Below are 45264 nucleotides of genomic sequence, written 5' to 3'. Positions count from 1 at the left end.
CACCACCCCACGCCTGGAATCCGGAGACCCCAAATACAGCTGGGTCAACCAAACCATCTTCGTCGGACAAGGCCGCATCCAACCCGGACCCACCGTCGAATTCCAAGTCTTCCGAGTCGCCGCATGAGTGTGGTGCATCCGCAGGTGCAGGAGCTGTTGCACGCCCTGTCAGAACGTCCGGCTGCACCGCCGTGGGACATGTCGATCGCCGCTTACAGGGCGGCGGGCGAGAAATTGATCTCGTTGGCGGGCGACGTTGATACGCGTTGCACAGTAGGTGATTTCACGATCCCAATCCGTCAGGGTTCGATTGAGGCACGCAGCTACCACCCACCAGTTGCCGCTCCGGCGCTACCGGGCGTCGTCTATCTACATGGCGGCGCATTCGTACGCGGAAGCCTGGACACCCACGATCGGCTCTGCCGAAAGCTCTGTGTGCGGGGCGAACTCATCGTGATTTCTGTCGCCTACCGCCTGGCGCCAGAAGACAGGTTTCCCCGCGCTCACCATGACGCCGCCGATGCATTCGCTTGGGTGAGTCGGCATGCCGATCAGCTGGGCATCGATGTCGAGGCTCTGGCAGTCGCCGGCGACTCTTCCGGGGGCGCGCTGGCGGCGAGCGTCGCGCTTGCCTCGCGAGAACAAGGTCCTCCGGTCAAGGCACAAGGCCTGTTGTGTCCCGCACTCGATGCCACCATGAGCAGCGACTCCGTCCAGCGGTACAAGGACGGGCCATTCCTCACCCGGGCTGCGCTTGAGTGGGCGTACGACATGTACGTACCCCAGATCGACGACCGTCGTTCGAGCCTCGCCTCACCGTTGCTGGCGCAGGATCTCGTGGGCGCCCCGTCTGCCGTGATCCTCAGCGCTCAGATGGATCCCGTTGCCGACGACGCGGACCGCTACGGTGAAAAGCTCGCCGCGGCAGGCGTAAAGGTTCGAGCCCACGAGTACGAGGGCATGCCACATGGTTTCCCGTTGTTGGCCGGGGTGCTCGAAGCCGGCGATCACGCCATCACGATATTCGCCAGGGAACTCGCCGCGCTACTCCGATAGTTCCGGCACGCCGTGCTGCAGGCAGACACCTGATCGAACACCCACCAGCACAACATATTACCGGCGTAGAGCACTAGTCCAATCAGTCCAACCAGAGGAAACCAACGATGATTCCCTTTCCGGGTGACGAGTCTGCGCGCCTGCCGAAACGCCGACGGCCCGGCCGATCGACCGGAGTCTGGGTCAGGGCTGTGATCGTCGCCCTGTGTATCGTTGCGCCAGCGCTCATTTCGGTGAATGCTCCGCTGGCTCGCGCTGACGAATCACGGTACCTGACGTTCTACACTCCACCGAATCCCCTGCCGCCGGGCGCGCCAGGTGACCTGATCCGAACTGAGCCGTCCAGACTGGTCCTGGAGCCTTCCGGACAACTCGGCTCATTCGTCGGTACCGGAACGCGAATCATGTATCGCAGCACCGATGCTCAAGGCCACCCCGTTGCCGTCACGGGTACCTATATCGAGCCTCACGTGCGCTGGCCCGGCAGTGGACCCCGTCCGTTGCTCGCCTACGCCACCGCGCCGTACGGGATGGGAGAGCAGTGCGCTCCCTCTCGCCTGTTCAACCAAGGCATCCATGCCTCTTTGGATACGGGCTTCGACCTGATGTTCAATCTCGAGGAAGGCTTCATCGCGACTCTGCTGGCGCGCGGCTACGCCACAGTCGTCACCGACGGTGTCGGGTTGGGAGTGCACGGTCAGATGGCGCCTCAGTTCCTGAACCGAGTGGCAGGCGGGACGGCACTGAACGACGCCGCGCGAGCAGCGATGAAACTGCCTGACACCACGTTGGATCCGCACGGTCCCGTCGCGTTCTGGGGCTGGCTGGCCGGCGGCGGACATTCCGCGTTGGCAGCTGCCGAGTTGGCCGGCCCGTATGCACCCGAGCTCAACGTGGTCGGTACCTATGCCAACGGCGCGACCACTGATCTGCCCAGCATGCTGCCACCCCTTGACGGAAACCAGCTCGCCGGATCCATCGGGTGGGTGCTACGAGGGATTCAAGAAGCGTATCCCGATATGACACAGCCGATTGCGGATTCGCTTACCCCGCGCGGACTGGAGATGTTGGCCAACACCAGCCGGCAGTGCATGATCCAAACCGGCATCAACTACGCGTTCCGGCATCTGCAGCCATGGTTCAAGAAGGACCTCTACCAATCGGTTCGGGAGGAGCCGCTCAACTCCATCCTGGCGATGCAGCGAATCGGGAATGTGAAACCCACTGGACCGGTATACCTTTCACACAATCGGTGGGACTCCTTCGCGCCGTACGAGTCGGTTGTGGCCACCGCGAGAGATTGGTGCGCGCTCGGAGCCGACGTCACGTTGTGGACCAACGAACAACCACCGTTTCTCAACAAGACGGATACGAATGCACTACTGACAGCCTTCGTCGACGGCGAGCGGAGCATGGCCTGGATAGCCGACCGCTTCAACGGGTTGCCCACCACGCCCACCTGCAGCTGACCCATCCCAGAGACACCACAAATCGGAATACCCTTGAGCGCAAAGCAGGTTGATTGAACAATGACCAACCCGACTCTGGGCACCTTCGGCGTTTTCGGCCTGTTCGAGCAGTGGAAGCAACTGACCGCCGCGCAACTGCGGGACATCGAAGCGCTCGGCTACGGCGCCATCTGGGGAGGCGGCTCGCCGTCGGCCGAACTCGACTGGGTTGACTCAGTCTTGGAGACAACCGAGAAACTGCAAGTGGCTACGGGCATCGTCAACATCTGGGCGTCCGCCGCCGGTCCGATTGCCGAGTCGTTCCACCGCATCGAGGCCGCCCATCCCGGTCGGTTTCTGCTCGGAATCGGAGCCGGTCACCCCGAGCTGGTTGCCGAGTACAAGAAGCCCTACCACGCGCTCACCGAGTACCTGGACAAGCTCGACGGGTACGGCGTGCCCAAGGAGCGGCGCATTGTCGCCGCACTCGGCCCACAGGTGCTCAAACTGTCCGCCCGCCGGAGTGCTGGAGCCCATCCCTATCTGACCACCCCGGAGCACACTGCCCAGGCGCGTGGTCTGGTCGGACCGGATGCGTTCATCGCCCCGGCGCACAAGGTGGTGCTGACCACCGACGCCGAGCAGGCAAGGACCGTCGCGCGCGAGGCCCTCGGCATTTACCTCAAAGGGACCAACTACGTGAACAACTGGAAACGGTTGGGGTTCACCGACACCGATGTCACCACGCCCGGTAGCGACGCTCTGATCGACGCCCTCGTCGCGCATGGCAGCACCGACGCCGTCGCGGCCAGACTCAACGAGCATCTGACCGCCGGCGCGAACCACGTGGCCGTGCAGGTCCTGACCGGACCAGACCAGCTGGTTCCTACGCTTACCGAGCTGGCTGGACCGCTCGGCCTCAGCTGATCCCGAGCCACCTATGCCCCGCGGTACGCCGCCTGCAGCTCGGCGATGTCGAACTTGCCGACGGTCTTCAGCACCGCGGACATCAAGCGGGCGTCGCCCTCGGAGTCGCCCTTGGCCAGCAGGTCGTAGTACTCGGTCGGCGTGATCTGCCAGGCCAGCCCGTACTTGTCCTTGAGCCAGCCACATGGCAGTTCTTCGCCGCCGTCGACCAGTGCGGCCCAGAGCCGGTCGAGCTGCTCCTGGCCGGTGACACGCACTTCCAGGGAGACGGCCTCGTTGAAAGTGAACTGCGGGCCGCCGTTGATGCCGACGAAGCGCTGGCCGGCCAGCTCGAACTCGACCACAACCGGGACATCCTGCGGGGAGGGCGAGTCGGGGTGCGAGGCGATGGTGTTGACGACGCGGCCGTTGCCGCCGAACGCGGCGATGTAGTGCTGTGCGGCCTGCTCGGCCTCACGGTCGAACCAGAGATTCGGGACGATGCTTGCGGTGATGTGGGTCATGTGGGGTTAGACCACCCGCGGGCGGATTTTTCATCGCCGACTCTCCGAGTGGCCACTCGAAGCACACAGATCCACTCGACGCGTGTCACAACTGGCCACTCGACAACGAAATCAAGCCACAATATTCGCAGGTCAGAGGCCAGTTACCCGACGGTACTGCAACCTGTTCTATTATCGCCTTCCATGAAGACCAAAGGCGCCCTGCTGTGGGAACTCAACTCGCCATTCCAGGTCGACGAGATCGACCTCGGCGATCCTGTCGCCGACGAAGTACAGATCCAGATGCATGCCGCGGGCATGTGCCACTCGGACTACCACCTGACCACCGGAGCCACCCCGATGGCGCTGCCCGCGCTCGGCGGCCACGAGGGCGCTGGTGTGGTCACCAAGGTCGGCAAGAACGTCACCGGCATCGAAGAGGGCGACCACGTCATCCTCGCGTTCATCCCGGCCTGTGGTGAATGTCCGCCGTGTCTGAAGGGCTTCCGCTCGCTGTGTGACCGTGGCGCGGTCCTGCTCGGCGGCAAGGCCATCGCCGACGGCACCAGCCGGATCCACGCCGGCGGCCGAGAGGTGTCGCCGATGAACCTGCTCGGTACCTTCGCGCCGTACATGACCGTGCACAAGGATTCGGTCGTCAAGATCGACAAGGACATCCCGTTCGAGTCCGCGGCCATCATGGGTTGTGCGGTGCCGACGGGCTTCGGTTCGGCCACCAACGTCGCCGACGTCAAGCCCGGCGAGACCGTCGTCATCGTCGGCGTGGGCGGTATCGGCATGAGCGCGCTGCAGGGTGCGGTGATCTCGGGCGCCAAGCACGTGATCGCGATCGACCCGAACGAGTGGAAGCGTGAGCAGGCCATCAAGTTCGGTGCCACGCACGTGTACCCGTCGATGGCCGAGGCCATCGCACCCGTCATCGACGTCACCCACGGACTGATGGGCGACAAGGTCATCATCGCGGTCGGCGAGATGAAGGGCGAGTACATCGAAGAGGCGATGATCCTCACCGCCAAGACCGGCACCTGCGTGGTTACGGGTATGGGCTCGATGATGGACGCCGACGTCAAGCTCAACCTGTTCCTGTTCACCATGTTGCAGAAGACGTTGAAGGGCAACATCTTCGGTGGCGGTAGCTCGCATGTGGAGACGCCGCGGCTCACCGCGCTGTACAAGTCCGGTCTGCTGAACATCGACGACATGATCACGCGGACCTACAAGCTCGAAGACATCAACCAGGGATACCAGGACATGTTGGATGGCAACAACATTCGTGGCGTCATCAAGTTCACGGAGGCTGATTGGTAGCTCCGCTACCGTGTCGGACTGGTAACTCGCTTTGCCGATAAGCCTCAAGATCCCCCTTTTCAGCGTCGAAAAGGGGGATCTTGTTTTCCCGAGAGTTACTTGAGACCGGCCAGCCGCACCAGGGCATCGAACCCGTCGTCGCTGCCCGGCCAGTGCGCCCGGACGGCGTCCAGCCCTGCGCGGTGCACGACGCTGCGGAGCACCAGGGTGACGATGATGGCGTCGTCGGCGTAGCCGAGCACAGGGATGAAATCGGGGATCAGGTCGATGGGCAGCGCCAGATAGACGACCAACAGCGCCAACCGGACGCGTACGGCGCGCGGCAACGACCGGTCCTTGGCCAGCCGCGGGATCAGACGCAACAGATCCGGGAGTATGCGTAGCGCCTCACTGAGCAGGTTCCCGCGCGGCCGCACGAGAAGCAGTGCTACGACCAGAACGAGCCAGCTCAGCAGCAGGGCCGCTGCGAGGCCGAGCAGCGCGTCGCCCCACCAGGTGTCGGTCATCCGACGATTCTGCCCACCAGACACAAAACTGCCCCTTTCACTGGGGAAAGAGGCAGCTTTGTGTCTGTTCGCGGGGGGTTACTTGGGTGGCATCCGGATGCCGCCGTCGACGCGGACCACCTCGGCGTTCATGTACGAGTTGGTCAACAGCTCGACGACCATCGAGGCGAGCTCGTCCGGCTTGCCGAGGCGGTGCGGGAACAGCACCGACTCACCCAACTTGGCCTTGAACGCCTCCGACGCCTCGCCCTCGCCGTAGATCGGGGTGTCGATCAGACCGGGGGCCACGGTGTTGACGCGGATGCCCACAGCGGACAGATCGCGGGCCACCGGCAGGGTCAGGCCGACCACGCCGCCCTTGGACGACGAGTAGGCCGCCTGGCCGATCTGGCCGTCGAAGGCCGCGACGCTGGTCATGTTGACGATCGCACCGCGCTCGCCGGTGTCGGTGAGCTCATTGCGGCTCATCGCGGTGGCGGCCAGCCGGATGCAGTCGAAGGTGCCGACCAGGTTGATCGCCAGCACCTTCTTGTAGGCATCCAGATTGTGCGCCGAGGCGAATTCGCCGTCCTTGCCGATGGTGCGCTGGGCCCAGCCGATGCCGGCCGAGTTCACCAGGGCGCGCAGCGGGCCGAGTTCGCCGGCCTTGTTGACCGCGGCCTCGATCTGTTCGGTATTGGTGACGTCGACGCTGACGAAGGCACCGCCGATCTCCTCGGCGAGGGCCTCGCCCTTATCCGCCTGCAGGTCAGCCACGACGACGCGGGCTCCCTTGGCAGCCAACTGGCGGGCAGTCGCCGCGCCGATACCTGATGCGCCACCGGTGACGATGGCGCTTGCTCCATTGAGTTCCACGCCCCACACACTAAGCCCCGCCCCTCGCCGATCCACCGGTTGGTCAGGTAGAGCCGTCGGTAGGCTGGCGCCATGGCTTCGGGGACGTCCAAGGTCGATATCCGGCGCGCGGCCGACCGCGGCGCCAGCACGACCGACTGGCTGCAGTCGCGGCACTCGTTCTCCTTCGCCGACTATTACGACCCGGCCAACACCCACCACGGCCTGTTGCTGGTGAACAACGACGACATCGTCGCGCCGGGCGCCGGCTTTGACACCCACCCGCACCGCGACATGGAGATCGTCACGTGGGTGCTGTCGGGTCAGTTGGCGCACGAGGATTCGATGGGCAATTCCGGCGTGATCTACCCGGGCCTGGCTCAGCGGATGTCCGCGGGCACCGGTGTGCGGCATTCTGAGAAGAACGGATCTGGCACTGAGCCCGTGCATTTCGTGCAGATGTGGGTGCTGCCCGATACCGCCGGGGTGACGCCGAGCTATCAGCAGCAGGAGATCGAGTTGGCCGACACGCTGACCCCCATCGCGTCCGGCGCCCTCGACGCGGCCGTGAGCCTGCACAACCGCAACGCCACGCTGTACGGCGCGCGCCTGCAACCGGGCGACTCGGTCGAACTGCCACCCGCCCGCTATGTCCACCTGTTCGTCGCTCGCGGCTCGGTCACGCTGCAGGGGTCCGGGCCTCTCGCGGAGGGTGACGCCGCGCGGCTCACCGATTCCGGCGGACGGGTCAGCGCTGACACCGCAGCCGAGATCCTGGTCTGGGAGATGAATGCGGGTCTGGGCGGCGCGTAGCGCAACGGCCGTAATCGTCGCGGCCGCTGTGGCCGCGTGCGGGACGCAGCCCGAGACCGGACCTCCCCCGTCACCGTCGGCATCGGCCATCCAGCGACCACCCGCAGGCCTGGCGTCAGTGCTCCTTCAGGTGCCCGAGCAATTCGCCCAGGCCCCGCTCGACGAACCCCGTCACGCCCTGATCCCCGCCGGCTGGACCATCGAAGTGATCGCCCGGGTTCCCAAGGCCAGGATGGCCGCCTTCGCCCCGGACGGGGCGTTGCTGGTGTCGGTGCCTGCCACCGGTCAGGTGCTGACGGTGCGTCCCGGTCGGCAAACACTGCTCGACGGTCTGGAACAACCACATGGCCTGTTCTTCGCCGGGTCGACGCTGTACGTGGCCGAGAGCAATCGCATCGACGCCTACGACTATGTCGACGGCCGGGCAGTCAACCGCCGTACCGTCGCCGGTGATCTGCCCGACGCCAAGAGTCCCGATCTGCACGGTGCCTATGCCCACGCACTCAAGAGCGTGGTCGTGGGATCCGATGGCGCGGTGTACTTTTCGATCGGCTCGACGGGCAACATCTCGGCCGAGGACCGCACGGCCACGCCTCCGCGAGCCACCATCATGCGGGTGCCGCCCGGTGGTGGCCCGGCGGCACCGTTCGCCACGGGGGTGCGCAACGGCACCGGCCTGGCCTTCGCGCCGGACGGGGCCCTGTGGACTGCGGTGAACAACCGCGACGATGTGGCCGATCCCCAGGGCCGGGTGCGGCAGGACTATGTGGACGACCATCCTCCCGAGACGGTGGCCAAGTTGACGCCGGGCCGCGAATTGGGTTGGCCGTACTGCAATCCCGACGGAGCACCGCCGGCCGGGTTCATCCGGGACATGCAGACCAACGCCGACGGGTCCAAGATGGACTGCGCGGCGCTGACGCCGGCCGAGCAGACCGTGGGCGCACATTCGGCGCCGCTGGGCATGAGCTTCGCAGAGCTGCCCGAGCCCTACGGCGCGGGAGCGCTCGTCGGAGTGCACGGCTCATGGAACCGCCGGTCGCCGCAGGCCCCCGAGGTCTCCTTCTTCGGTTGGCGCGCTGGCACATTGGGACCACAGCAGACCCTGGTAGGCGGTTTCCAGTCCGCCGACGGCGCCCGCTGGGGCCGACCGGTGGCCGCGGTCGCCGGACCGGACGGCGCGGTGTACGTCACCGACGACTATGCCGGCGCGGTGTATCGGCTGGCCCCTTGAACTTGACCGGGCCGTACCATCGCCGATGTGGGCGACCAACAGCTGAACGATCTCAAGCTGCTGCGCCGGGTCCGCGATCGGATCGACCGTGAGTACGCGCAGCCGCTGAACGTCGAGGCGCTTGCCCGCGGAGTGAACATGTCGGCCGGACATCTGTCACGTCAGTTCAAGATCGCGTACGGCGAGTCACCGTATTCGTATCTGATGACACGCCGCATCGAGCGTGCGATGGCGCTGCTTCGCCGCGGCGACGTGTCGGTTACCGACGCCTGCTTCGCCGTCGGCTGTTCCTCGCTCGGCACATTCAGCACTCGATTCACCGAACTCGTCGGCATGCCACCCAGCCGCTACCGCGAGCAGACCGCGGCGGTGACCGACGGTATGCCGTCGTGCGTGGAGAAGCAGATCACCAAACCGATCAGGAATCGAGAAGCACCCGCCGTCGGCCTGCACATAACGTGACCGTCATGGAAAACGCAGACATCACCATCCACTCCAGCATGCTGCCGCTCGATGACCCCGAAGAAGCCCTCGCGTTCTACCGCGACGTCCTCGGCTTCGAGGTCCGCCTCGACGTCGGCAAGGACAAGATGCGCTGGATCACGGTCGGTCCACCGAACCAGCCCGACACCGCGGTGGTGCTGTACCCGCCGACCGCCACTCCCGGTCTCACCGACGACGAGCGCCGGGTGATCGCCGAGATGATGGCCAAGGGCACCTTCGGCACACTCCTGCTCGCCACCAAAGATCTCGACAGTACCTTCGAAAAGGTGCAGGCCGGAGATGTCGAAGTGGTCCAGGAACCGACCGAGCAGCCGTACGGGGTGCGCGATTGCGCACTTCGTGATCCCGCAGGCAACATGGTCCGAATCCAGGAATCGCGTTGACCCCACCATCTCACCCCGCCGACCGTCACGACCTGATCCGGGTCACCGGCGCCCGGGAGAACAACCTCAAAGACGTCGACCTCGAACTGCCCAAGCGCCGGTTGACGGTATTCACCGGTGTTTCGGGCTCGGGCAAGAGCTCACTGGTGTTCGACACGATCGCCGCAGAATCCCAGCGGTTGATCAACGAGACCTACAGCGCCTTCGTGCAGGGTTTCATGCCGAACCTGGCGCGGCCTGAGGTCGACGTCCTCGAGGGGCTGACCACGGCGATCATCGTCGACCAGCAGCGGATGGGTGCGGATCCGCGCTCCACCGTCGGCACCGCCACCGACACGGGGGCGATGCTTCGCATCCTGTTCAGCCGGATCGGCAAACCGCATATCGGTTCCCCGCAAGCCTTTTCATTCAACGTGGCATCGATCAGCGGGGCCGGGGCGGTGACGCTCGAGAAGGGCGGGCGCACGGTCAAGGAACGTCGCGACTTCAACATCGTGGGCGGAATGTGCCCGCGGTGCGAGGGTCGCGGGGCGGTCAACGACATCGATCTGACCGCGCTCTACGACGACACCAAGTCGCTCAACGAGGGTGCGCTGACGATTCCCGGCTTCAGCATGGACGGTTGGTACGGCCGGATCTTCCGGGGCTGCGGATTCTTCGATCCGGACAAGCCGATCAACAAGTACACCAAGAAGGAACTCGACGCGCTGCTGCACAAGGAGGCGACCAAGCTCAAGATCGACGGGGTCAACCTGACCTACCTGGGGCTGATCCCGCAGATCCAGAAGTCGTTCCTGTCCAAGGACGTCGAGGCCATGCAGCCGCACATCCGGACATTCGTCGAGCGCGCGGTCACGTTCACCACCTGCCCGGAGTGCGACGGCACGCGGTTGTCGGAGACCGCACGCTCGGTGAAGGTCGACGGCCTCAACATCGCCGAGGCCTGCGCGATGCAGATCACCGACCTGGCCACCTGGCTGGGCGGCCTGGCGAAGAAGTCTGAGGCCAAGTCCGTGACGCCGCTGTTGGCCGCCTTGCAGCACACACTCGACTCGTTCGTCGAGATCGGACTGGGTTACCTGTCACTGGACCGCCCCGCCGGCACGCTGTCCGGTGGAGAAGCCCAGCGCGTCAAGATGATCCGCCATCTCGGTTCTTCGCTCACCGATGTCACGTACGTTTTCGACGAGCCGACCATCGGCCTGCATCCGCACGACATCGCCCGGATGAACAATCTGCTCCTGGCCCTGCGGGACAAGGGCAACACCGTGCTGGTCGTCGAGCACAAGCCGGAGACGATCTCGATCGCCGATCATGTCGTGGATCTGGGCCCGGGCGCCGGGTCGGCCGGCGGCGAGGTGGTGTTCGAAGGCAGCGTGGCCGACCTGCGCGCCGGCGACACCGTCACCGGCCGGCACCTGGGCTACCGCGCGGCATTGAAGGATTCGGTGCGGAAACCCGGGGGCGCCATCGAGATTCGCGGGGCGGATACCCACAACCTGCAGGCTGTCGATGTCGACATCCCGCTGGGCGCATTGGTGGTCATCACCGGTGTCGCGGGCTCGGGCAAGAGTTCATTGATCGACGGCTCGGTGGCCGGTCGTGACGGCGTGGTGGTGGTGGACCAGACCCCGATCCGCGGGTCACGGCGCAGCAACCCGGCGACCTACACGGGGTTGCTCGATCCGATCCGTAAAGCGTTCGCGAAGGCCAACGGCGTCAAACCCGCACTGTTCAGCTCGAACTCGGAGGGCGCCTGTCCGGCGTGCAACGGTGCCGGGGTGATCTACACCGATCTCGGGGTGATGGCCACCGTCGAGACCACGTGCGAAGAGTGTGAGGGCAAGCGGTTCGGCGCCTCGGTGCTGCAGTACACCCTCGGCGGACGCGATATCGCCGAGGTGTTGGCGATGCCGGTCAGTGAGGCCGAGCGGTTCTTCACCGAGGGCGAAGCGAAACTTCCTGCCGCACAGAAGATCCTGTCTCGGATGGCCGATGTGGGCCTGGGATACCTGACGCTCGGACAGCCGCTGACCACGCTGTCCGGCGGGGAGCGGCAGCGGTTGAAGCTCGCCGCCCGACTCGGCGACACCGGCGCCGAGAAGGCCGACGCGTTCGTCCTCGACGAGCCGACCACGGGCCTGCATCTGGCCGACGTCGAGCAGTTGCTCGGCCTGCTGGACCGGCTGGTGGATTCGGGTAAGTCGGTGATCGTGATCGAGCATCATCAGGCGGTCATGGCGCATGCCGACTGGATCATCGACCTGGGCCCAGGCGCGGGACACGACGGCGGCCGCGTCGTCTTCGAGGGCACGCCGGCAGATCTGGTCGCCGAGCGTGCCACGCTCACCGGCCAGCACCTCGCCGAATATGTGGGTCACTGAACCGACGCTGTCAGGGCACCCGAACTTTCTCGTGTCGATGCCCAAACTTATTGTCGAATAAGCACTTTCGGAGGGGACGGTTTGCACCGCCCCCTCCGCAGTGCGTATGGTGGGGGGACAACGAAGGGGAGTAGCCCCCAATCGGATATTCGACACACTGGCCACGCAGCAATGCATCACCGGCCCGGGTATCCGAACCGGTGATGATCCGGTGGGCGAGACCTTCGGCCGTAGACCATTGGGTTGCCGGCCGGAGGCATCTGTTTCAGCCCCCAAGGCAGCCAACGACCGAGGAGTTGTTGCGTGCTCGCTGCGCTGGCCTTGAGTTTTGCCGTCATCTTCGTCGCCGAGCTGGGCGACAAGTCGCAGCTGATGGCGATGACCTTCGCCCTGCGCTACCGCTGGTGGGTCGTGCTGGGCGGTATCACCGCCGCCACCACCGGCGTGCATTTGATCTCTGTCGCCGTCGGCCACTACCTGGGCGCGGCACTTCCGACACATCTACTCGGCATCCTCGCCGGTGTGGCGTTCGTGTTCTTCGGGCTGTGGACGCTACGCGGCGACAAACTGTCCGACGATGAGGCGACCAAAGCACAGCGCTCGACGGCACCGGCGTTCCTCACCGTCACCTCCGCCTTCCTGCTCGCCGAACTGGGCGACAAGACGATGCTGGCGACCATCACGCTGGCTGCCGACAACGACTGGGTCGGCGTGTGGATCGGCTCGACCATCGGCATGGTGGCCGCCGACGCGCTGGCCATCGTGGTCGGGGCGATCGCCGGCAAGCACCTGCCCGAGCGGACGATCCAGCTCGGTGCGGCCGCCCTGTTCGTCATCTTCGGTGTCGCGATGCTGCTCGAGGCTGCCTTCCCGACCGCCCCGGTGCTGGTCACCACCGCCGGTGCGATCGCCGTGACCGCGCTGTGCGCTGTGGGTCTGCGTGCACTGCCCGCACATTTGCGGCCCGCGGTGATGCGCAAGCCTGCTTCCGCCGCACCAGCTAACACTGATCAGCCGGGAGCGATCCCCTCTTGATTCAACCGTGACCAGGCTGTTACGTATGTTGACAGAGTTACCTGTGTGATTATTGTGTAGTTCGTGCCAGTCCTGGCAAAACTCCTCCGGCGTGCGGTCGCGACTGCGTCCGTGGTTGCCGTCTGCGCCGCCCTGGCCACCACCGGATCTCCTGTCGCACGCGCCGAGGACGCCAGGGCGCTCCTGCTCGGAGCGATCGCCAACACCAAGGGCTCCTACCTGGTCTACAACTTCGGTGGCCAGTTCGCCGCGCCGTTTCTGGCCGCGGACGGACGTGCCTACACGCTGAACAACGGCGGCCATCTGATGGCCATGAAGAACGCGTCGGGGCGGCTCAACCCGCGCCTGCTGGTGGACAGCCATCAGGGCTATCAATCCCGCTGCGAGCGCACCCCCGGTGCCCGAACCGGCGAAGGGCTCTGGCAGGCCTCGGAAACCTACGCTCCCCTGGCCGCGTGGCAGGTTCTCGGACAGCCGACCATCGCCGTCAATGCCAACTTCTTCGACGTGCGCGGCCAGAAGGGCGGCTCATGGCGCGACACCAAGTGCTCATCGCCCCTGGGTGCGTATGTGGACAACACCAGAGGGCAGGGCAGGGCGAACGCCGCGGTCACCGGAACGCTGGCCTATGCGGGCAAGCAAGGCCTCTCCGGCGGTGATGAACGCTGGGCGGCACTGGCCACCATGATCCTTCCGATGGGCGGCGCGCCCTATGTGGTGATGCCCAAGGGGCCCGACGACTACGACTCGGCCACGCCCGTGATCCAGCGGCTGCTCGACCAGAACGCCCGATTCGTCGCGGTGGCGGGCATCGGGCTCCTCGCCCCCGGTGACACCGGTCAGCTCAACGACAACGGGCCCAGCGCGGCACGGACCGCCGTCGGCTACAGCCGGGCGACCGACCAGCTCTACGTATTCCAGGGCGGCAGTTACACCCCGGACAACATCCAGGACCTTTTCCGCGGCCTTGGCGCCGATAACGCAGTGCTGCTCGACGGCGGCGGGTCGTCGGCGATCGTGTTGCGCCGCGACACGGGCGGCATGTGGAGCGGTGCCGGGTCACCGCGCGGGAACTGCGATACCCGTCAGGTGCTGTGCGATTCACGCGAGCGCGCGCTGCCCAGCTGGCTCGCCTTCAGCTGAGCCACCCGCTAGTTCACCAGGATTTCCGCGAGAACAGCATTCGGCATACCCCAGGGCTGCAGGTACTTCCGCAATCCCGGGTGACACAGCTGTAGCAGCCGCTCGTGCGGTTCGGTGGCGCCCATGCGTTGGCGGCCAAGGTATTTCAGTGTCGCACCCGAGGGTAGATCGCCGGCGACCGATGACGCCGTCGTGCCCGAGATCAATGTCTGCCCGGCATGGGCGACGTCGCGCAACCGCTCTGTTCCGGTACGTGCGCTGTGCACGCCGATACACAGTTCAAACGGATCCAACTGCATCAGTTGCAGATACAGCGCGCACGACACCGCGTCTGACGCACGGTGGAAGGTGGCCGTGAATCCGTCGCAGGCGGGCCGCTTCGCCGACAGGGTGCCGCCATGGAGCGGCACCAAGTGGGTGATGGTGGCTCGCAAGTACGGGAGCGCGGCGACCATGTCCCCGCGTTGCGTTTGCCACAGGCGTGCGGATCCTTCGGTGCGGGCCATCAGCCACGTCGCCTCGGTCGACAGCTCATCGGTCACGCGCGCGTTGCTCCCGCCACTTCTCACCACATACGGCGCGCCAGATGGCACGCAGAACGCCAGCGTAGCCGCTTTCTGAAAGTGGCGGATCCACGGTCAACACCGTTGCCGCAGAACCATGTTGCCAATCCGCGACCGAGGCGCTGTTGCCCCCGTGGGACGCGCGTAAGCCCTTACCTTCCCTGTTTGCTGAGCCGGCGAGTGGTCAGTTCTCCAGCCAGAGGTCGACGCCCTCGGTGGCGAAGATCGACAACACCGTGCCCCAGGTGTCTTGTCCGAGTGCCTCTTTGATGTTGCGGTACGACGTCATGACGAACCGGAACTTGCGGTTGTCCGGGGTTCCGAATCCGCCGCGCAGGCAGTCGGCCAGGGCGTCCAGATTCGAGCCGAAGTAACCTCCGTCGCCGTTGACCGCACGGCCGATCTCGGTGAAGAAGTCCGCCTTGGAGGCCACCTTGCCTCCATCGATCCGATACGTCTTCACATGCCTCCGATCAGGCAGAACGATTCGTAGTGGTCGCCGGTGTAGTAGTACTCGGGCGGATCGTTCTGCGGCGCTCCGCCGGTGACGATGCGCCGCTTGCCGCGGTGCTTGTTGCCCGGCGTCGGGACCGTGTACTCGTGGTAGTAACCGCGCTCGTGCTTGGGCAGCCGGCCTTCGTAGTTTCCGAAGACGACGCCGTCGTTGCGCGGATAGGGAAACGGCCCGCCGGATTGGATGAGCTCAACCGTTTTGTCGGCCTCAGGTGGAAGGCCACTCAGATCGCACGTGCCGTCCGCTGCCGCTGACTTGGTCGGCGAAGCTGACGCTGACATCGATGCGGGTGGCGCCGGCGATGACGCGGGCTGAGTCGGCGCGCAGCAGCCCGAGAGCAGGCCGCACAGCACTGCCAGCGCCGCAATGCGTGATCGTCCCATCGGCACGAGGCTAGCAACAGGCTCACAAAAGGCCCGGTAAATCCAGGGTCAACGGCGCCAGCCGTGCGACCATCGTTACTCGAGTGAACAGAGTGACCACCCTCGCGGAGCCCACAGCCCGCCGCGGCAACGCCGTGAGCGGGCGAAAAAACCTGTCGAACAAGCAATTTCGCCCAGACATCGAGGGGCTGCGCGCGGTCGCGGTGCTCGCCGTGGTGCTGTTTCACGCCGGGGTGCCCGGTTTCGGCGGCGGGTTCGTCGGCGTCGACGTGTTCTTCGTCGTGTCGGGATTCCTGATCACCGGACTGTTGTGGCGCGAGGCCGCGGCCAGCGGCACGGTTCGGCTGGCGAGGTTCTATGCCGGACGGGCCCGCCGCCTGCTGCCTGCCGCCGCTCTGGTCCTGGTCGCGACATCGCTTGCGGCGACTGCACTACTCCCGCCCCTGCAGGCCCGCTCCGTGCTGGCCGACGCGATCGCCAGCGCGGTGTATGTGGGGAACTACCGCTTCGCCGCGGAGGGCACCGACTATCTGGCCGGAGAGGGCACCGACTATCTGGGTGGAGAGACGAACGCGTCCCCTCTGCAGCATTACTGGTCGCTCGGCGTGGAGGAGCAGTTCTACCTGTTGTGGCCGGTCCTGCTCCTCGGCACTGCCTGGCTGCTGACCCGCAGCGGGCGGGCAACCCGGTCAGCGGTTCCCTACGCGTGCGTATTGGCCGTGGTGGCCGGCGCCTCGCTGCTGGTGTCGCTTTCGTGGACCCAGACCATGCCGCCGTGGGCGTTCTTCTCCCTGCCGACCCGCGCGTGGGAGCTCGCCGTCGGTGGGCTGATCGCGTTGACCGCGGCCTACTGGCGCAACCTGCCGCCGGTCTGTGCGGCATTGGTCGGCTGGGGCGGTCTGGCGCTGATCCTGGCCACCTGCACACAACTCGGCACGGGCACGCCATACCCGGGCTCCGCGGCGGTGCTTCCGGTGATGGGCACCGCGCTGGTGGTCGGGGCGGGTTGCGCGATACCCGATCTCGGTGTGGGGCGGCTGCTGTCGAAACCGGTGATGCGCGGCATCGGCCGGTTGTCCTACTCGTGGTACCTGTGGCATTGGCCGGTGTTGCTGCTGGCGCCCGCGCTGTTCGGCCACGGTCTGGGGTTGGCGGGGCGGCTGGCGATGATCGTGATGTCGCTGGGCCTGGCGATCCTCACCTTGCATCTGGTGGAGAACCCGGCGCGGTTCGCGGCGGCGCTGCGAACCTCGTCGTGGCGCAGCCTGGCCGTCGGCGCCACAGCCACCGGAGTGGCTGTCTGCGCGGGGCTGGTTCTGCTGGCGGTGCGTCCGGTGCCCACGGGGTCCGGGCCGGCGGCGGTCCCGGTCGCGCTGATCGGGCCACCCGGCGCTGCCGCTCCGGCACCGACGATGACGCCCGAACAACGGGTGCGGGCCGCCGTCGCGGCCTCGGCTGATCTGCGCGCGGTGCCGTCGAATCTGTCACCGCCGCTGGGCGACATCACCAAACCGGAGGTGTTCGTCAACGGCTGCGTGCTCTCCTGGCAGGACATCACCGTGCCGGACTGCGTGTCCGGCGCCCCCGCCTCGGCCACCAAGGTGGCCCTGATCGGCGATTCGCACGCGGGCATGTGGCATCCGGCACTGGAAACCACAGCGCAGCAACATGGTTGGCGTCTGGAAACCTACGCGAAAGTCACCTGCCCGCCGATGAAGCTGCCGATCCTCAGCCCCTACCTCGGTCGCGAGTTCACCGAATGCAAGCAGTGGCGGGCTGATGTGCTGGCCCGGATCGCCAAGGAACGTCCGCAGCTGATCGTGCTGGACATGGTGCGCCGCTACGGCGCCGATTTCGGGTTCACCAGCTACGACCCGACCTGGCTGGACGGGTTGACGCGACTGGTGACGCAGCTGCGCGGAACCGGGGCGCGGGTCCTGGTGCTCGGCCCGGTGCCCGACCCTCACACGACGGTGCCCGCCTGCCTGTCAGCACACATGGACGATGCCACGGCCTGCGCGCCCGACCGCTCGATCGCCATGAACGACACCGGTATTGCCGCCGAGACCGCGGCGGTGCAGGCCGGTGGCGGGCAGTACGCGCGGCTGGACCAATACTTCTGTACCGACCGGCGGTGCCCCGTGATCGTCGGCAACACGCTGGTGTTCCGCGACGACAACCACATCACCGAGGAATACGCCCGACTGCTGACGCCGGTGATGGCGCGGCTGGCCGAGAGTGCCCTGGCACCCAACTAGGTCTCGAGGTTCTCCGCACAGCGCAACAGCAAGGATGCGAGTTCCGTGCGGGCTTTGCCGGGGATTCCGTTCAGCATGTCCTGCTCGACGCGGAGCACCTCCGCATGCGCCTGAGCCAACCGACGCTTGCCTGCGGCTGTCAACTGCAGTGCCCGGGCGCGGCCCTTTTGCGGACCGGACGAATCCTCCACCAGCGCGGCGGATCGCAGCCCGGCCAGCACGTCTTGCAGGGACTGGCGGGTGACGAAACAGAGGCGCGCGAGCTCCGCGGCCGAGGCTTGCGGGTGGTCGGCCAGCGCACGCAGGGCGGTGTACTGCGCCATCGACAACCCCGTAGGGCGCAGGGCCGCATCGCAATTGCGACGCAGACTCTGTTGCACGCGCTTGACGAGGTAGCCGGCGCCACTTTCCACATCCCGAGGCATGACAGGAACCTTACATCAGTGCTACCGTCGTGAATGTAAGGACCCTGACAAAGGAGATGACCATGACCACCATCGAGGCGCACAGCCAGCACGCAACCCTCATCAACGTATTCACCGTGGAGCCGGCGCGGGCGGCAGAACTCGTCGACCTACTGCGGGCGGCAACCGAGGACGTGATGCGGCACGTGCCCGGATTCATCTCCGCCAACATCCACCTGAGCACCGACGGCACCCGTGTCACCAACTACGCCCAATGGCGCAGTGTCGAGGACTTCCAGGCCATGCTCGCCGATCCGGTCGCGCGGGAGCACATGGGCCGGTGCGCAGACATCGCGATCAGCTTCGAGCCGCACGTCTACACCGTGGAGTCGGTGCACCAGGCAGCGTAGCGGTCAGGCGGCCGGGGAGTCAGGCGGCCCAGGCGTCAGGCGGCGTCCTTGGTGTCCTTCTTCTCGGTCTTCTTGGCGGGCTTCACCGAATCGCCGGCCTTCTTGACGTTGTCCTTCACGTCGTTGACCGCCTTCTCGGCACCTTTCTGGATTCCCTCGGCGGCCGCCTTGATCTCCTTGCGACCGTCCTCGGCGAGCTTGTTCACCCGCTCCTGGGCGTCCTTGACGGCCTTGGCTGTCCGCTCACGTGCCTTTTCAGTCGAGGCCTTCGCACGTTCGCCGGCCTCCGTGACCGATTTCTCGATCTCTTTGCGGGCGTCCGAGGCGGCGAGCTTGTCGGCGCCGCCCTCGACGTTCACCTTGGTGTCGTCTACCGACTCGTCCACGACAGACTTCAGGTTTACCGTGTCGGTGCCGACCTTGGTCTGCGTGACGCCCTGCGGCTCGAAGCTCGTCTTCGCAATGCCCTGTGTCCCAACATCGTTGAACGTGCCCTGGGTGAGGTTGTTCAGCGCGTCGGTGATGCCCGCGAGGTCCAGGCCCGATCCACCGGTCGTCAAGCCGTTACCGACCCCCAGCAGTCCGAGCAGCTGCTGAATCGGGCTCGGCACGGGGTTCTGGTTGATCAGGCCATCACTGATCGACTTCTGAATGCCGGTGACGAGGTTGTTGACCAGATGCCCCGGCACCTGCGCCCAGTCGACATCTGCCGGGAGAGTGCCGAAAGCGGTTGGGATATCGGCTTCGTCGAGCGTGCGCTCGTACACACCGGTGGTGGGGTTGTACTCCACATCGGTGTACCCGAGGTTCACCAGACTCGTGAGCACCGGGCTCAGCGCCGTGCCGATCGGGTTGTTGAAGTTCGCCCCGGTCAGCAGGTTGACCACGTCCACCGCGAGGTATGTCGGCTCCAACAGCGGCAGACTCTGCGCCGGGATCGTCACGTAGATGTTGAGCTTGGGGCCGAGTTGAGGATCGTCCCCCGGGTTGGCCAGATAGTCCGTGATGTCCGCGCCGAGCTGCGACACGATTTGGTCGACCAGCACCGTGCCCAGCGTGTCCAGCGACTGATTCCGCAAGATGTACGTCGGGAACAGACCTGCCGCAACGTTATTGGCCATGGTGAACGGGTTGGGCCACGCCGCGAAGTCCGACAGCGGCAGGTACTCCGCCGTGGCGTCGATCTTGATCGGGATCAGGTTGGCCCCGCCCGGGGTGAGCCCGAACAGTGGGATGTCACCGACGACGGGGATGCCGGCGAGGATGCTGGTCCCGCTGCTCTGGACCTGGGTATCGGGTGTCACGGTGTCGATGCCCAGCAGGCCGAACAACGGATAGGCGCGGGCCAGGATGCCGCCGTTGGCGCGGCCGGGGTTGTCGATCAGGATCATCGGCAAGATGGTGAAGCTGCCCAGCAGGGGGTTGGTACCGGTGTAGTTGGTCCCGCCAGGCTGATTCGGCAGATCGTCGACCACCTGCTGATACGCCGCGCCGGCGGCGAAGGCGCCGAATCCCCAGCCCGCCACAATCGGGATGCGCACGTCGGCGGCGTTCGTGCTGAGGTCCGGCAGTTCAATGCCGATTGCGCGGAGCGCAAGCCGGATTGCCAAAAGACCAGAGCCAGTCGTGGGTAGACCGAGCGCGTCAAAAATCGACTCCAGGCTGATGTTGAGGTACGGGGTGTTGTTGATCTCGTCGGCCACTGAGTTCGGGAAGGACGGCACCCACCCGAGGTCAACACCGAGCAGTCGGAGCAGCGTGAACGCCCCGCCGGTGGTGATCAAGTTGATGCCGGCCGACGACAGCGGATCGCTCAGGTCGATTCCGAGAAGTTCGCCCACGTCGACGGGCAAACCTCCCAGCGCGCCACCGAGCGCTCCACCGATCGCATCGTTGAGCGGGTCCTTGATCGCGGCGGTCGGATCGATTCCCGCCGCCTGCAGCAGAGCAGCCAAGTTGAAGGTGTTGACGAACGCCGTCTCAACCTGCGCGCCGACAGTCTGGAACTGGTTGTAGACCTGGGTTCCGAAGCCGCCCGTGAGGTCTGGGATCTGGTCGGGCGGCGGGAAGATCTGGACGCCGGATTGCAACCGAAGGTCACGTTGCACCGCGGCGGCTTGAGCCGGCGGAGGAGCAACACCCACCGTAAGCGCGGTGACTGTTGCGGTTGCCGCCCCGAGGGTCGCAACCCTCTTGACGCGCCGCCGCTGCCTACGGTGTTTGACCGCCATCTGACCAGTCCCTTCGGCCGTGTTCTCAGCTTGATCTCAGGCAACGTAGCACTAATGTGATCGACATCACTGCATTGCTGAGAAGAAACTCCTCCTCCTGTTCGCAACCTGTCGCAAACTAGTTGCAACCGATTCGACCGGCACTGCCCTGCGCAAAAATCAATTAACGCTTGCGACAGGCAATCCTTGATTTTGTGCCGATTCTCTGAGCGCCACGTTGCTACGCGTAATGCGCACCCGGCTTGCCGTTGTCAGATATCCGTCGATGTGTCAACCGATTCCGATCAGTGCGGGAATCGTTTCGACCTGCACCAGTCGACTCCGGGCAGGCGTCGAGCGCCGTAGAAACTACTCGATTCGTAGTTTGCTGCCGTGCGCTGAGATCCGCTGGGCTGCTGCCTCGACCTGGCTCGCGTAGCCCCCGCCGAACAGCACGACGTGAGCCAGCAGCGGGTACAGCTGGTGCAGGTCGATCCGATTCCGCCAGCCATCGCGCAGTGGCCGCACGGAGCTGTAACCCGCCATCACCTCATCGAGGAACGGAAAACCGAAAAGCGCCAACATCGCCAGATCCGTCTCGCGATGCCCGCCGTGCGCGGCCGGATCGATCAGGACGGCGCCGTCGGCGGTCCACAACACGTTGCCGCTCCAGAGGTCGCCGTGCAGTCTGGCGGGCACATCGTCGTCATCGAACACCCCTGCGCGGCAAAGGTCGGCCACTGCTGCGACGGCTTCCTGTGCGGCGGCGCTGAGCCGTGGATGGGCCAGTCTCGCCATGGGGCCCAGCCGCTCGGCGGCATAGAAGGCGCCCCAAGAATCATTGCCCGTCAACGACATTGGCAACGGCTGCGACACCGGGCCGAAGAATCCGTCCCCGTGGTAACCGTCCGGCCCGGCGCCGTAGGCCGGCGCACCTGCAGCGTGGGTGCGTGCCAGTCGTTCGCCGAACACTCGAGCTCCATGCGCCGTGGGCGCGGTCGGGTGCAGCCGCTGCAACGTCAATGAGGTTGCGTTGTAATCGATTACGCCGACGCACGGCACGCCGTCATCCACGGCCAGCCAGTTCAGGCCGGCCGCTTCGGCTGCGAAGAACCCCGCCGGAGCCGACGCGCTGCGTTTGACGAAGACGTCGGACCGGTCCGCGGCATCGGACATACCGGTGAGGCTACCGACGCGAACTCCGGATGAGCCACCCACAACGCTATCCCCAAGAACTACGCGACTTTCGGTGGTGGTTGGGGTTGGAAGGGTGTGTACCACCACCAGTCGGCGCGTTCGCCGGTGGGTCCGGGACAGGGTGGAACATCGGGTGGGGGTGTGGTCGGTGGGCGGGCCAGCGAGCTGTTGGTCAGTGGTGTGCCGGCCCGGTCGGTGACGACGAGCCTGTCTGCGGGTCCGGTGATGGTGATGCCGCCCTGGTGGTGCAGCCGGTGATGGTAGGGGCACAGCAACACCAGGTTGTGGAGTTCGGTGGGGCCGCCGTCTTCCCAGTGGATGAGGTGGTGAGCGTGCAGGCCGCGGGTGGCACCGCAGCCGGGCACCACACAGCTGTGGTCGCGGTGTTCCAGGGCGCGGCGCAGTCGCCGGCTGATGGTCCGGGTGGTGCGCCCTACCCCGATGGGTTGGCCGTGACGCTCGAACCACGCTTCCAGGGTCGCTTCGCACAGCAGGTATTGGCGTTCGGCGTCGGTGAGCAGCGGCCCCAGGTGTAGCGAGGCGACCGGTTTGTCGGTGTCGAGGTTCAGATGCACGTTGACGGTGGTGTGCTGCCCGTGCGGGCGATGCGCGGATTCGGTGTCCCAACCGGCCTCGATGAGACTCATGAACGCATCGACATGGGTGGGGAACGGTGGTGCCTGATCCGAGATCGGCCCACCGGTGTCCTGATCGATGTCGCGGTCGCGTGTGTAGTCGGCGACCAGCCCGTCGTGATGCGACCGCAGGCCGGCCTCGAACTTGGCCGCCTCCACCCGGGGCAACCGAATCTTGTAGGTGGTGTACTGCTCGGTTTCGGTGCGGGTGAATGACCGTTGCGGTTCGGGCTGGCGGTCGGGTTGGGGGTGGGGTTCGAGTTTGACGGCGGTGCGTAGCTGGGTGACGGTGGCCACGGGGGCGAGTTGGGCGTAGTGCGCATCGGAGCCGTCGGCGGCGTTCTCGGCGATCACCCCGACCTGATCCAGCGACAAGCGTCCTTCGCGCAGGGCTTGGGTGCAGCGCGGAAATTCCTCGATCCGTCGGGCGATGGCCACGGTGGTTTCGGCGTTGCGTGGGGAGACCCCGGTTTTCCAGGCCACCAACGCCTTCATCGAGCGGGCACCGGTGGCCCCGCATAATTCGTCGCGGTCGAGTTCGGCGACGATCTCCACGATGCGGCCGTCGATCGCGTTGCGCTGCCCGCACAACTGCTCCAACTCCCCGAACAACACCTCAATCCGCCGCACAGGATTCACCCCTTCCGTGGTGAAAGACGCTGCAGCCGAAGACATAACCTCATGATCGCAGAAGCCACCGACAAGTTCCGGACCCTCGGAACCCAGTGGTCGGCCGCCCGTTCGGAGCGAACGAATCGCAGTTCTCCGAAGTCATGCGGACCTAGTCAGGTCCGCCGTCCTGACGCTCGGGCGACCATGGGGCAAGATAGCTGGGATGGGGATGAGCCTGTTGCCTTTCACTCGCCTGTCGGACGCTGACGTCGCGGGCGCGCTCGATCACGCGGTATCTGTGATCAATCCGGTACTCGATGTGTTCAGCCGATTCGATCCGCTCGGGCTGAGGCGGCGTACCCATCGCGACGAGCCCGCCGGCGGCCCCGTCGGGAAGTCTCTCGACATCGCAGCGGCTTTGCTCAACTTCGCTGAGCTGCCGGGCACCAGAGCCTGGACCGAGATGGATCAAGGCGGCCACGTGAAGTGGTGGGTGCACCGCGCCGGAGCGGTGACCACCATCCTCGTCGCGTTTCCCGGTGCATTCGGGGTCATCGCCGACCGGCTCGGGGTTCAGGACGTCCTGGGCTTCACCAATCAGGCCCTGGTGTTGTGCGCGGTGGCCCGCGAGGACGGCGTCACCGATCACGACGACCAGGTGCAGTTGCTCGGTGCCGTTCTGTGCGACCGTGAACTCCCTGACGCTGAGGCCCACACTTCGGTCGGTGATGCCGACACAGCGCGGCAATCGCTGCCCGAGAGGCTCTGGGAGTTCGCAGGCACATTACGCGCGGTCGGCGATGAGTTCACGAAAAGGCCCCAACCGCAAAAGGTTTACCGCTACCTCGGCATGTTGCCCGGGTTAGGTGCAGTGGTCGACTACTTCGGTGAGTTCGCCGCCCTGCGACACGCGGCCGACGAGGGTGTGGCGTGGATCAGCGAGCACTCCCCGCAGACGCCGGCTCAGACGCCGGCCCGAACTTGAAGATCAACGCACTGCTCGCCACCACCACGGCCGCCATCGCGATCACCGGTGCGACGGTGAACCGCGACAGCGTCGCACCGAACACCGCACCCCCACACATCGTCAGTACCACGCTGTAGCGCAGTTTCTCGCGGTCCCCCGTACCGCCGGCCAGTCTGCTGTCGAAACCGATACCGACGATCGTCTGCGTCAGCACAGTCGTGCTCAACTCTTGGATGCCGAATTGGCGCGCGGTCGCGTTCTGGATCCCGAATGTCATTGCCAGAACAATGAGGATGAACTTGCGGTTGTCGTGATAGTCGAGCACACCTGTGCCCGCGAGAACCGAAAGCACAGTCAGCAGAACGACTTCCACCCCCAAAGCGGTGGCAAGCCAATTCCGGACATCGCTGTCGAGATGGCGTCGCAGCCGCCCACCGACCACTGTGCCCAGCACGAACCCGATGAACGCCACCAACGCCCCGGTCACGTCGACGCCCGAGCCCGGTACGAACCAGAACCCGAGGAAGATCACGTTTCCGGTCATGTTGGCGACGAACACATGCCCCAGCACCAACACACTGACCGCGTCGACGATCCCGGTGGCGCACGTCAACAACAGAAGGGCCACAACAGTCGACCGCTGCGTCACCGGAGAGGCGATGGCCATGCCTACATCTTCGCCGCTACAACTGCGGAGACAAGTCCAATTGCGTCAACGCCGGCATCTGAGTGATTCGCCAATCCCCATCGGTGCGCTGCAACGTCAGCCGATACGACATGTACCGCAGCGAGGGCACGTTCTTGGTCACCGGACTCGTCGAAACCGTGTTGGTGTAGACGATCGCAGTGGCCTCATCCCGGCTGATGGTCTCGACCGCAGTACCCATCACCTCGGTGTTGTTCGTGACCTGCGCCTGCTTGTTGGTCGGAACGATGGAATCGATCAATTGCCGGTATTGGTCGGCGAAGCCGCTCGACAGGTACTTCGACGCCCGGTCCGGCAGGGTTTCGATGTTGTCCGGGTTGTACGTCCACAACGTTGTGATGGCGTCGGCCGAAGTCCGCGCCACCTGAAGCTTGGTCGCGACCAAGGCCCGATCGGCGAGGTACGGCTGCAACATGGCACCGCCGAATGCGCAGGCGACCACGAACACCGCCGCAGCACCGGCGGCAAAGTACGTCAACCGCCTGCCGGCCTGCCGGTGCGGCACCAGGATCACGTCCTCGGCCGGCTCGGCCTCAGCGTCCACCGCCTCAGACTCGACCTCAGTTTCACCGTCGGCTTCCATCTCGGTGCCGGATTCCGGCTCCGAGTCGGATTCGATGCTCGCTTCGGATGAAGACTCACCTTCAGACGTGGCCTCACCTTCAGGCGCGGCCTCATTTTCGGGCGCGGCCTCACCTTCGGGTTCGGTCGAAGCCTTGCGGCGGGTCTTGCCCACGGGCGTACGACGTTCCGAAGTGGCCGTGGCCTCATCGGATTCCGGGTCCGACTCCGCGCCGGATTCCGAGCCAGATTCCGCGTCGCCCTCGTCGGCCGGCGCCTCGATCGGTGCCTCAACCACGTCCTCGGCACGGCGACGCCGCCCGAAACGCAGTCTGCGGCGCGGCTTGTCGGGCTCGCCGGTGGTCAGATCACCTGAATCAGCTGGCTGATCTTCCACTGCTGTCCTTCCCAAATCGTCGTCGCAATCCAACGGCTGCCGCTCTCGATCACGGACTTTCCGTCCGGCGTACGCGTGCTGGTCTTGGTGGCGACCAGCACATCGGCACTGCCGTTGTCATTCCAGCGCTCGATACCCGCATCCAAGACCGAACCTTCGGTCGGCTCGGACCGTGCCACCTGAACGACGATCTCGTTCTGCTTCTCCTGGAACATCTTTCGGAAATCGCCGGTCGCCTGTGCCGCGATGCGGTCGGCATAGTCGTTCGCGTGAAACGGATCCAGCGTCGTGTACACCGTCATGAACTCACGTACATAGTCCAACGCGCCTGCGGTCTTGATCTGAGCGCGTCGATCCGATTCGTGCCGCACCAGGATCAGCGTGCTGCCCGCGATGGCGGCTGCGATGAGCAACGCCGAGATGATCCCGACGATCGGCAGGCCCCAACGGATCGGTTCCTTGGGCTCGACCGCGAAGTAGTCACGCTCATCGGCCTCGATCCGGCGACGCGGGCTCATTGTGCTCCTCCGCCCAGCACCGGCCGCTTGAGCACAGTGAGGTTGTCGACGAGCCAGTGGTCGCCCGACTTCTGGAACTCCACCCGCACCGTCGCCGTGATGAACTTCAGTTCCTGCGGATTGGTGCCCCGCATACCCTGCAGCGCGACAAGCATCGCCGCGGAGTTCTTGGTCATGCCCGGCAGCACCGCACTTCTCACCGCCGAGTAGTCGTTGGTGGTCGGCCCGGCCTTACGCACCGCGTCCTGTTGGTCGACCAGCTGTTGCCGGTAGTTGTCGGTCGTCAGCGACTGCGCCCTGGAGAAATCCGCATCGAGGGAATCCACCCCGTAGCTGAGCAGCTGCTCGACCACCCGCGGACCTTGTTCGGTGAGCTGCTCACGCGCCTGGTCGACGGATCGGTCCTCGCGGTACACCACCAGATACCCCAGTCCGCCTGCAATTCCGCTGAGCAGCGCGAGCACCAGCAGCACCGCACCGGCGCGGCGGCGGACATCGTCTTCCGGCCGTTCGATACGACGGACCTCCGTGCGGGTCAGCAGGTCGGCGAACGTGCGGTTGCGTGACTCCCACAGCGGCCAGAGCCAGCCCAGGAACACCGCCGCGGTATCCAGCAGATGCGCCAGATCACGCACCAGCAGGCGCAGCAGACCGGCGTCTCCTGCCGACGAGACCACCCGAATACCGAACACGGACCGGCCCAGCGACCAACCGGTGGAGGCAGGCAACGCGATCCGGTTGATCAGCATCGCGATGCCCACGGCGGCAGCGGCCACTGTGCAGACCCACCAGAACCAGCCATACAACGGTGCCGACCAGGCCAGCAGCGCCAGCGTCACGATCAACCCGGCAGGCGCCAGCACATCGATGGCGAACGCCCCGGCCCGGGCGGGCCACGACGCCAACCGCGTCTGGTCCGCCCCGGTGCCCGCAGTCGAGACCGTGTCAGCGTTGTCGAGAACAGCGGTCACGACGTGACCTGGTCGAGCCGTGCAACCTTGTAGATGCCGTCCTCGGCACGGGCCATCTTCACCCGCAACCGGTAGCCCTGCTCTTCGTCGGACTTCTCGCTGTTGGTGACCAGCACGCGCACCGCGACCAACAGGTCCATCGACCCGTCGTCGTTGTGCTTCTCCACCGCAGCCCGCAGGTCCGAGACCTTCACCTGGACGTTGGCCGCCTGGTACGCGTCGAGCAGCATGCCGCTGTACAGCCCGGCCTGCGCCCCGAAGTCACCCGTCGCGCATTCGATGATCTTGGTCTGAGCCGCAATCATCGCCTGGGTGTCGGGCGCCTGAGTCGCGGTCACACAGTCCTTGGCCGCGGCCAGGGCCTCGGCCTCGTCGCCGGCGATCCGCTCACTGTCCTGATGTGCTCGCAATGCCAGGTAACCGCCGGCACCGACCGCCACCGCCAGGACAAGCAACCCGGCGAGGATGGCTGCCATCCAACCTCGGCCGAGCCGAGAAGGCCGCGACGCGACGTTCTCGGAGTCCGTGGTCGACGTCGGATCAGCGATCTCGGCGACAGCCTCCGGTTGCGGATCGGTGGTGTGGGGGTCCTGCTGGTCGGCGAGGTTCAGCTGGCTGGTGCCAGCATCTCCTTCCATCCGTCATCTCCTGGTTTATTCGAGTTGGTGACGGAGTACTTCACACCGCCGGGACCGACCACCTCACCGCTGGACGGGCTATAGGTGGCGGTCGAACCTGCTGCCGGAGTGTAGATGCAGGGGTTCGGCTGCTGTCCACTACAACTCACATTGCCACCCCGCGGCGCGGTCAGCGGATCGCTGCGCGGTGCCGTTGATTCCGGTGGTGGAAGCTGACTTGCCGGCAACGGGTTCAGCCCATTATTCACCGAAGGCGCGGGAATGACCCGGCCCGGATCGACGGGCTGATCGCAGCGCGCGGCCGGAGCCGGGCAATTGCGGATCTGATTCGGGTCGCCGTACCACGGGTTGGTGCCGAGCGGCTCGTACGGCGCGTCGCTGCGGCACTCCGCGGGCGAGGCGGCCCGCTTACCCGGCACGTCGGCGCACGGATAGTTACGGGCACCGCGAACGGCGTTGGACGCGTCCTTCGGGATCTTGCAGTACAGGCCCGACGGCAGCGGTGCCAGCGACGTATCCGCAGGCGAACGCCACTCCGACGCAGGCAGGAACCCGGTCAGGCACGGCGGCGGCATGTTGATGCCGAGGCCGAAGTGCAGCAGGCCCTTGGGTGCGAAGATCGTCGCGGTCTGAGCGACCGCGCCACCCTGGGGCAACGCCACCAACACCTGCTCGACGTTCTTGTTGTAGCGCTTGAGCATGTCGATGACGATTTCGAGGTTCGCCAGCGTCTGCGGCAACGATTCCCGGACATCACCGAACACCGAGTTCAGCTGATCGGCCGTCGGCGCCGCCTGCTGAAGCCCGCTGCGCAACTCGGCATCGTTCTGAGCGCTCTGCGCCGCCAGCGTGTTCAGATTCTTGGCCCAACGCGAGATCGCGTCGCCCGAGTTCACCTGGCTGTCGATGATCGGCCCGGAGTTCTCGACGATGTCGTTGACCGGACCGAGGTTGTCCTTGAAGTCGCCGGCAATCGCCTGGGTGGAATCGACCAGGCGCTGCAGTGACGGGCCGAGGCCACCGACGGCCTGGGCCGTCTCGTCGAGCAGGACCGCGATCTTCTCCTTGGGCAATGCCGCCAGACCCCGTTGCGCGGCGTCGAGCGACGGGCCCACCTCGGCGGGCACGGTGCCCTTCTCGATGGTGTCGCCGTCGCGGAAGAACTCCTTCGCACCGACGGTTTCGGAGACCAGGTCGATGAACTGCTCACCGACCGCCGACACCGAGTGCACGTTGGCACTGGCATCCAGCGGCACCCGGTACCGGTCGTAGATGTCCATCTCGACCCGGGCGCCCTGCTCGGTGGGCTCGACGGAGGTGACCTTGCCGATCGTCGTTCCGCGATACGTGACGTTGGCCGTCGCGTACAACCCGCCCGAATTCGGCAGGTTGGCGTTCAGGTTGTACATCCCGACGCCGGCCCATGTCGGCAACCGCAGATAGATCAGCGCCAACACAACCAGCGCTATCAACGTCAGCACCGTGAACAGAACGAGCTGCATCTTGATGAAGCGGGTCAGCAACATGTCTCACTCCCCCCTTTCCACAAGCGGGCCACCAGGTGCATCGTGCGGGTTCGGCGTGAACCGGACGTCCGGGATCATCGTCGCCGGATCGCGGCCCCACGCCTGCTCCAGCGCCCGGAGCATGCCCGAGACGCCGGTGCCGGACAGGAACGCGTTGTCCACCGAGCTCAACGTCAGGTCGATCGTCAGCGACACGTTGATGTAGTCGCCGCGGACCGCCTTCGGGATGTTCTCGATGTTGAACGGCACCGTCAGGATCAGCTTGAGCGCCTCCACCAGGTACGGGGCCGAGCGCGCCAACTGCTTCAGCGGACGCTGCAGGTTCTGCAGGTTGGTGTGCAGGTTCGCGTTGCTGTTCGACAAGGTGTCGTCGGCAGCCTTGGACAGCCGGCCCAGCGATGTCACCGCATCGGCGAACAAGTCCCGCGTATCGGCGAAATGCTGGATCAGCGGCGGGAACTCGGTAAGCACCCGGTCCAACGTGTCATTGCGCGCCGCGACGATGTTCAGCAACCGATTCGTCGAATCGATCGCCCGGGTGATGTCGTTGCGCTGCTGATTGAGCTCATCGGTGAACGTGTCGAGCCGGCCCAGGAAGTCGCGGATCTGATCGGCGCGACCGTTGAGGATGTTGAACACCTCGGTCTGGATGGTCTCGATGTTCGGGATGCCACCGCCGGTCAGGATGCCGGAGATACCGGCCAGCGTCCGCTCGATCGTCGGATACGCCGACGACTGAGCCAACGGAATCGTGTCCCCGTCACGCAGCATCTCGTTGGACGCGTCCTTGTCCGGCGGATTGAGCTCGACGTGCTGCGAACCCAGCAAGCTGGTCTGGCCGATCTTGGCCTCGGTGTTCTTCGGCAGCTTGATGCCCGGCTCCAGGTCGACCGTCAACGTCGGAGTCCAGTTGATCAGCTCGATCTTGCGGACCCGGCCGACGAACACGTCGCGCACCCGCACCCGGCTGTTGGCGTTGAGCGCCAACGTCTCCGGCATCTGCACGTAAAGCGTGGTGCGGCCGGACTCGGTGCCCGGCCCACCCGGCAGCGGCACGTTGGCCACGCCGCGCCACTGCCCACACGAGGTGAGGATCAACGCGGAGGCCGACAACACCGCGACGCGTCGTCCGACGCGACCCAACTTGCGTGTCTTCATGCTCATTACGGCTGCCCTCCGACCTCGGCAGGCAACGCCGGTCCGGCGGGAGCCGGAGCCGGAGCGGCCGCTGCGGGGCCCGACATCGGGTCACCCGGGATCACACCCGGCGCAGGCGCCGGCGGCGGTCCTGGCTGCGGATACCACGGCGGCGGCAACGGATTGCTCTCGTCGTACGAGTTCGGCGGACCGGGCAGGTTGCCTCCCGGCGGGGCTCCGAACGCCGGCGGCGCCGGCGGCGCCACGATGTCAGGGCCACCCATCAACTCCGACAACGACTCCGGAGTCAGCATCTGCTGAGTCGCCGGCTGCACCTGCACGCCCTGCATACCCGGGGCCACGGTCCAACCGGGCTCATGGTTGCCGTGCGAGAACAAGGTGTCGCGCGACCAGATACCGGGCACGGTGGTGTCCTTGTATCCGCCCGGCGGCTGAAGGCGCGGATCCGAGTAGGAGATCTGCTTCGGCAGCGTCATCGCGGTGTTGGCCAGGTTCTGGCCGAACGGCAGGAAGTTGAACTTGATCGCGTCGAGGATCGGTGCCAGGTACTGCGCACACAGCTCGGCCGAATCCTGGTATCCCAACCGGCTTCCCGCCTGAATGGAACTGCAGATGAACTGCAGCGGGTTGGAGAAGTTGGTCAAGCCCGGCAGAACCGGCAGGCCCACGATGCCACCCTGGTTGGGCGAGACGATGTTGAGCACGTTCGCCGCCAGGTTCGGGTAGGCGTGCAGACCTGTTTCCAGACCGTTGCGCGGTTCGGGCTGCAGGATGGCCGTCGTCGCCTCTGACAAGTTGTTGACGTCGTGAGCGAGCACGCCGCCGTTCTTGTCGAGGAACTGGCGGGTGGTCTTGAGCACCCGGTTGAGATCCTGCAGGGCCGTGGCCAACTCCTGATCGGTGTTGGTGAACGAGTTGGTGAACTGCGCCAGGTCGTTGTTCAGCGCCACGAACTGCTGATCGCTCTTGTGCAGAGCATTGACGAACAACGCCAGGCTCTTGACCACCTGGAAGAAGTCGCCGCGGCCCTGGTTCAGCGTGGTCAGCGCCTCCGACAATCCGTTGAGGGTGCGGTTGAGCTGATCGCCCTTGCCCTGGAAGCCGTCGGCGAAGGAGTCGATGATGTCGCCGAACGGGCCCTTGGGCTGTGCGGCGGTCGGGCCCAATTCGTCGAGCAGGCGGGTGATCTGGTTGCGCAGCTCGTCGTACTCGACCGGGATCTGGGTGTTCTCGATCGGGATCACCGCGTTGTTCTTCAACCGCGGGCCGCCGGTGTAGGGCGGGGACAGCTGGATGACGCGCGACGCGACCAGGCTGGGGTTCAGCACGGATGCCGTGACGTTCTCGGGCATCTTGTACTTGTTGTTGACGTGGAAGACGACCTTCATCTTGTCGCCGTCGGTCTCGATGCTGTCGATCGCGCCGACCTTGACGCCCATGATGAGGACCTTGTCACCCGGGTACAGCGCAAGCACTTCGGGGAAGTACGCGGTGACCGTGGTGTTGGTCATCTTCTTGTACAGGTTCATCCCGAAGTAGCCCAGCACCAGGGCGGCTACCACCGCCAGCGCACCGACGATGACAGTTGCCCGAGAAGCCTTGGGCAACTTGACGTTTCGCACATTGAAAACAGTTGACATAGCTCTCTATACCCCTGCCTATCCCTGCGATCCGGGCGGAAGGAACGGCGGGTTACCGGGGAGCGGCGGGGTGCCCGCCGGTCCCGCGTCCGGACCCGGCCCCGGCGGTGCCGGGGGCGCGTTCAGCGGTGGTGGATGAGGTGCGTAGCCGGGGATGTCGCCCGGCAGAGGTTGCGGAGCGATCGGAACCGTGCGGGCTCCGGGCGGGCCGGGCGCCAGCTCGACCGGGGCACCCGGCTGATCCGGCGGCAACTGGCCGGGGATGGCCGCGCTGGGCACGCCCGGCGAGTGCGGGATGCCATCGGGATTCGGCGCGGAGGTCGCGACGTCCGGCGGGCCGTAGTTGGGCCCGTACGGGTTGTCACCGAACGGTCCCACCGTCGCTCCGGCGCAGGGCAGCGGGTTGCCCGGCGACGGGATGCCGGCCGCGGTCGGCGTGTACGAGCACGGCGATCCGGGCGGGACGGCGGGTCCCGGATGCTCCGGGGTGCCTTCCAGCGGTGTCGGAGCCGCCGGCGGGGCGCCGTTCTCGTGGCGCTGTCCATTGGGATCGGGGAAACGGAACGCGGGCAGGCCTGCGTTGCGCCAGAACTCCTCCGGATCGATCCCGCGCTTCTTGAACGCGGAGTCGACGAACGGCTGCAGGATCTGCGGCGGGATCAGGTTGACCAGCATCACCTTGAAGTAAGGGCCGGATGCCAGCGCCTCGGCCAGTGAAGTGATGAACTTGCCCGCGACGGTGAGCGTGTCGGCCAGATCCTGCTTGCGCTCGACGAGCAGGTCGCTGACGGTACGCAGCTGCTCGAGCACGTGGTTCAAGTTCGGGTTGTCGTTGATCAGGCCCTCGACCTGATGCGACACCGACGACACCCGCTCCAGCAGCATGCTGACGGCCTGGCCACGCTCGTTGACCGCGGCCAGCAGGGTCTGGGCATTCACCAGCAGTTGGTTGACCTGAGTGCTGCGATCACCGAGCACCGTGGCGATCTTGTTGGCGTTGGCCAACAGCTTCTTCACGTCCTCATCGCGCTTGCCGATGGTCTCGGAGAACCTGGCCACACCGTCCAGTGCGGCGCTCAGGTGCGGCGAGGTCTGATCGACCGTCTCCGACAACACGTTCAGCGATTCCTTGACCGATTTCGTGTCCCAGCCCGACGCATTGCGCGTGACATCCAGGAACGCGTCGTAGATCTGGTACGGCGTCGTCGTCTGCCCCAGCGGCAACATCCCGCGCGGGGGCAGCGTGTGGCTACCGCGTGGCTGGATCTCGATGTTCTTGCGACCCAGGATCGTGTCGGTACGGATCGCCGCACGGCTCTCGGTACCGATCGTCTTCCCGCCGAGGGTGTAGCCGATCTCGACCTTGTCGCCGTTGATGTCCATGCTCTTGACGGTGCCGACATCCATACCCGCGATGCGCACCTTGTCGCCCAGGCTCAGGCCTCCGGTATCGGAGAACTGGCCGTAGTAGGTGGGGACCGCGAACAACATCGGCACACTCGTCAGCGTCGAGCCGACGCCGATGACCAACGCCACCACCGCAACGCCCATGAGGCCCTTGCGGAAGCGATCGGAACCTTGCAGTGTCCTCATCTCGGCGTGCACCTACCCGACGGCTGTGAACTGAGTCTGACGGTTCGGACGGGGCCGCCCGGCTGCAACCCGTTGAGCTTCAACGAGAGGTCACAGGCATAGAAGTTGAAGAAGTCACCGTAGATGCCACCGGCACGGCCGATGATCTTCAACGCTTGAGGAAACTGCACCAGAATGTCGTTGAGCTGCTGCTTCTGGTCGATCAGCGGCTGCTGGATGACCTCGAGGTAGCCGAGGGTGTCCTTGAGCAGCGGACGGTTGTCGGACAGCAGGTCTGCCAGCGAGCCGGCCGCGTTGCTGATGTCGGCCACCGAGGATCCGATCGGATCGGCCCGGCCCTTCAGCCCGGTGATCAGCGTCTCGAAGTTCTTGAGCGTGTCGTCGAACTGCTGCTGATGCGCGACTGTGGTGTCCAGGACGATGTTGAGGTTCTTGATCACCTCACCGATGGCCTGGTCACGGTCGGCGATGCTCTGGGTGAGCTGCGCGGTCTGATCCAGGATGTCGTTGATGGTGCCGCCCTGTCCCTGGAAGATCGTGATGATCGACTGGGAGATGGTGTTGACCTTCTCCGGGCTCAACGACTGGAACAGCGGACGGAAACCGCCGACGAGAGCGTCGAGGTCGAGCGCCGGCTCGGTGCGCTCCAGCGGAATGGTGCCGCCCGGCGCGAGCTTGGTGTCGCTCTTGCCCCGCTTCAGCTCGAGGTAGCGGTTACCGATGAGGTCCTGATAGCGGATCGCAGCCGTGGTCTCGTCGAACAACGGCAGCGACTTCTCGACGTTGAACGTGACCTCGGCCTGCTGGCCGCCGTTGATCAGCTTGACGCCCGAGACCTTGCCGACCTCGACACCGGACGCCCGGACGAACTGCCCGGTGCGCAGACCGCTGACGTTGTTGAAGATCGCCGAGTACTCGGCGGTCCGATTGAACCGGATCTGACCGAAGACCACGAAGATGATCCCGGTGAAGGTGAGCAGCACCAGTGAGAAGATGCCGAGCTTGATGAGCGTGCCCTTGATACTCATGCGGCTCCCTCGCAGGCTCGGGTCCCGCATGCCATCTGATTAATTGCGCAAGCCTCACGCATCTGCTGTCTATTCGCTCCGCTCATGGGTTGATCGTGTTCTCCCCCACTTGGCGACCCCACACGTACTCGGCCACGAGCGGTTGACCCATCTCGAGGTGGTTGTAGGGCGCGATCGATGCACCGGTATCCATCACCAGGTACGGCATGGGCCACAGGTCCTTGGTGATCGGCTGCCAGCAGCCGGGCCGACCCTCGGGCCCGCCCTTGGCGTTGATCCGGGGCAGGTTGTCGGGAAAGACGTACGGGTTGCCCACGCCGATCACCAGCGAGTGGGTCTGCAGCGAATAGCCGTTACCACCAAGCGCGCCCGCGAGTTTCGGACCGGCATCGTGGTAATTGCGGATCGTGCAGTACAACGCCGGGCTGTACTTGTCGAGCAGCGCCGAAGTCGGCAGCAGATCCTGCGCACCGCGGACCAGATAGGGCCCGCCGCGCTCGAAGATGTCGCCGCCGGTGTTGCCGAAGCCGACCGCCGCGACCAGCGCCTGATCCAAGTTGCCGCGCTGCTCGTTGAGAGTGCGCGCGGTGGTGACGGCGTTGTTCAGGCCGTCGAACAGATCCGGGCCCGCATTCGCGTACACCTCACCCAGATCGGCGAGACCCGCAATGTCGCGGCGGATCTGGGGCATCCGTGGATTCAGGTCGGACAGGATGTCGTTGCCGTTGACGATCGACTGACCGAACTTGTCCCCCAGACCGTCGAGCGCCTGCGCGGTCGCCGTCAGCGTCTGGTTCAGCTTGATCGGGTCGATCTGCTCGGAGATCGCGGTGATGGTCTCGAACAGGGTGTTGAACTCCGTCGTCACGCCCTGGGCGCGGATCGGCGTGGAGGGCGAGACCCGGGCCGCTGAGGGATTCTCCGGCGCGAAGAACGAGATGTACTTGTTGCCGAACACCGTGGTGGCCCGCAACTCGGCGGTCACATTCTCCGGGATCAGCTTCAGGTACTGGGGTTTGACGTCCAGCGTCAACTTGGCTTCCGGGTTGTTGTCGACGGTGACGACCTCAACCGACGCCAACCGGCCGATCGGAACACCGTTGAAGGTCACCTTCGAACCGGGGTCCATCGACAGGCCGGCCCGTCCGGACAACACGGTCAGCTGGGTCTTCTTCTCGAACGACCCGCGGAACTGCATCCACGTCAACGCCACGATCACGACGGTGACGAGCGCGAGCACCAGTCCGGCCAGCTTGTACGGCGGGATCTTGGGCTTGTTCAAGGGTGCGTGGGGCACCGAAGGCGCGGTCATGCCGCTACACCGTGAGGTTGAAGTTGGGGTCGGTGCCGTAGAGCGCCAACGATGCCAACAGGACCACCAACACGATTGCGATCAACGAGGTTCGCATCGACCTCCCCACTGCCTCACCCACACCGACAGCACCGCCACTGGCGTAATAGCCGAAGTAGCAGTGATTCAACATGACCACGATCGACATGATGATGACCTCGAGGAAGGACCACATCACGTCGTCGACGCGCAGGAACGTATGGAAGTAGTGCTCATACGTACCGACTGACTGCGAGTAGAAGATCGTCGTGACGAACTGCGCAGACAGGAAGGACAGCAGGATCGCCATCGCGTACAGCGGGATGATGACGATCGATCCGGCGATGATCCGGGTGGACACCAGGTACGAGATCGACCTGATACCCATCACTTCCAGCGCGTCGACTTCCTCACTGATGCGCATGGCGCCGAGCTCCGCCGTGGCACCGGCGCCGACCGTGGCGGCCAGCGCCTGTCCGGTGACGACCGGGGCAACGACGCGGATGTTTGCCAGGGCGGCGAAGAAGCCGGTGAAGGCCTCGACGCCGATATTGCCCAGGGAGGCGAAGCCCTGGATGGCGATGAGCGAGCCGGCCGACAGCGTGACGAATCCGATGATCGCCACGGTGCCGCCGATGACGGCCATGGCTCCGGTACCCATGCCGATCTCGGCGACCAACCGCAGCGCCTCACGGCGATAGTGCCGGAACGCGTGCGGGATCGAGGAGATGGCCTGCACCACGAACCATGCGACATGGCCCATGCTGTCGAGGAACCGAGCCGGAGTGCCGGCGATGTCGGAGGTGCGCGAAAACGCCCGGGGGAACCTGGAGCGAAGGACTGTTGCGGTACTCATGTCAATGCCCTGTTCCGAACCGCACACCGATGGTGGTGAGCACGACGTTGACTGCGAACAATGCGACGACGCACAAAACCAGCGTCTCGTTGACTGCGGTGCCGACACCCTTTGAGCCGCCGGCCACCGTCAGGCCCCGGTAGCAACCGACGAGTCCGGCGATCAGGCCGAACAGCGTGGCCTTGATGACCGAGATCATCACCTCGGGGAACCCGGTCAGCAGGGTCAGCGTGGAGACGTAGGCGCCGGCCGACACGTTCTGGATGTAGACGCCGAAGAAGAAGCCGCCGACCAGACCGATGGTGATCACCGCGCCGTTGAGCATGAAGGCCACGAATGTCGAGGCGACCACGCGGGGAACGACCAGCCGCTCGATCGGGTCGATGCCGAGCACCTCCAGCGCGTCGATCTCTTCACGCACGGTGCGGGCACCGAGGTCGGCGCAAATCGCCGTCGATCCGGCACCGGCCACCACGAGCACCGTCACCAGCGGACCGAGCTGCGTGACCGCGCCCAACGCGGCACCGGCACCCGAGACGTCAGCCGCACCGAACTCCGCCAACAGGATGTTCAGCGTGAAGATGATGAGGACGGTCAGTGGGATCGAGACCGCGAGGGTGGGCAGGAATGCCACCCGGATCAGGAACCAGCTCTGCAGCACGAACTCTTTCCACTGGAAAGGCCGTGTGAGAAAGGCCTTTCCAGTGAGCACAGTCATCTTGAAGAAGCCACCGACCATAGCCAGCGGCTTCTCCAGTTGACCACGTACGTAGCCGACGAGCCCGTCGGCTGGCGCCGTCACCGCTGCGCCCCCTGGACGTGTTGCACGCCCCCTCCTCGTCGCCTGTCAGCTTGTGTGATCCGTCTCTCCCTACTCACCAGTAGTAACTGAGACCACCGGACTGTACCCGATAAAAACCGGGGCGTGCACCGCATCGAGTGGATTGTGCCATCAACTGTTAGCGAGAGCGTGCAAAGACAGCAAACTTTCCTCGCGACCTGCAGAAACCGTTGACGCTGAGTTACTTTCGTAACCGTCAACGCTATCGGGTGCTGATCGGCGAACCGAAGCGCTCCCGGAGTTCGGTCTTGAGGACCTTCCCCGCGGGGTTGCGGGGCAATGCGTCGACGATTTCGAGCGCCTTCGGATGCTTGTAGCGCGCCAGTCGTTCGGTGAGGAACCCGTCGATCTCGTCCAGGTTGAGGGCGTCGCCTCTGGCGAGTGCGACCACGGCGACCGGAACCTCACCCCATTTGTCGTCATGCCTGCCGATCACCGCGACCTCGGTGATGGCGGGATGCGCGGCCAGGACGTTCTCCACTTCCGCGCAGTAGATGTTCTCTCCGCCGGAGATGATCATGTCCTTCTTGCGGTCGACAACCCAGATGTAGCCTTCCTCGTCCTGACGGACCAGATCGCCCGAGTGGAACCACCCGCCGGCGAACGCCTCGGCGGTGGCCTTGGGGTTGTTCCAGTAGCCCGCCATCAAAGTTGGGGCGCGATAGACGATCTCGCCCACCTCACCGACCGCAACGTCGTTCATGTTCTCGTCCACGATCCGGGCCGAGACCGTGGGGATGACCTGACCGACCGACCCGAGTTTGCGAATTGCGTCGTCCGCCAACAACATGCACGTGACGGGCGACATCTCGGTCTGCCCGAACGCGGCCAGAATCTGGCTGCCCGGGAACGTCTCGGCCATTGCCCGGAGCAAGGTGTCCGACGCCGGAGCCGCGCCCCACGACAGCGCCCGCAGGCACAGATCGCGCGGATTGGCTTTCTGCTCAGCGCAAACCGCCTGCCACTGCGCGGGCACCAGGAAGATGGCGGTGACCTTCTCGGCCGCGAGCACGTCGAGCAGCGCGCCCGGGTCGAACGCGCCGAGCGGGTAGATCACCGTGGGCAGACCGAGCGTCAGACCGGTGTTCACGTTCCCGGCGACACCGGCGATGTGGAACAGCGGGACGCCGATGAACCCGACGTCGTTGTTGATGTCGACACCGGTGGTGAACAGGTTGGTCATGCCCTGCCCGGCAAGGTTGGCGTGGGTCAGCACCGCGCCCTTGGGCCGGCCGGTGGTGCCCGAGGTGTACATGATCAGCGCCGGGGCATCGTTCGGGATGTCAACCGGGGGCGCCGATTCGCCGTCTTCGGCAATCAGGGCCTCATAGCCGAGGACCGTGTCGTCGGCGGGGGCATCGGTGCCGTCTCCGGCCACGATGACAGTCGACAGCGTGGCGTCGAGATCGCGCACCGCCGTCGCAACACCGGCCAGTACGGGCTCGGTGACGACGACGCGGGCCTCGCAGTCGCTGACCAGAAAGGCGATCTCCGGCGGCGTCATTCGGAAGTTCACGGGCACCGCGACGGCTCCGAGCTTGTTGGCCGCCAGCATCGCCTCGATGAACTCGGGACGGTTCAGCATCAGGATCAGGACACGGTCGCCGAACCCGACACCGCGGCGGCTCAAGGCGTCGGCCAACCTGGTCACCCGATGATCGAGCTCGCGCCACGTTGTGGTGCGCCCCAGGAACCGCAGGGCGGTTTTCTCGGGCTGCATCAGGGCATGCCGCGTGAGTTGGTTGGCCCAGTTCTGACGGCGGGCCAGGTACGGCTGCTCGGTGGGGAACGGCTCGGCAGTCAACGGATCAGTACTCCATCGGTATCGAGTTGCACGGATTTTATATTTGATCAAACATGGGGTTGCCCCGGTCACACTATGGCCTCGGCGCCTCGGCGACAAGCCACAGAAAGGCGACCGGATTCGCGTGAACGCACCTGCCAGAGCGGCCGTGCAACGTCGTCGTGGAGGACGGCGCGAGCAACTTTCCGACGAGGTCGCCGCCCAGCTCCGGGCCGAGATCATGACCGGGGTGCTCCGGCCCGGGACATTCATCCGCCTCGACGAGACCGCCGCGGCGCTCGGGGTCAGCATCACTCCCGTGCGGGAGGCACTGCGCACCCTGCGCGGCGAGGGCATGGTGCAGCTGGAACCGAACCGCGGACATGTCGTCGTGCCGCTGACCCGGTCCGACGTCGAAGACATCTTCTGGCTGCAGGCCACCATCGCGCGTGAGCTGGCCGCCACCGCCACCACGCGCATCACCCCGGCTCAGATCGACGAGCTCGAGCAGCTCAACTCCGACCTTGCCGCCGCCGTGAGCGATCGTGATCCCCGAGCGATCTCGTCCGCCGAGTTCGCCTTTCACCGGGCCTTCAACCATGCCAGCGGACGGATCAAGCTGGCCTGGTTCCTGCTGCACGTCGCGAGGTACCTGCCCGCGCTGATCTACTCGACGGATCCGCAGTGGGGCACCGAGGCCGTGGAAAACCACCGGCTGCTGATCGACGCTCTGCGGCGACGCGACACCGCCGCCGCGATGGAGCTGAACTCGAACCAGTTCACCGACGCGTCCCAGCGGCTGATCGCGCGACTCAACGAGATCGGGATGTGGGACTGACTCGGCGCCACCGACCTCCGCTGCCTAAGCAGACAGCTGCTGCGCCCTGGTGATGAGGGCGTTGGCGAGGTGATCCAGGGTGTCGCCGATGAGCTTCTTGACCATCATCGCCGGGACCGGCAGTTTGACCTCAACCTCGAGATCGACCTGAAGCAGCGTGCTATCCGGCCCCAGCGGCACTACCGAGAACCGCTGCTCCTGCTTGGTGAAGTGGTCACCCTGCTGCAGCACGGTGTAGATCTGGTTCTCCGCCGGGTAGTAGACGGCATTGATGAAGACGCCGGACTGTCCCTGGATCTCGACATCGAGCCGCAGCTGGCTGGGCCGGCCGTCGTCGTAACGGGCCAGGATCCAGCAACCCTTGATCTCAGGGTTCCACTGCGGATAGGCCTCGAAATCCGCGACGATCGCCATGATCTTCTCGGCAGGGGCATCAACCTCGACGGTCTTGCTCACGAGTGGCATCCGGCGAGCATATCGACTGCAGCAGATCGCGGATCACGTCGGGAATCGGTACCGGGCGGCGCGTGGCCCGGTCGACGTAGACGTGCACCCAGTGGCCGACCGCCGCCACCGGGCCGTCCGGCTCGAACAATCCGAGCCGGTAGGTGACGCTGCTGTTGCCCAGCCGGGCCACCGCCAGCCCGACCACCAACGGGTCGGGAAACTTCAACTCCGCGAAGTAGCGGCAGCCCGACTCGGCGACCACGCCCAACCATGGCGCGTTGACGGGATCGACGTCGCAGTTGGTGTTGATCCAGGCGTTGATCGCGGTGTCGAACAACTCGTAGTACACCGCGTTGTTGAGGTGACCGAACATGTCGTTGTCGGTCCAGCGGGTCAGCACCGGCCAGTGCAGCGGAAAATCGTCGCGGGTCAACTGGGCTCCGTCGGTCATGTCTGGAGTCTGACAGGCTGGTGGGTATGAAGATCCGCGGCGCCGTCCTCGAGCACATCGGACTCCCCCGCCCATACGCCGAGTCGCAGCCGATCCGGGTGAGCGACCTCGATCTCGCCGAGCCCGGCCCCGGCGAACTATTGGTGCGCATCGAGGCCGCGGGGTTGTGCCACTCCGATCTCTCGGTGGTGGACGGCAACCGGGTACGCCCGGTCCCGATGTTGTTGGGCCACGAAGCCGCCGGGATCGTCGAGGCCGGTGACACCGATCTGCCGGTGGGCCAGCGAGTGGTGATGACGTTCCTGCCGCGCTGCGGAGACTGCCCCGCCTGCGCCACCGACGGGCTCACCCCATGCGGATCCGGATCGGCCGCCAACGGCGCAGGCACCTTGATGAACGGCGACATCCGGCTGACCCGTGACGGCCAACCGGTGTTCCATCACCTCGGCGTATCCGGTTTCGCCACCTACGCTGTCGTCGACCGTCGCTCGGTGGTGCCCGTCCCCAGCGATGTCCCAGCAGTCGTCGCGTCCTTATTGGGGTGTGCGGTACTCACAGGTGGCGGGGCAGTGCTCAATGTGGGCACCCCGCGGCCCGGCCAAACCGTGGCGATCGTCGGCCTGGGCGGCGTCGGCATGGCGGCTGCCCTGACCGCGCTCGCGCACGACGACGTCCGGGTCATCGGCGTGGACCAGCTGCCCGACAAACTCGACCGCGCCCGCGACCTGGGCGTGCACGAGACCTACACCCCTGAGCAGGCCGCCGACCTCAAGGCCGACGTGGTGATCGAAGCCGCCGGCCACCCAGCCGCGCTGGAAACCTCGATCGCGCTCACCGGGCCCGGCGGGCGCACGATCACCGTCGGCCTGCCCCGGCCGGATGCCCGAATCTCGGTGGCGCCGTTGGGTTTCGTCGCCGAAGGCCGGTCGCTGATCGGCAGCTACCTCGGCTCGGCGGTGCCGGCACGTGACATCCCACGTTTCGTCGAACTGTGGCGGGCCGGACGGCTGCCCGTCGAGCTGCTGGTGTCCTCGACCATCACGCTCGATCAGATCAACAGCGGTATGGACGAGCTATCCGACGGGCGGGCGGTGCGCCAGATCATCGAATTCGACTAGAACCAGCTGTCGCGCATCTCCAGAGTGGTCCGGTCCATGCTCTCCAACAGATCCAATTGCGGTGCGGTCTTGGGCAGTTCATACCGGAAGAAGTACTGTGCGGCCTGCCGTTTGCCGTCATAGAAATCCCCGATGCGGCCGTGGGCGGCCAGCACCTGCTCCAGCCAGATCCATGCCACCACGATGTGGCCGAACGCCTCCAGGTACACCGCGCTGTTGGCCATCGCGGCCTCGACATCACCGGAGGCGAACATCGCCCCGGTCACCGCGACCAGCCGCTGCCATGCGGTGTCGAGTTGCGCGGCCAGATCCGGTGCCGCCTCCGCACCCGCAGACACCGTCTTCGCCACCCGCTCCCCCAAGGCCGCCAAGCTGGCCCCGCCGTTCTGGGTCACCTTGCGGCCCAACAGATCCAGGCTCTGAATGCCGTGCGTGCCTTCGTGGATCGGGTTGAGCCGATTGTCGCGGTAGTGCTGCTCGACGTCGTACTCGCGGGTGTAGCCGTAGCCACCATGGACCTGGATGGCCAGGCTGTTGGCCTCCACACACCACTGCGACGGCCAGCTCTTGGCGACCGGGGTGAGGATGTCGAGCACAGAACTGTCGCCGGCGGCATCGCTGTCTATCAACTTGGCGCAGTACAGCAGCAGCGCAAGCCCGCCTTCGACATAGGCCTTCTGCGCCAGCAACATTCGCTTGACATCGGCGTGCTCGACGATAGGCACCTGCGGGGTCGACGGGTCCTTGACGCCCAACGGCCGGCCCTGCGGACGCTCGCGCGCGTACTCGAGCGACTTGAGATAGCCGGTGTAGCCGAGCGCCACGGCGCCCATCCCGACACCCAGGCGGGCCTCGTTCATCATGCGGAACATGTAGACGATGCCGCGGTGTGGCTCCCCCACGAGATACCCGACGGCGCCGTCGAAGTTCAGTACCGTGTTGGTGATACCGCGTTGCCCCATCTTGTGATTGAGCCCGGAGATGGCCACCCCGTTGCGGGTGCCGTCGGCCAGGAACTTGGGCACGATGAACAGCGATATGCCCTTGGTGCCCGCGGGTCCGCCCGGAATCTTGGCCAGCACGAGGTTGACGATGTTCTCGGTGAGCTCATGCTCTGCCCCCGAAATCCACATCTTGGAACCGAACAGGCGATACGTACCGTCGGCCTGCGGCTCGGCGCGGGTGGTGATGTCGGCCAGCGACGATCCCGCCTGGGTCTCCGACAGCGCCATGGTGCCCGAGAACCGGCCCGCGAGCATCGGCTTCACGAAAGTCTCGATCTGCTCCGGAGTACCGAAGTGCGCCACCAGATTGGCGTTGGCGATGGTCAGCATCAGATAGCCCGAGGTCGACACGTTGGCCGCGGCGATCCAGGCGAACGCGGCCTGCGCGACGGTGACCGGCAGTTGCGCACCGCCGAGTTCGTCGTCGAAGCCCATCGCCAGCAGATCGGCCGCGGCGAACGCGTCCCACGCTTCTTTGACGTCGGGGATCAGCGTGACGGTCTGCCCGTCAAACGTGGGCTCGTTGGCGTCGCTGAGCTTATTGTGCGGCGCGAAGTAGCGGGTCGCGAGCTGCTCGCACAGATCCAGCACGCCATCGAAGGTCTCGCGGGAATGCTCGGTGAATCTGTCCAGTGCCGTGAGCTTTTCGACGTCCAGCCACTCGTAGAGCAGGAAGTCCAGGTCACGCCGCGAGAGGATCGTCGACTTCATCCGGCAAGGCTAGTCGCCCGCGGGTGGCTCGGGCAGGGACATCCGGGCCAGCCGTCGTGGATCGAGGATCGACACGATCCCGACCAGCCGACCACCGTCGACGATGCAGGCCATCACGCTGAGCGGACGACCCGTCGGCCCCCACGCCAGGATCCCCGGCTCGCCGTTCACCGACACGCGCCGCGCCAGGACGCGGGTCCCCTGACCGCGCCGGACCGCGGCGACGACCGCGTCCGATCCGGTCCCGACGGTCGCGCCCGTTGCCGTGTACCGCTGCCAGGTGACGTCGGGATCCAGCACGCGCAGCAGTGCGTCGAAGTCGCCGTCGCGTGCGGCGGCCAGGAAGGCGTCGACGACCTGCCGCTGCTCGTGCTTCCTGCGACGGTCCCTGGTAGGCGGCGGCACGTCCTGCACCTTCCGGCGCGCCCGGCTGGCCATCATCTTGACCGCGTCGCTCGACCTGTCGAGGATCTGCCCGATGTCGGCGAACGGCACGGCGAACATGTCGTGCAGGACGAACGCCAGCCGTTCGTCCGGGCGCAGTGATCCCAGCACGACGAGCATCGCCAGTCCGACCGTATCCGCGAGCACCGCGGCGTCCTCCGGGGTGTCGACATCCTCGGTGACGACGAATTCAGGAATGTCGACGGCGGCAGAAACTTCGGCGCGGCTGCTGCGCGCTCGCAGCATGTCGATGCAGATTCGGCCCACCACGGTCGTCAGCCATCCCGGAGCGTTGTCGACCGCGCCAGCGTCCTGGCGGGACAGCCGGAGCCACGCCTCCTGCACGGCGTCCTCGGCGTCCGCCCGCGAACCCAGGACGCGGTGGGCAACCGCGAGCAGTCGCGGGCGCTGTTCTTCGAATGTCTCGGCCAGTGATGCCTCGGGCGTCATGCGTTACCTCTTCTCGCGCGGATC

The 45264-nt window shown here is 65.7% G+C and carries 45 protein-coding genes; 17 read left to right on the top strand and 28 right to left on the bottom strand.

Annotated features, from left to right (window positions below):
• From QQ25_RS31485 to QQ25_RS01540, 4 genes are all read left to right on the top strand, one after another.
• Positions 1–127: DUF3237 family protein (locus QQ25_RS31485; RefSeq protein ID WP_131546065.1), on the top strand; the 127-nt coding region annotated here is incomplete at its 5' end.
• Positions 124–1056 carry an alpha/beta hydrolase gene (locus tag QQ25_RS01550; protein ID WP_039376743.1) on the top strand — a complete coding sequence of 311 codons (933 nt, stop codon included), beginning with the start codon at positions 124–126 and terminating at the stop codon, positions 1054–1056. The genes QQ25_RS31485 and QQ25_RS01550, both read left to right, overlap by 4 nt.
• Before the next feature lie 191 nt (positions 1057–1247).
• Positions 1248–2525: a lipase family protein gene (locus tag QQ25_RS01545; RefSeq protein WP_039376742.1), complete on the top strand. Its 1278-nt coding sequence runs from the start codon at positions 1248–1250 to the stop codon at positions 2523–2525.
• A gap of 60 nt (positions 2526–2585) precedes the next feature.
• Positions 2586–3431: an LLM class F420-dependent oxidoreductase gene (locus QQ25_RS01540; RefSeq protein ID WP_039376739.1), complete on the top strand. Its 846-nt coding sequence runs from the start codon at positions 2586–2588 to the stop codon at positions 3429–3431.
• An 11-nt stretch (positions 3432–3442) separates the two neighbouring features.
• Here the strand turns inward: QQ25_RS01540 and QQ25_RS01535 are convergent, their stop codons facing one another.
• On the bottom strand, positions 3443–3934 hold the full coding sequence (locus QQ25_RS01535; RefSeq protein ID WP_039326852.1) for a VOC family protein: 492 nt from the start codon (positions 3932–3934) through the stop codon (positions 3443–3445).
• A 183-nt stretch (positions 3935–4117) separates the two neighbouring features.
• Between QQ25_RS01535 and QQ25_RS01530 the strand changes: the two genes are divergently transcribed.
• Positions 4118–5242, top strand: coding sequence for an NDMA-dependent alcohol dehydrogenase (locus tag QQ25_RS01530; protein ID WP_039376737.1), 1125 nt, complete (start codon positions 4118–4120; stop codon positions 5240–5242).
• Between the two features lie 95 nt (positions 5243–5337).
• Here QQ25_RS01530 and QQ25_RS01525 read toward each other — a convergent pair whose 3' ends face one another.
• Together QQ25_RS01525 and QQ25_RS01520 are read right to left on the bottom strand one after the other, a co-directional pair.
• Positions 5338–5748, bottom strand: a complete 411-nt coding sequence (locus QQ25_RS01525) for a YkvA family protein (protein WP_039376735.1) — start codon at positions 5746–5748, stop codon at positions 5338–5340.
• 78 nt (positions 5749–5826) lie between these two features.
• A complete protein-coding gene (locus QQ25_RS01520) occupies positions 5827–6603 on the bottom strand; it encodes an SDR family NAD(P)-dependent oxidoreductase (RefSeq protein ID WP_039326845.1) in 777 nt (258 codons plus the stop codon).
• A 72-nt stretch (positions 6604–6675) separates the two neighbouring features.
• Between QQ25_RS01520 and QQ25_RS01515 the strand changes: the two genes are divergently transcribed.
• From QQ25_RS01515 to QQ25_RS01485, 7 genes are all read left to right on the top strand, one after another.
• A complete protein-coding gene (locus QQ25_RS01515) occupies positions 6676–7395 on the top strand; it encodes a pirin family protein (protein ID WP_039376733.1) in 720 nt (239 codons plus the stop codon).
• On the top strand, positions 7373–8629 hold the full coding sequence (locus QQ25_RS01510) for a PQQ-dependent sugar dehydrogenase (protein WP_039376732.1): 1257 nt from the start codon (positions 7373–7375) through the stop codon (positions 8627–8629). The genes QQ25_RS01515 and QQ25_RS01510 overlap by 23 nt, the downstream gene beginning before the upstream one ends.
• A gap of 27 nt (positions 8630–8656) precedes the next feature.
• Positions 8657–9091 (top strand): helix-turn-helix transcriptional regulator, encoded by a 435-nt coding sequence (locus tag QQ25_RS01505; protein WP_039376730.1) that lies wholly within the window; start codon positions 8657–8659, stop codon positions 9089–9091.
• 5 nt (positions 9092–9096) lie between these two features.
• Entirely contained in the window at positions 9097–9516 is a 420-nt protein-coding gene (locus tag QQ25_RS01500; protein WP_039376810.1) for a VOC family protein, read from the top strand.
• Positions 9513–11900, top strand: coding sequence for an ATP-binding cassette domain-containing protein (locus QQ25_RS01495; RefSeq protein WP_039376729.1), 2388 nt, complete (start codon positions 9513–9515; stop codon positions 11898–11900). Before QQ25_RS01500 ends, QQ25_RS01495 begins: the two co-directional genes overlap by 4 nt.
• A gap of 303 nt (positions 11901–12203) precedes the next feature.
• Positions 12204–12935: a TMEM165/GDT1 family protein gene (locus QQ25_RS01490; protein ID WP_039376728.1), complete on the top strand. Its 732-nt coding sequence runs from the start codon at positions 12204–12206 to the stop codon at positions 12933–12935.
• A 63-nt stretch (positions 12936–12998) separates the two neighbouring features.
• Positions 12999–14078, top strand: a complete 1080-nt coding sequence (locus QQ25_RS01485) for a phosphodiester glycosidase family protein (RefSeq protein ID WP_162627855.1) — start codon at positions 12999–13001, stop codon at positions 14076–14078.
• Positions 14079–14086: 8 nt separating this feature from the next.
• On the opposite strand, the gene QQ25_RS01480 is transcribed toward QQ25_RS01485, so the two are convergent.
• The 3 genes from QQ25_RS01480 to QQ25_RS01470 form a co-directional block, all read right to left on the bottom strand.
• Complete coding sequence (locus QQ25_RS01480; RefSeq protein WP_052235545.1) at positions 14087–14620, bottom strand: adenylate/guanylate cyclase domain-containing protein; 534 nt, start codon at positions 14618–14620, stop codon at positions 14087–14089.
• A 205-nt stretch (positions 14621–14825) separates the two neighbouring features.
• Positions 14826–15104: a barstar family protein gene (locus QQ25_RS01475; RefSeq protein ID WP_039376726.1), complete on the bottom strand. Its 279-nt coding sequence runs from the start codon at positions 15102–15104 to the stop codon at positions 14826–14828.
• Positions 15101–15436, bottom strand: coding sequence for a guanyl-specific ribonuclease (locus QQ25_RS01470; protein WP_101906381.1), 336 nt, complete (start codon positions 15434–15436; stop codon positions 15101–15103). The genes QQ25_RS01475 and QQ25_RS01470 overlap by 4 nt, the downstream gene beginning before the upstream one ends.
• Before the next feature lie 194 nt (positions 15437–15630).
• On the opposite strand from QQ25_RS01470, the gene QQ25_RS01465 reads away from it, so the two are divergent.
• Positions 15631–17796, top strand: a complete 2166-nt coding sequence (locus QQ25_RS01465; RefSeq protein ID WP_039376723.1) for an acyltransferase family protein — start codon at positions 15631–15633, stop codon at positions 17794–17796.
• On the opposite strand, the gene QQ25_RS01460 is transcribed toward QQ25_RS01465, so the two are convergent.
• Complete coding sequence (locus QQ25_RS01460) at positions 17793–18221, bottom strand: MarR family winged helix-turn-helix transcriptional regulator (protein ID WP_039376719.1); 429 nt, start codon at positions 18219–18221, stop codon at positions 17793–17795. The two genes, QQ25_RS01465 and QQ25_RS01460, sit on opposite strands and share 4 nt — an antisense overlap.
• Positions 18222–18283: 62 nt before the next feature.
• Here QQ25_RS01460 and QQ25_RS01455 point away from each other — a divergent pair, with 62 nt between their 5' ends.
• A complete protein-coding gene (locus tag QQ25_RS01455; RefSeq protein WP_039376804.1) occupies positions 18284–18610 on the top strand; it encodes an antibiotic biosynthesis monooxygenase family protein in 327 nt (108 codons plus the stop codon).
• Between the two features lie 35 nt (positions 18611–18645).
• Here QQ25_RS01455 and QQ25_RS01450 read toward each other — a convergent pair whose 3' ends face one another.
• The 3 genes from QQ25_RS01450 to QQ25_RS01440 form a co-directional block, all read right to left on the bottom strand.
• Positions 18646–20754 (bottom strand): AAA family ATPase, encoded by a 2109-nt coding sequence (locus QQ25_RS01450; RefSeq protein ID WP_101906382.1) that lies wholly within the window; start codon positions 20752–20754, stop codon positions 18646–18648.
• Between the two features lie 435 nt (positions 20755–21189).
• On the bottom strand, positions 21190–21996 hold the full coding sequence (locus tag QQ25_RS01445) for a fructosamine kinase family protein (protein WP_039376717.1): 807 nt from the start codon (positions 21994–21996) through the stop codon (positions 21190–21192).
• 59 nt (positions 21997–22055) lie between these two features.
• Positions 22056–23327 carry an HNH endonuclease signature motif containing protein gene (locus tag QQ25_RS01440; RefSeq protein WP_052235544.1) on the bottom strand — a complete coding sequence of 424 codons (1272 nt, stop codon included), beginning with the start codon at positions 23325–23327 and terminating at the stop codon, positions 22056–22058.
• 160 nt (positions 23328–23487) lie between these two features.
• On the opposite strand from QQ25_RS01440, the gene QQ25_RS01435 reads away from it, so the two are divergent.
• On the top strand, positions 23488–24249 hold the full coding sequence (locus QQ25_RS01435) for a hypothetical protein (RefSeq protein ID WP_039376716.1): 762 nt from the start codon (positions 23488–23490) through the stop codon (positions 24247–24249).
• Here the strand turns inward: QQ25_RS01435 and QQ25_RS01430 are convergent.
• The 14 genes from QQ25_RS01430 to fadD5 all read right to left on the bottom strand — a co-directional run bounded on the left by QQ25_RS01430 (position 24200) and on the right by fadD5 (position 39798).
• The gene (locus tag QQ25_RS01430; RefSeq protein ID WP_039376714.1) at positions 24200–24898 is read right to left on the bottom strand and encodes a YoaK family protein; all 699 of its coding nucleotides are present in this window, start codon (positions 24896–24898) and stop codon (positions 24200–24202) included. The genes QQ25_RS01435 and QQ25_RS01430 overlap by 50 nt on opposite strands.
• A gap of 16 nt (positions 24899–24914) precedes the next feature.
• The gene (locus QQ25_RS01425; protein WP_039376713.1) at positions 24915–25895 is read right to left on the bottom strand and encodes an ICP22 family protein; all 981 of its coding nucleotides are present in this window, start codon (positions 25893–25895) and stop codon (positions 24915–24917) included.
• Positions 25862–26413 (bottom strand): Rv1363c family protein, encoded by a 552-nt coding sequence (locus tag QQ25_RS01420; RefSeq protein ID WP_039326812.1) that lies wholly within the window; start codon positions 26411–26413, stop codon positions 25862–25864. The genes QQ25_RS01425 and QQ25_RS01420 overlap by 34 nt, the downstream gene beginning before the upstream one ends.
• Positions 26410–27384, bottom strand: a complete 975-nt coding sequence (locus QQ25_RS01415) for an RDD family protein (protein ID WP_039326810.1) — start codon at positions 27382–27384, stop codon at positions 26410–26412. The genes QQ25_RS01420 and QQ25_RS01415 overlap by 4 nt, the downstream gene beginning before the upstream one ends.
• The gene (locus QQ25_RS01410) at positions 27381–28022 is read right to left on the bottom strand and encodes an Rv1363c family protein (RefSeq protein WP_039376710.1); all 642 of its coding nucleotides are present in this window, start codon (positions 28020–28022) and stop codon (positions 27381–27383) included. The genes QQ25_RS01415 and QQ25_RS01410 overlap by 4 nt, the downstream gene beginning before the upstream one ends.
• Positions 27992–29548: an MCE family protein gene (locus QQ25_RS01405; protein ID WP_082017366.1), complete on the bottom strand. Its 1557-nt coding sequence runs from the start codon at positions 29546–29548 to the stop codon at positions 27992–27994. The genes QQ25_RS01410 and QQ25_RS01405 overlap by 31 nt, the downstream gene beginning before the upstream one ends.
• 3 nt (positions 29549–29551) lie before the next feature.
• Entirely contained in the window at positions 29552–30706 is a 1155-nt protein-coding gene (locus QQ25_RS01400) for a virulence factor Mce family protein (protein WP_039327387.1), read from the bottom strand.
• 5 nt (positions 30707–30711) lie between these two features.
• Complete coding sequence (locus tag QQ25_RS01395; RefSeq protein WP_039326806.1) at positions 30712–32346, bottom strand: virulence factor Mce family protein; 1635 nt, start codon at positions 32344–32346, stop codon at positions 30712–30714.
• A gap of 18 nt (positions 32347–32364) precedes the next feature.
• Positions 32365–33939 (bottom strand): virulence factor Mce family protein, encoded by a 1575-nt coding sequence (locus QQ25_RS01390; RefSeq protein ID WP_039376801.1) that lies wholly within the window; start codon positions 33937–33939, stop codon positions 32365–32367.
• Positions 33936–34967 carry an MCE family protein gene (locus QQ25_RS01385; protein ID WP_039326804.1) on the bottom strand — a complete coding sequence of 344 codons (1032 nt, stop codon included), beginning with the start codon at positions 34965–34967 and terminating at the stop codon, positions 33936–33938. The genes QQ25_RS01390 and QQ25_RS01385 overlap by 4 nt, the downstream gene beginning before the upstream one ends.
• An 82-nt stretch (positions 34968–35049) precedes the next feature.
• Entirely contained in the window at positions 35050–36279 is a 1230-nt protein-coding gene (locus QQ25_RS01380) for an MCE family protein (RefSeq protein ID WP_039376709.1), read from the bottom strand.
• Positions 36280–36283: 4 nt separating this feature from the next.
• A complete protein-coding gene (locus QQ25_RS01375; RefSeq protein ID WP_039326801.1) occupies positions 36284–37153 on the bottom strand; it encodes an MlaE family ABC transporter permease in 870 nt (289 codons plus the stop codon).
• 1 nt (position 37154) lies between these two features.
• The gene (locus QQ25_RS01370; RefSeq protein WP_039326799.1) at positions 37155–37955 is read right to left on the bottom strand and encodes an MlaE family ABC transporter permease; all 801 of its coding nucleotides are present in this window, start codon (positions 37953–37955) and stop codon (positions 37155–37157) included.
• A gap of 241 nt (positions 37956–38196) precedes the next feature.
• Complete coding sequence (gene fadD5 / locus QQ25_RS01365) at positions 38197–39798, bottom strand: fatty-acid--CoA ligase FadD5 (RefSeq protein ID WP_039326797.1); 1602 nt, start codon at positions 39796–39798, stop codon at positions 38197–38199.
• Between the two features lie 124 nt (positions 39799–39922).
• Between fadD5 and QQ25_RS01360 the strand changes: the two genes are divergently transcribed.
• Positions 39923–40615, top strand: coding sequence for a GntR family transcriptional regulator (locus QQ25_RS01360; RefSeq protein ID WP_039326795.1), 693 nt, complete (start codon positions 39923–39925; stop codon positions 40613–40615).
• Between the two features lie 24 nt (positions 40616–40639).
• Here QQ25_RS01360 and QQ25_RS01355 read toward each other — a convergent pair whose 3' ends face one another.
• Positions 40640–41080: an SRPBCC family protein gene (locus QQ25_RS01355; protein WP_039326793.1), complete on the bottom strand. Its 441-nt coding sequence runs from the start codon at positions 41078–41080 to the stop codon at positions 40640–40642.
• Positions 41049–41513, bottom strand: a complete 465-nt coding sequence (locus QQ25_RS01350) for an acyl-CoA thioesterase (protein ID WP_039327381.1) — start codon at positions 41511–41513, stop codon at positions 41049–41051. Before QQ25_RS01350 ends, QQ25_RS01355 begins: the two co-directional genes overlap by 32 nt.
• 26 nt (positions 41514–41539) lie before the next feature.
• On the opposite strand from QQ25_RS01350, the gene QQ25_RS01345 reads away from it, so the two are divergent.
• Positions 41540–42631 carry an alcohol dehydrogenase catalytic domain-containing protein gene (locus tag QQ25_RS01345; RefSeq protein ID WP_039326791.1) on the top strand — a complete coding sequence of 364 codons (1092 nt, stop codon included), beginning with the start codon at positions 41540–41542 and terminating at the stop codon, positions 42629–42631.
• Here QQ25_RS01345 and QQ25_RS01340 read toward each other — a convergent pair.
• Positions 42628–44346, bottom strand: a complete 1719-nt coding sequence (locus tag QQ25_RS01340; RefSeq protein WP_039326789.1) for an acyl-CoA dehydrogenase — start codon at positions 44344–44346, stop codon at positions 42628–42630. The two genes, QQ25_RS01345 and QQ25_RS01340, sit on opposite strands and share 4 nt — an antisense overlap.
• A gap of 9 nt (positions 44347–44355) precedes the next feature.
• Positions 44356–45240: a sigma-70 family RNA polymerase sigma factor gene (locus tag QQ25_RS01335; RefSeq protein WP_039326787.1), complete on the bottom strand. Its 885-nt coding sequence runs from the start codon at positions 45238–45240 to the stop codon at positions 44356–44358.
• Between the last annotated feature and the right edge of the window lie 24 nt (positions 45241–45264).

The sequence above is a fragment of the Mycolicibacterium setense genome (assembly GCF_000805385.1).
Classification (GTDB): domain Bacteria; phylum Actinomycetota; class Actinomycetes; order Mycobacteriales; family Mycobacteriaceae; genus Mycobacterium; species Mycobacterium setense.
This window is presented reverse-complemented; position numbering and strand designations above follow the sequence as displayed.

What these genes read in the sequence shown, in the direction of transcription:
- QQ25_RS01340 (WP_039326789.1), bottom strand. Translation starts at nt 44,346, where the DNA reads ATGAAGTCGACGATCCTCTCGCGGCGTGACCTGGACTTCCTGCTCTAC.
- QQ25_RS01355 (WP_039326793.1), bottom strand. Translation starts at nt 41,080, where the DNA reads ATGCCACTCGTGAGCAAGACCGTCGAGGTTGATGCCCCTGCCGAGAAG.
- QQ25_RS01395 (WP_039326806.1), bottom strand. Translation starts at nt 32,346, where the DNA reads ATGTCAACTGTTTTCAATGTGCGAAACGTCAAGTTGCCCAAGGCTTCT.
- QQ25_RS01510 (WP_039376732.1), top strand. Translation starts at nt 7,373, where the DNA reads ATGCGGGTCTGGGCGGCGCGTAGCGCAACGGCCGTAATCGTCGCGGCC.
- QQ25_RS01405 (WP_082017366.1), bottom strand. Translation starts at nt 29,548, where the DNA reads ATGTTGCTGACCCGCTTCATCAAGATGCAGCTCGTTCTGTTCACGGTG.
- QQ25_RS01410 (WP_039376710.1), bottom strand. Translation starts at nt 28,022, where the DNA reads ATGGAAGGAGATGCTGGCACCAGCCAGCTGAACCTCGCCGACCAGCAG.
- QQ25_RS01430 (WP_039376714.1), bottom strand. Translation starts at nt 24,898, where the DNA reads ATGGCCATCGCCTCTCCGGTGACGCAGCGGTCGACTGTTGTGGCCCTT.
- QQ25_RS01380 (WP_039376709.1), bottom strand. Translation starts at nt 36,279, where the DNA reads ATGACCGCGCCTTCGGTGCCCCACGCACCCTTGAACAAGCCCAAGATC.
- QQ25_RS01500 (WP_039376810.1), top strand. Translation starts at nt 9,097, where the DNA reads ATGGAAAACGCAGACATCACCATCCACTCCAGCATGCTGCCGCTCGAT.
- QQ25_RS01350 (WP_039327381.1), bottom strand. Translation starts at nt 41,513, where the DNA reads ATGACCGACGGAGCCCAGTTGACCCGCGACGATTTTCCGCTGCACTGG.
- QQ25_RS01515 (WP_039376733.1), top strand. Translation starts at nt 6,676, where the DNA reads ATGGCTTCGGGGACGTCCAAGGTCGATATCCGGCGCGCGGCCGACCGC.
- QQ25_RS01440 (WP_052235544.1), bottom strand. Translation starts at nt 23,327, where the DNA reads ATGTCTTCGGCTGCAGCGTCTTTCACCACGGAAGGGGTGAATCCTGTG.
- QQ25_RS01530 (WP_039376737.1), top strand. Translation starts at nt 4,118, where the DNA reads ATGAAGACCAAAGGCGCCCTGCTGTGGGAACTCAACTCGCCATTCCAG.
- QQ25_RS01455 (WP_039376804.1), top strand. Translation starts at nt 18,284, where the DNA reads ATGACCACCATCGAGGCGCACAGCCAGCACGCAACCCTCATCAACGTA.
- QQ25_RS01525 (WP_039376735.1), bottom strand. Translation starts at nt 5,748, where the DNA reads ATGACCGACACCTGGTGGGGCGACGCGCTGCTCGGCCTCGCAGCGGCC.
- QQ25_RS01420 (WP_039326812.1), bottom strand. Translation starts at nt 26,413, where the DNA reads ATGAGCCCGCGTCGCCGGATCGAGGCCGATGAGCGTGACTACTTCGCG.
- QQ25_RS01540 (WP_039376739.1), top strand. Translation starts at nt 2,586, where the DNA reads ATGACCAACCCGACTCTGGGCACCTTCGGCGTTTTCGGCCTGTTCGAG.
- QQ25_RS01375 (WP_039326801.1), bottom strand. Translation starts at nt 37,153, where the DNA reads ATGAGTACCGCAACAGTCCTTCGCTCCAGGTTCCCCCGGGCGTTTTCG.
- QQ25_RS01470 (WP_101906381.1), bottom strand. Translation starts at nt 15,436, where the DNA reads ATGTCAGCGTCAGCTTCGCCGACCAAGTCAGCGGCAGCGGACGGCACG.
- QQ25_RS01535 (WP_039326852.1), bottom strand. Translation starts at nt 3,934, where the DNA reads ATGACCCACATCACCGCAAGCATCGTCCCGAATCTCTGGTTCGACCGT.
- QQ25_RS01400 (WP_039327387.1), bottom strand. Translation starts at nt 30,706, where the DNA reads ATGAAGACACGCAAGTTGGGTCGCGTCGGACGACGCGTCGCGGTGTTG.
- QQ25_RS01550 (WP_039376743.1), top strand. Translation starts at nt 124, where the DNA reads ATGAGTGTGGTGCATCCGCAGGTGCAGGAGCTGTTGCACGCCCTGTCA.
- QQ25_RS01460 (WP_039376719.1), bottom strand. Translation starts at nt 18,221, where the DNA reads ATGCCTCGGGATGTGGAAAGTGGCGCCGGCTACCTCGTCAAGCGCGTG.
- QQ25_RS01345 (WP_039326791.1), top strand. Translation starts at nt 41,540, where the DNA reads ATGAAGATCCGCGGCGCCGTCCTCGAGCACATCGGACTCCCCCGCCCA.
- QQ25_RS01385 (WP_039326804.1), bottom strand. Translation starts at nt 34,967, where the DNA reads ATGAGTATCAAGGGCACGCTCATCAAGCTCGGCATCTTCTCACTGGTG.
- QQ25_RS01435 (WP_039376716.1), top strand. Translation starts at nt 23,488, where the DNA reads ATGGGGATGAGCCTGTTGCCTTTCACTCGCCTGTCGGACGCTGACGTC.
- QQ25_RS01445 (WP_039376717.1), bottom strand. Translation starts at nt 21,996, where the DNA reads ATGTCCGATGCCGCGGACCGGTCCGACGTCTTCGTCAAACGCAGCGCG.
- QQ25_RS01335 (WP_039326787.1), bottom strand. Translation starts at nt 45,240, where the DNA reads ATGACGCCCGAGGCATCACTGGCCGAGACATTCGAAGAACAGCGCCCG.
- QQ25_RS01390 (WP_039376801.1), bottom strand. Translation starts at nt 33,939, where the DNA reads ATGAGGACACTGCAAGGTTCCGATCGCTTCCGCAAGGGCCTCATGGGC.